This window comes from Mycolicibacter sinensis (genome assembly GCF_001673565.1).
Taxonomy (GTDB): Bacteria; Actinomycetota; Actinomycetes; order Mycobacteriales; family Mycobacteriaceae; genus Mycobacterium; species Mycobacterium sinense_C.
Genome location: NZ_LZMF01000104.1, coordinates 1 through 54,368, shown reverse-complemented (window position 1 = coordinate 54,368; position 54,368 = coordinate 1). Strand labels below are relative to the sequence as shown.

Genomic DNA, 54,368 nt, shown 5'->3' with positions numbered 1-54,368 from the left:
ACTCAAGGCCACCCGGTTCGTCGGACGACTGGATCATGAGGAACTGTTGGCGATGTTGCACCGCGCGGACGCCGCCGTGCTGCCCAGCCACTACGAGCCGTTCGGGCTGGCCGCACTGGAGGCCGCTGCGGCCGGAACCCCGCTGGTCGCATCGAACGTCGGCGGGCTGGGCGAGGCCGTGATCGACGGCGACACCGGTATGTCGTGTCCGCCGCGCGATGTGCCGGCCCTGGCCTCGGCGGCGTCCGCGCGGTGCAACATCGCCAACAGTTCCTCATGATCCAGTCGTCCGACGAACCGGGTGGCCTTGAGTACCCGGTACTTTCGGGCGCATTCGATCAGCCAGTCCTGTTGGGTGCCGTCACCGGCGACGGTGAGCGTCGTTCCCGGGTGTGCTCGCCGGATCCGCGGCAGCGCGGCGATGGCGTCGTGGACGCCCTTCTCGTATTCGAGGCGCCCGACGAACAGCAGCTCCGGCGGTCCGGTGCGGGGCCGGCGGCGGGCGAACGGCCAGCGGGCGGCGTCGATTCCGTTGCGAATCACGGTGGTTTCGGCCAGCCCGGGACCGAACAGGTCGGTGATCTCGTCGCGCATGGAGGCCGAACAGGTGATCAGCGAGTCGGATTCGCGCACGAGCCAGGATTCCACCGCGTGCACCTGACGGCTCAGCGGACCCGACACCCAGCCGGAGTGCCGCCCGGCCTCGGTGGCATGGATCGTCGACACCAACGGCACATCGTAGAATTCGGCCAGGGCGATCGCGGGGTGCGCCACCAGCCAGTCGTGGGCGTGCACCAAATCGGGGCGCCACAAGGTCTGGCCGCCATCGGTTTTCAACGACAGTCCGGCGCGCACCATGGAGTGACCCATTGCCAGGGTCCAGGCCATCATGTCGTCGCCGAAGGAGAACTCGTGCGGGTCCTGGGCCGCGGCGACCACCCGTACGCCCTCGCTGATCTCGTCCGACAGCGGGTGGGTGGTCGGGTCGGTGCCGGAGGGCCGGCGAGCCAACACGACGACGTCGTGGCCCGCGGCGGCCAGCGCGGTGGACAGGTGATGCACGTGCCGGCCCAGGCCGCCGATCACCACCGGTGGGTACTCCCACGACACCATCAGGATCTTCACGCGGCTGGTCCGTTCTGACGAGGTGCCCCCAACGCGCGCACTAGGTAGCGCAATGGGGAGGTCGAGCGGGGGGTCACCGTGGCAGCCTACGGGCATCCAGGGCACCGAACAGGCCGTCGGCCCGATTCCACCCCTCGGCCAGCCGTTCGGCCACGTCGCGATGGCCCGACGCCAGCGCGTCGGCGATCTCCCGGGTGGCGTGGGCGTGCAGCTGCGCCCGGTAGCGGGCGTAGTCGGCGGCGGAGTCCTTGCTCACCATGAACGGCCAGTCGCTGGACACCGTCAGCAGTGCCTCGCGCAGGATCTGGTCGGCGACCCGGTCGCGGGTGCTCGGCCCCGCCGTCTGCGCCAGGGCCTTGTCCACGGCACCCAGCGCGGTGTCGACCACCTCGGTGTTCAGCTGCACCAGGTCGGCCACCTTCTCCCCGGCCCACACCCGCCAGTCCTTACCCGAACCCCACGAACCGGGCGGCAGTTCGACCGCATCGCCGACGAACCCGGCGCCGATCGCATCCGAGAGCGTGCCGACCCGAATCCCGGCCTCGGGCAGCGCCCGCAGCACCCGGGCCAGCCAGGTCGGCCCCTCGTACCACCAGTGGCCGAACAGCTCGGTGTCGAACGCGGCGATCACATGGGCGGGGCGGCCGATCCGCTCTGCCTCGGCCCGCAGCCGGTTGCGAACCACCTCGACGAAATCGGCGACGTGGGTGTCGATCGCGGCGTCGGCGCGCTGGGGGTCATACGGCGCCTTGTGCTCGGGGTCGACGTTGCGGCCGGTCACCCGCGACGGCTTCAACCCGGTGCGGTGGTCGTAGGTGTGGAAGTCCCGGTAGGCGTCGTGGCCCGGGTAGCCCGACTTCGGCGACCACACCCGATAGCTGACCTGCAGGTCGCGGCCGAACGCAATCACGTCGGTCGCACCGACCGGGCGGCCCAGCGCGGTGTCGCCGTGCAGCGACGGGCCGTCGACCATGAAGTGCGAGACCCCCGCGGCGGCGTAGCCCTGCTCCATGCCGGGCGCGTACGCGCACTCCGGCGCCCAGATCCCGGTGGGGGAATGGGCCAGCCGCGCTCGGGCGTCGGCCAGGCCCTCGCGCAACGCGAACTCCCGCAGCCGCGGCGCCAGCAGCGGCTGGAACGGGTGGGCCAGCGGACCGCCGAGCAGTTCGACGGTGCCGGCCTGGGCCAGCTCGCGCAGCAGCGGGCTGGCGCCGTGGCGCCACAGCAGCGCGAAGTCCTCGAGGGCCTGCTCGGCCGCGGCGCACTCGTGCCGGCCGAAGTCGCGCAGATCCGCCAAGGTGGTGGCCTGGGCGGCGCGCAGCTGCCAGTTCGCCAGCCAGTGGTGCATCCCGTCGAGGCAGTAGGGGTCGTCGAGCTGGGCGGCGACCACCGGCGTCACCCCGAGGGTGAGCAGGTTGCGCCGGCCCTCGGCGGCCAGTGTCCGCAGCACCCGCATCAGTGGCAGGTACGCCGCCGACCAGGATTGGTAGAGCCACTCCTCACCGACGGGCCAGCGGCCGTGGTGGGCCAGCCACGGTAGGTGGGTGTGCAGCACCAGGGTGAAAAGACCCGGCACTGAGGGCTTTTCGCTCACGGCCGCACCGCGATCGCAACCAGATCCAAACTGTCATCGATATCCGGGCTGTCGTGCGCCGGGCCGTCCTCGACGATGTCGAAGTCCGCGGTGCGCACCGCCGCGACGTCGCGCGTCAGCTGCTGGGGCCATGGCGCGTCGGCCAGCGCCCGTTCGATCTGGGCGTCGATGATCGAGCCGCCGTGCCGGGCGTCCATCTCGCGCAGGGCCGGCCCATGAAAAACCCCGAGCATCGCCTCCATGACGAAGCCGCCGTCGACCAGCAGCTCGGTCAGCTCGGCGGCGTTGAGCTCGCGGGTGTGGAACGGGTTGATCGGGGTGTCGCGGCCAGGGGAGAAGGTGATCCGGTTGGGCGTGGAGACCATCAGCAGCCCGCCGGGACGCAGCACCCGAGCGCACTCGGCGATGAACTGCGCCTGGTCCCACAGGTGCTCGATGACCTGAAAATTGACCACGACGTCCACCGCGGCGTCGGGCAGCGGCAGCGCGGCGAGATTGCCCTGGATGGCCTCCACCCGTGGATAGCTGGCTCGCACATGCGCCACCGCGGCGTCGTCGTAGTCCAAGCCGATCACCCGGCGGGCCGCGCGCGCGATCAGATCGGCGCCGTAACCCTCCCCGCAGCCGGCCTCCAGTACGTCGAGCCCGGCGCAGCGCGGCGCCAACTGTTCATAGACGACCTCGTGGCGGCGGAACCAGTAGTTCTCGACGTCGAGCCCGGGAATGGTCCGCTCGCCGGTCAGCACCAGGGTGGTGTCGGCGGGGGAGTCGGGACCGTCAGTGGATTTCATTGCATAGGCAGGCTAACGCGAACCCTGCGCTACGCGAACCGGCTACCCCGCAGTCGCCCTATCACGACCCGCTACGCTGTACACGCGAACCGCTCGAAGTTACTCATCAGTAACATGGTCGTGCGGCTGCGTGAATCGTGACCCAGTCCTGTGGCCGGCCGTCGCAGGACCCCTTCGAGGAGGACGAACCACACTCATGACGAACATCGTGGTCCTGATCAAACAGGTCCCAGACACCTGGTCGGAGCGCAAGCTCAGCGACAGTGACTTCACGCTGGACCGTGACGCCGCCGACGCCGTGCTCGACGAGATCAACGAGCGCGCCGTCGAAGAGGCGCTGCTGATCCGTGAGCGGGAAGGCGCCGAGGGCACGGTCACCGTGCTGACCGCCGGCCCCGAGCGGGCCACCGAGGCGATCCGCAAGGCGCTGTCGATGGGGGCCGACAAGGCCGTGCACCTGCTCGACGACGGCATGAAGGGTTCTGACGTGGTGCAGACCGGCTGGGCGCTGGCCCGGGCCCTGGGCGCCATCGAGGGCACCGAGCTGGTCATCGCCGGCAACGAGTCCACCGATGGCGTCGGCGGCGCGGTTCCGGCGATCATCGCCGAGTACCTGGGCCTGCCGCAGCTGACCCACCTGCGCAAACTGGCTGTCGAGGACGGCAAGGTCACCGGCGAGCGGGAGACCGACGACGGCGTGTTCGCCCTGGAGGCCACGCTGCCGGCGGTGGTGAGCGTCAACGAGAAGATCAACGAGCCGCGCTTCCCGTCCTTCAAGGGCATCATGGCCGCCAAGAAGAAGGAAGTCACCGTGCTCACCCTGGCCGAGATCGGGGTCGAGGCCGACGAGGTCGGGGTCGCCAACGCCGGGTCCAAGGTGACCGCTTCCACGCCGAAGCCGCCGAAGACCGCCGGCGAGAAGGTGACCGACGAAGGCGACGGCGGCACCAAGATCGCCGAGTACCTGGTCGGCCAGAAGATCATCTAAGCGCCCAGACTCACAGAGACGGAAGTAAACAAACATGGCTGAAGTACTCGTGCTCGTCGAGCACGCCGAAGGAGCGCTGAAGAAGGTCAGCTCCGAACTGATCACCGCCGCGCGTGCGCTCGGCGAACCGTCCGCGGTCGTCGTCGGCGCCCCCGGCGCCGCCGCCCCGTTGGTCGACGGGCTGAAGGAGGCCGGCGCCGCCAAGATCTACGTCGCCGAGTCCGACGTGGTGGAGGGCTACCTGGTCACCCCGACCGTCGACGTGCTGGCCTCGCTGACCGAATCGGCGACCCCGGCCGCGGTGCTGATCGCTGCCACCGCCGAGGGCAAAGAGGTTGCCGGCCGGCTGGCGGCCCGGATCGGATCCGGTCTGCTGGTCGACGTGGTCGAGGTCAAGGAAGGCGCCAAGGTGGTGCACTCCATCTTCGGTGGCGCCTACACCGTCGAGGCCGAGCCCACCGGTGACACCCCGGTGATCACCGTGCGGGCCGGTGCCGTGGAGCCGGCCCCGAGCGCCGGTGCCGGCGAGCAGGTCACCGTCGAGGTGCCCGCCGCCGCCGAGAACGCCACCAAGATCACCTCGCGTGAGCCTGCGGTGGCCGGTGACCGTCCGGAGCTCACCGAGGCCCCGATCGTGGTGGCCGGCGGTCGTGGCGTCGGCAGCGCGGAGAGCTTCTCGGTGGTCGAGGAGCTGGCCGACTCGCTCGGTGCGGCCGTGGGCGCCTCGCGTGCCGCGGTGGACTCGGGCTACTACCCGGGCCAGTTCCAGATCGGCCAGACCGGCAAGACGGTCTCGCCGCAGCTGTACATCGCGCTGGGGATCTCCGGCGCGATCCAGCACCGGGCCGGCATGCAGACGTCCAAGACCATCGTGGTGGTCAACAAGGACGAGGAAGCGCCGATCTTCGAGATCGCCGACTACGGCATCGTCGGCGACCTGTTCAAGGTCGCCCCGCAGCTGACCGAGGCGGTCAAGACCCGCAAGGGATAGTTTCTTCTGCGTGAGCAGACGCCAAAGCCCCCATTTCGATATCGGAATGGGGGCTTTCGCGTCTGCTCGGCGGGAGCACGGACTCACCGGACGGGATGCCGAATGCGCGCACCTGCAGGACCTTCTCGCCCGAGCCCGTGACGGCCACGGGCAGGCGCTGGTCCTGCGGGGTGAGCCCGGCATCGGCAAAACCGCGCTGCTGGGTTACCTCACCGAGCGCGCGACCGGGTTCCGGGTGATCGGAACGGCCGGGGTGGAGTCCGACATGGAACTGGCCTTCGCCGGCCTGCAGCAGCTGTGCGCCCCGCTGATGGAGTGCGCCGGCGCGCTTCCCGAACCGCAACACGAGGCGCTGCAGATCGCCTTCGGGCTGCGTTCGGGTCCGGCACCGGACCGCTTTCTGGTCGGGCTCGCGGCGCTGGGCCTGCTTGCCGCGGCCGCCGGCGAGCGCCCGGTGCTGTGTCTGGTCGACGATGCCCAGTGGCTGGACCAGGTGACGGCGCAGACGTTGGGGTTCGTGGCGCGCCGCCTGCAGGCCGAACCGGTGGCACTGGTGTTCGGGCTGCGTGAGCGGGTCGACGCGCTGACCGGCCTGCCCCGGCTGGTGTTGCGCGGGCTCGGCGAGGCCGACGCCCGGGAGCTGCTGGAATCGGCGTTGCCCGGGCGCATCGATGCTCAGGTGCGCGACCGGATCGTCGCCGAAACGCACGGTAATCCGCTGGCGCTGCTGGAGCTGCCCCGCGGCCTGTCCGCCGCCGAATTGGCCGGCGGCTACTACCGGCCCGACGTCCAGCCGGTCGCCGGCCAGATCGAACAGCACTTCCTCGAACAGGTCCGGTCGCTGCCCGACGAAACCCAGCGGTTGCTGCTGGTGGCTGCCGCCGAACCGGTGGGTGACGCCGCGTTGTTGCTGCGCGCCGCCGCGGAGCTGGGCCTGTCCGCGGCGGCCCTGACAGCGGCGCAGGAGGCGGGGCTGGTCGATGTGGCGGCGCACGTGCGATTCCGGCATCCGCTGGTGCGCTCCGCGGTCTACCGCGCGGCGACCGGCGAGGATCGCCGAGACGCACACCGTGTGTTGGCCGCGGCAACCGACCCGGCGCACGATCCCGACCGCCGGGCCTGGCATCGCGCGCACGCTGCCGCCGAACCCGACGAAGCCGTCGCCGCGGAGCTGCAACAATCCGCCGGCAGAGCCGCGATCAGGGGCGGAACCGCGGCCGTGGCAGCGTTTTTGGCCCGTGCCACCGAACTGACCCCCGCTGCCTACCGGCGGGGATCGCGTGCACTCGACGCCGCCGAAGCCAAGCGAGCCGCCGCTGAATTCGACGCCGCCGGTGAGCTGCTGGCCACCGCCGAACTGGCGCCGTTGGATGCGCTGCAAAGGGCCCGGCTGGCACGCATGCGCGCGCAACTGGCGTTCACCCGCGGCCGCGGTAGCGGTGATGCACTGGCGCTGGTGGATTCGGTCCACCAATTCTTTCGCGCCGCAAGCACTTTGGAACCGCTGGATGCCGCAATGGCGCAGGAGACCCTGTTGGAAGCGGTCAGCGCCGCGATGTACGCCGGCCGGCAATTCGGCGCCGATGTGCGCCCGCACGTCACCGCCGCGCTGGCCGCCGGCTCGGCTGCGGGCCACCCGAGTCGCCCGGCCGAACTGTTGTTGCGGGCCTTGAACACCCGAATCAGCGCGGGAAGCGTTGCCGGCGTGCCGCTGTTGCGTGCCGCTGTCGCCGCGCTGACCCCGACAAGCTGGTCCTGGCAGGCGTTTCCGGTCGGATACGAAGCGGCCGTGCACGATGCGTGGGACGACGAATCGTGGTACCGGATCGCCACCGACGCGGTACGGGTCGCGACCGACACCGGTGCGCTGGCGATGCTGCCGACGGCGCTGACGACCCGGGCCGGCCTGCACATCCAGTCCGGCGAGTTCGCATCGGCGCAGGCATTACTGGGCGAGGCCGGCGCCCTCTCGGCTGCCGCCGGCCAGGCACCGTTGCGCTATCACGAGCTGGCGTTGGCGGCGTGGGTCGGTGACGAAGCGGAGAGCACCCGACTGCTCGATACCGCCATGCGCGACGGGGTCGCTCGCGGTGAGGGACGGGTGACCGGGCTGGCGGGGTACGCCGGCGCGGTGCTGCACAACGGGCTGGGGCACTATCAGGCGGCGTGTGAGCTGCTGGTCCGGGCCTGTGAATACGAGGACCTGGGGCTATACGGGTGGAACCTGGTGGAATTGGTGGAGGCGGCCGTCCGGAGCGACCGGCCGGATGTGGCCGCCGACGCGCTGGAGCAGCTCGGTGAACGAACCCAGGCCGCCGGAACCGACTGGGCGCACGGGATGCGCGCCCGCTCGGCGGCGCTGCTCAGCGGCGGCGACACCGCGGAGAGCCTCTACCGCGAGGCGATCGAGCGACTGGGTCGCACGCGTATCGCCGTCCAACTCGCGCGCACTCACCTGCTGTACGGCGAATGGCTGCGCCGGGAGAACCGTCGCACCGACGCCCGTGCCCAGCTGCGGACCGCGCACGAGGCGTTCGCCCGGATGGGCGCCCGGGCGTTCGCCGACCGCAGCCGCCGGGAACTGCAGGCCACCGGCCAGAAGGCCGGCAAGCGTCCGGCCGGCGCGGGGGATGCGTTGACCGCCCAGGAGCAGCAGATCGCCGAACTGGCCGGGGCGGGACTGACCAATACCGAAATCGCCGCCCAGTTATTCATCAGCGCGCACACCGTGGAATGGCACCTGCGCAAGGTGTTCGCCAAGCTGGCCATCCGCTCGCGCCGCCAGCTGCGCGACACCCCGTGGCGGTGACGGACAGACTACGGACTTTCCGGGGTACACCCATCGCCTTGCCGGTGCCAGTGTGGACGAGACACAGTCGGCCAACGGAAGGGCGGAACGACATGAAAATCACCGTGATGGGCGCCAGCGGTCAGATCGGCACGAAAGTGGTCTCGCTGTTGGCCGCCGCCGGGCACGAGCCGGTGGCCGCCTCGCGCAACACCGGCGCGGACGTCCTCACCGGCGAGGGCCTGGCCGAGGCACTGTCGGGTGCCGACGTGCTGGTCGACGTGGTGAACTCACCGAACTTCGACGACGACCCGGTGTTGGACTTCTTCACCCGCTCGACGACCAACCAGGTGACCGCGGCCCGCCAGGCCGATGTCAGCCACTACGTGGCGCTGTCGATCGTGGGCTGCGACGCCCTGCCCGACAGCGGCTACATGCGGGCCAAGGTCGCCCAGGAACGGATCATCGCCGAATCCGGGTTGCCGTACACGATCGTGCGCGCCACCCAGTTCCACGAGTTCGCCGACGCGATCACCGCGTCGCTGACCGTCGACGGGGTGGTGCGGGCCCCCGAAGGCCTGATCCAGCCGATCGCCGGCGTGGACGTGGCCGCCGCGGTGGCCCGCGCCGCCCAGGCGGCGCCGGTCGACGGGATCGTCGACGTCGGCGGCCCGGAGAAGATGACCTTCGCCGAGCTGGCCGCGGCGGCGCTGGCGCACCGGGGCGAGTCCCTGCCGATCGTCGTCGACCCGGCGGCCGTCTATTTCGGCACCAAGGTCGGCGACACCGGGTTGGTCACCGGCCCCGACGCGACGCTGGCCCAGACCCGGCTGGCGGACTGGCTGGCGAGCCAGTGAACGACGTCGCGGGCCAGACCGCGCTGGTGACCGGCGGGACCGCGGGCATCGGCCTCGAGTCCGCGCGGCTGCTGGCGCGGCACGGCGCCGCGGTCATCATCACCGGCCGTTCGGCGCAGCGCGGCGCGGCGGCGGTCGCCGAACTCGGTTCCGGTGTGCGGTTCGTGGCCGCCGACCTGTCCGACCTCGAATCGGTGAGAGCCCTTGTCCGGCACTGCGGTGAGGTCGACATCGTGGTCAACAACGCCGCGAGCTTCCCGGGCGCGCTGACCGTCGAACAGGACGTCACGTCCTTCGAGTCGACGTTCGACACCAACGTGCGCGGCGCCTACTTCCTGGTCGCCGCACTGGCGCCGGCAATGATGCGGCGCGGACACGGCAGCATCGTCAACGTCACCAGCATGGTCGCCTTCAAGGGTGTGCCGGGGGCGTCGAGCTACAGCGCGTCCAAAGCCGCGCTGGAATCGCTGACCCGCACCTGGGCCGCCGAATTCGGGCCGCACGGGGTGCGGGTGAACAGCGTCGCGCCCGGCCCCACCGCCACCGAGGGGGTGGTCGCCGAATGGGGCGAGGTCAACGACGAACTGGGCCGGGCGCTTCCGCTCGGCCGCACCGCACACGCGGCCGAGATCGCCGAAGCGGTGCTGTTTCTCGCCTCACCGAGGTCCAGTTTCATCACCGGATCGACCCTGCACGCCGACGGCGGTGGTGCCGCCGCCTGAATTCGTCACCGAGCGTGCACCGACCTGTCATGCGGTGATTGCCTTTACGCCGCATGACTGCGCGACCGTACCGGGTGTGAGCACTGGTTCTGTACTCATCGCCCCCGACCCCACCACCACCGACAACACCCCGCGATACTCGCTGCTGGTATCGACGGATCCTGCGCTGATCGAAGTCGCGCAGCGGCTGCGCTACGAAGTGTTCAGCACCGAGCCGGGGTTCGCGCTGCCGCACAGTGCCGACGGCCGCGACGCCGACCGGTTCGACGACTACTGCGATCACCTGCTGGTGCGCGACGACACCTCCGGCGCGCTGGTCGGCTGCTACCGGATGCTGCCCCCGACCGGTGCCATCGCCGCCGGAGGTCTTTACAGTGCAAGCGAATTCGATGTCAGCTCGCTGGATCCGCTGCGACCGTCGCTGGTCGAGATGGGCCGGGCGGTGGTACGCCCGGGGCACCGCAACGGTGCCGTCGTGCTGTTGATGTGGGCCGGGATCCTGGCCTATTTGGACCGCTACGAGTACGACTACATCACCGGCTGCGTGTCGGTGCCCGTCCGCGGCGAGGGTGCGCCCGGCAGCCAGATCCGCGGCGTCCGTGACTTCGTGCGGCGCCGTCACGCCTCCCCGCACCGAGTGAGGCCGTATCGGCCGGTGGTGCTCGGCGGCAAGAGCCTCGACGAGATCACCCCGCCGGCGCGACCGGTCCTGCCGCCGCTGCTGCGCGGCTATCTGCGGCTGGGGGCGCGGATCTGCGGTGAACCGGCCCACGACCCCGCCTTCGGGGTGGCGGACTTCCCGGCGCTGCTGTGCCGAAGCGAGGCAGACACCCGGTATCTGCGCCGGCTGCGCTCGATGGCTGCGACAGCCGCCGGCACCCCCGAAGCGTGACCCGGGCCGTCGTGCACCCCTGGGCGCCGCGGGGATTCTGCACGCCGGCGTGCGTGCACGGCGCCGCCGAGCGAGTTTCCCCGGCGGTGGTGGCGGCCCGGCTGGCCCTGGTGCTGCTACTGATACCGGTGCTGCCACTGCTGGCCGTGCCGTTACCGGGCCGGGTGCGGTTCCAGCGCGGCTGCTGCCGGCTGGTGCTGCGCTGCTTCGGGGTGCGGGTGACCACGACAGGCGGGCCGGTACGCAACCTGCCCGGCATGCTGGTGGTCAGTGCGCACACCTCCTGGCTGGACGTGTTCGTCGTCGGCGCGGTGTCGCCGGGCACGTTCGTGGCCCGCGCCGACCTGATCAGCTGGCCCGGCATCGGGGCGCTGGCCCGCCTGCTGCGGATCATCCCGATCGACCGGGACAGCCTGCGCGGGCTGCCGGCGGTCGTCGACGCGGTGACGGCCAGGTTGCGGGCGGGCCGCATCGTCGTGGCGTTCCCGGAGGGCACCACCTGGTGCGGGCGCGCCCACGGCAGGTACTACCCGGCGATGTTCCAGGCCGCCGTGGACGCATCGCGGCCGGTGCAGCCGCTGCGGCTCAGCTACCACCACGCCGACGGGTCGCGCTCGACCCTGCCCGCGTTCGTCGGTGACGACACCCTGGTGGCCTCGATGCGGCGCTTGATCACCGCACGGCGCACCGTTGCGCGGGTGCACGTCGCGTCCTTGCAGCTGCCGGGGTCCGATCGGCGTGAGCTGGCCGCCCGCTGTCAGGCCTCAGTAAGTTGTCGGGCGCAGCCAAGGCGCCAGGCCTGCATCTTCTGCTGAAAGCATGGCTGGTCGGGTGCCTCGAAGTGCCCGGTATTCTGGGCGGGTCATGGTCTATCTGGATCACGCCGCCACCACCCCGATGTACCCCGAGGCCATCGAGGCGATGACGGCTGTCATGAGCGGTGTCGGCAACGCCTCGTCGCTGCACGCGGCCGGCCGCGCCGCACGCCGCCGGATGGAGGAGTCCCGAGAGTCCATCGCCGCGCAGCTGGGCGCCCGCCCGTCGGAGGTGGTGTTCACCGCCGGCGGGACCGACGGCGACAACCTGGCGCTCAAGGGCATCTACTGGGCCCGCCGGGATGCCGAGCCGCGCCGGCGCCGGATCATCACCACCGAGATCGAACACCACGCCGTGCTCGACTCGGTCAGCTGGCTCGCCGAGCACGAGGGCGCCGAGATCACCTGGCTGCCCACCGAGGCCGACGGTTCGGTGTCAGCGGCCGCGCTGCGCGCGGAATTGGACGCCGGCCGTGCTGACGATGTCGCGCTGATATCGGTGATGTGGGCCAACAACGAGGTCGGCACGGTGCTGCCGATCACCGAACTGGCCGTAGTCGCAGCGGAATTCGGGGTGCCCATGCACTCCGACGCGGTGCAGGCCGTGGGGCAGCTGCCGGTCGACTTCCAAACCAGCGGGCTGTCGGCGCTGAGCCTGACCGCTCACAAGTTCGGTGGTCCCTGCGGGACCGGCGCGCTGCTGGTGCGCCGCGACGTGACGTGTGTCCCGCTGATGCACGGCGGCGGTCAGGAACGTGACATCCGCTCGGGCACACCCGATGTCGCGGGTGCGGTCGGGATGGCCACCGCGCTGCAGATCGCGGTGGGGTCCTGCGAGGTCACCGCCGACCGGGTGGCGGGCCTGCGCGACCGCCTCATCGACGGGGTGCTCGCGGCGATCGACGACACCTGCGTCAACGGGTCGCGCACCGACCGGCTGCCGGGCAACGCGCACTTCACCTTCGCCGGCTGCGAAGGCGACTCCTTGCTGATGCTGTTGGACGCCAACGGGATCGAATGTTCCACCGGTTCGGCGTGTACATCCGGGGTGGCGCGGCCGTCGCATGTCCTGACCGCGATGGGCGCCGACCCGGTCGCCGCGCGCGGCTCGCTGCGATTGTCGTTGGGGCACACCAGCGTCGAGGCTGACGTGGACGCGGTGCTGGCGGTGCTGCCCGGCGCCGTGGAACGGGCCCGCCAGGCCATGCTGGCTGCCGCGGGGGTGCCGCGATGAAGGTAGCCACATGAAGGTAGTCGCCGCCATGAGCGGCGGGGTGGATTCGTCGGTCGCCGCGGCCCGCATGGTCGACGCCGGCCACGATGTGGTCGGCGTGCACCTGGCGCTGTCGCGCAACCCGGGCACGCTGCGCACCGGCTCGCGGGGTTGCTGCTCGCGGGAGGACTCCGACGACGCCCGCCGGGTCGCCGACGTGCTGGGCATCCCGTTCTACGTGTGGGACTTCTCCGAGCAGTTCCAAGCAGAGGTGATCGACGACTTCGTCGAATCCTATGCCCGCGGCGAGACCCCGAACCCGTGCGTGCGTTGCAACGAGAAGATCAAGTTCTCCGCGGTGGCCGCTCGCGCCGTGGCGCTCGGCTTCGACATGGTGGCCACCGGTCACTACGCCCGACTCGCCGACGGCCGGCTGCGCCGCGCGGTCGACGCCGACAAGGACCAGTCCTATGTGCTGGCGGTGCTGACCGCCGAACAACTGAGCCACGCGGCGTTCCCGATCGGTGACACCCCCAAGCCGGAGATCCGCGCCGAAGCCGCCGAACGCGGCCTGGCGGTGGCCAGCAAACCCGACAGCCACGACATCTGCTTCATCCCGACCGGCGACACCCGCACCTTCCTGGGCAGCCATATCGGGGTGCGGCCCGGCGCCGTCGTCGACGCCGGCGGGACGGTGCTGGCCGAACACGACGGGGTGCACGGCTTCACCATCGGCCAGCGCAAGGGCCTGGGCATCGCCGGGCCCGGACCGGACGGCCGGCCGCGATATGTGACCGGCATCGACGCCGCCACCGCCACCGTCACCGTGGGTGCCGCCGCCGACCTGGACGTGCTGGAGCTGACCGGGCGGACGCCGGTGTTCACCTCGGGGCGCGCGTGGGAGGGCCCCGTCGAGTGCGAGGTGCAGGTGCGCGCCCACGGCGAGACCGTCGGCGCGATCGCCGAACCGGTCGGCCACGAATTGCGGGTGCGGCTGCGGGAGCCGCTGCGCGGTGTGGCCCGCGGCCAGACCCTGGCCTGCTACCGCCCGGACGCGCGCGGCGACGAAGTGATCGCCAGCGCCACCATTGCCGGCACCGGAGACTGAGCCACCGCTCTAACCGGGGACCCCGGCCGCCATGTTCGTCACCACCAGATCGGCGACCGAATCCGAGAAGCCGCAATGGGTGACCTCCAGCAGCGCAACCGATTTGAGCAGATACGAACGGCCGCAGTTGCCGGCACGGGTGTGTAGCGCCTGCTGGTCGGCGGCCCAGTCGCCGACCAGGCCCGGGCCGGCCGAACTGTCGGCGCACTCGGCGACGGTGCCGATGAGGGCGTCGAATGCGTTCCGGGCGGCATCCGGGTCGGGGTAGACGGCGGCGCCCTCGGAGATCAACGCCCCCTTGGGCGGGTACTGGTAGGTGATCTTGCGGAACTGTGCGAACGTTCTGCCGAACACCGTGTTCTCGGCATAGATGTAGCGGCACGGGGGAGGGAGCGTCGCAGCGAGGTCGTCGATGTCGACCGGCGAGGTGGTGTCCATGGACGGGATAATCGTCAATTCCTCACCGGCGCCGGTGATCCCGCGCATCCGGGAGTTGTCGAGCAAGATCTTGCTGATCTCGACCCCGTCGGGTGGCAGGCGGCCTGGAATCTGCGTCGGCGGTAGGAGGCCGGCACCATCCACCATCCGGGTGCACCCCAGCAGCGCCGCGACTGCGCACAACGGCAGCAGCCGCGAGGTCCTCACTCGTCGAAGGTTAGCCCGCCGGTACGGTTCCCGGGTGAGTGTTTTCGCCACCGGCACCGGCATCGGCTCCTGGCCGGGTACCTCCGCGCGCCAGGCCGCCGAGGTGGTGGTGGGGGAGCTGGGCGGCAGCCTGGCCCACCTGGTCGAGCTGCCCGGCCGCGGGGTGGGTGCCGATCTGATCGGCCGGGCCGGCGCACTGCTGGTCGACATCGTCCTCGACACCGCCCCGCGCGGCTACCGGCTGGCCGCGCGGCCCGGCGCGGTGAGCCGGCGCGCGGTCAGCCTGCTCGGCGAGGACACCGATGCCCTCGAAGAAGCCTGGGAGATCGCCGGCCTGCGCGGTAGCGGGCAGCCGGTCAAGCTGCAGGCGCCCGGGCCGCTGACGCTGGCCGCCGAGGTGGAGCTGGCTAACGGGCACCGGGCCATCACCGACCCCGGCGCGGTCCGGGACCTGGCCGCGTCGCTGGGCGAGGGCCTGAAGGTGCATCGGGCCGACTTGTCCCGCCGGCTCGACACCTCGGTGGTCGTGCAGCTCGACGAGCCGTCCCTGGCCGCCGCCGTGACCGGCCGGCTGGCCGGGGTGACCGCCCTGAGCCCGGTGCCCGCCATCGATGAAGCGGTGGCCACGGCGCTGCTCGACGGCTGCGCCGAGACGGTGGGCGGCGAGGTCCTGGTGCACAGCTGCGCGGCGGGGCTGCCGTGGACCGTGTTGCAGCGCAGCAGCATCGCGGCGGTATCGCTGGACGCCACCGCATTGGGGCCGGCCGACTACGACGCGATCGGCGCGTTCGTCGATGCCGGCCGCACCGTGGTGCTGGGATTGCTCCCGGCGGTCGCGCCGGCGCGACGCCCGTCGGTGGAGGAACTTGCCGCCGCGGCGGCCGCGATCACCGACCGGATCGGTTTTGCGCGCTCGGTGCTGGGCGAGCGGGTCGGCGTCAGCCCGGTGTGTGGGATGGCGGGTGCCACCGCGAAGTGGGCGCGTACCGCGATCGGGCTGGTGGGCCGCGCCGGCGCGGCGCTGGCGCAGGATCCGGAGGCGGTGTAGTCACGCAACCGTAGGGTTGCATGTCGAACGAGCATCTGTTCTACTCATATGCAACCAGGAGGTTGCGCATGAGTACGGATCGGATTGAGAAGCAGGTCCTGTTGCGGGCATCGCTGGACCGGGTGTGGCAGGCGATCAGCGACCCCGCGGAATTCGGGCAGTGGTTCGGCGTACGGATCGACGGACCCTTCGTCGCCGGCAGTTCGGTGACGGCGACGATCACCCCGACGACCGTCGACGAGGAGGTCGCCCGACTGCAGGAACCGCACGCGGGCAACCGAACGACATGGCAGATCGTCGCGGTGGAACCGCGGCGACGGTTCGCCTACCGCTGGCATCCATGCGCCGGTGAGGCCGACGCCGAGGACGAACCGACCACCCTGGTGGAGTTCACCCTCGCTGAAACGGCCGACGGGGTGCACCTCACCATCGTCGAGAGCGGCTTCGACGCGCTGCCGGAGGCTCGGCGCTCCGGCGCGTTCGAGGCGAACTCCGGCGGTTGGGCGCACCAGGCGGAGTTGGTGCGCAAGTACCTGGCGCTGGGCCGGCCGGCGTGACGGCCCCGGTCTTCGGCGCGCTCGGAGACCCCAACCGGTTGCTCATCGTCAAGCGGCTGTGCGAGGGCGGTCCCTGCTCGACTTCCCAAGTCGCCCAGGTGGTCCCGGTGACGCGGCAGGCCGCCACGAAACATCTGCAACTGCTGGAGTCGGTGGGCCTGGTCAACAGCGCCCGCCGCGGCCGGGAACGCATCTGGGAGGTGCAGACCCGGCCGCTGGCCGAAGCCGGTGACTACCTCGCCGCGCTGTCGCGGCGCTGGGACGCCACCATCGACCGGTTGCGCGCCCACGTCGAGTCATAGCCCGTCGAGCAGCCGGATCAACCGCGAGGACGCGGTCAGCCGAAACGAGGCGTCGACCAGTTCGCCGACCTCATCCCAATCCACCTGGGTCGCGTCGAAATCCAGTCCCAACCAGCCTGACGGACCCAGATACATCGGATAGAAGAACCGGTTGTCCTGCTCGAGGGCGCGCCGCTCGGATTCCTCGACCTTGACCAGTAACGAGTGGGGGTAGCGCACCATCGTGCCGTCGATCTTGGCGCTGCCGCCGAAGACCGCGAATATCTTCGGCGCGCAGAACACCGGGCGGCCGTGCGAGATCTTCTCGGACGCCTCGGGAAAGCCCAAGGCGATGCGGCGCAGGTCCGCCAGGCCCGGGTCGTCGTCGTGGAACATGATCGGGTGCGGCACCGTCTCAGGCTAAAGCCTCAGCCGGTGGTGATCATCGCCACCGCGGCGGCCGCGAGCACCATGCCGACGACTTGCCAGCGATGTACCCGCTCGCGCAGCACCACGACCGCCAGCACCACTGTTGCTGCCGGATACAGCGAGATGAGCACGCTGCCCAGCGACAGCAGCGAGGTGTGCAACGTCAGCACCATCGTCACGTTGGCCCCGGTATCCAGCACGCCGGCGATCAGCGCCAGCCGCAGCGGGGCTCCCGAGGGTGGCGCCGCGTTGCGGGTGGCCGTAGCCAGCACAACCACCAGCACCGTCGCCGCGGCGCGGGCGAATAGCAGCGGCCAGAGCCGCGACTGGAGCTCGGTGTGGTCGATGCACACGAAGTTGAGTCCGAGCGCGAATCCGGAGGCGATCGTCAGCCAGGCCACCTTGTAGGTGAAGCGGTGCGGTGCGGGTCTCCCGCCGGTGGCCTCCCGGCTGATCAGCAGCACGGCCATCAGTGCCAGTGCGATGCCGGCCGTGGCGACCGGGCTGGGTCGCTCACCGGAGAGGAACCCGAAACCGATCGGGACGGCGGAGTCGACCAGGGCGGCCAGGGGCGACACCACCGATATCGGCCCGGCGGCCAGCGCCGAGAAGAACCACCAGATACCGACCGCCTGGCTGATCCCGCCCAGTGCCCCGTAGATCACCGCGTTGGCGGTCACCGAACCGCCGCACAGCACGGCCAAGCCGCCGATCAGCACCATCGACACCGGCGTGGAGATCAGGATCACTCGCAGCGCGGTGACCTGGCGCGCGGCCACGCCGCCGACGAAGTCGGTGACGCCGAAGCCGGCGGCCGACAGCAACGCCAGCGAGGGGCTTGAAGAGGCCATGCTTGCTCGGTGCTCCTGGTGAGGTCAGTTCCCGCGGTGGTGAGCAAGCTCTCTCACGATGGCTTACGCATGGCGCAGATTAACCACTGGCGGTGTACAGCCCGTGAACGGTTCGGGTCTGTTCGGTTTTCCCGGCGCTGGCCAGCGGGCGGACGGGGCAAGAATCACCCTGCGCCGAAACTCCGGCGGAGGCCGAACCGGATAACCTGCGGGAGTGAGCCCACAAGCGGACAGCGTCACCCCTGAGATTCGGCGGCAGTGGCACGACCTGGCCGAAGAGGTGCGCGAGCACCAGTTCCGCTACTACGTCAAAGACGCGCCGATCATCCCCGACAGTGAGTTCGACGAACTGTTCAACCGGCTGCTCGCGCTCGAGGACGCGCACCCTGAGCTGCGTGCCGCCGATTCGCCCACCCAGCTGGTGGGCGGGGCCGGGTTCACCACCGAGTTCGCGCCCGCCGAACACCTGGAGCGGATGCTGTCGCTGGAGGACGTGTTCTCACCCGATGAGCTGACCGCCTGGGCGGGCCGGGTCGCCGGTGAGATCGGCGGCGACACCAGCTATCTGTGCGAGCTCAAGGTCGACGGGGTGGCGCTCGGGCTGGTGTATCGCGACGGCCGACTGAGCAGCGGGGCCACCCGCGGTGACGGCCGGGTCGGCGAGGACGTGACGCTCAACGCGCGCACCATCGCCGACATCCCCGAGTTCCTCACCGCCGATAGCGAATTCCCGATCCCGGCGGTGCTGGAGGTGCGCGGCGAGGTGTACTTCCGGCTGGAGGACTTCGAAACCCTCAACGCCGGACTGGTCGCCGAGGGCAAGGCGCCGTTCGCCAATCCCCGCAACAGCGCGGCCGGCTCACTGCGGCAGAAGAACCCGGCCATCACCGCCCGGCGCAACCTGCGGATGGTCTGCCACGGCCTGGGCTACGCCGAGGGGTTCAACCCGGCCACCCTGCACGAGGCCTACGCCGCCATGAAGGCCTGGGGCCTGCCGGTCTCGGCCCACACCGCCCGCGTCGAAGGCATGGCCGCGGTGGCCGAACGCATCACCTACTGGGGCGAGCACCGCCACGACGTCGAACACGAAATCGACGGCGTGGTCGTCAAAGTCGACGACCGGGCGCTGCAGCGCCGGCTCGGCGCCACCTCGCGGGTACCGCGCTGGGCGGTGGCCTACAAGTACCCGCCGGAGGAGGCGCAGACCACGCTGGTCGACATCCGGGTCAGCGTCGGGCGCACCGGCCGGGTCACCCCGTTCGCCTACATGACCCCGGTCAAGGTGGCCGGCTCCACGGTGGGGCTGGCCACGCTGCACAACGCCTCGGAGGTCAAACGCAAAGGGGTGCTGATCGGCGACACCGTGATCATCCGCAAGGCCGGCGACGTGATCCCCGAGGTGCTCGGGCCGGTCGTCGACCTGCGCGACGGCACCGAACGCGAATTCGTCATGCCGACTCATTGCCCGGAATGCGGAACCCTGCTGGCGCCGGCCAAAGAGGCCGACGTCGACATCCGCTGCCCCAATGCCCGGTCCTGCCCGGCGCAGCTGCGCGAGCGGGTGTTCCACGTCGCCGGACGCGGCGCCTTCGACATCGAGGCCCTCGGGTACGAGGCGGCGATCGCGCTGCTGAGCGCCGGCGTCATCACCGACGAGGGCGATCTGTTCACCCTCACCGAAGACGACCTGCTGCGCACCGACTTGTTCACCACCAAGGGCGGTGTGCTGTCCAAGAACGGCCGGCAACTGCTGGCCAACCTCGACAAGGCCAAATCCCAACCGCTGTGGCGGGTGCTGGTGGCGTTGTCGATCCGCCACGTCGGTCCGACCGCGGCCCGGGCGCTGGCCACCGAGTTCGGCAGCCTGGAGGCGATCACCGCGGCGTCCACCGAGCAGCTGGCGGCCGTCGAGGGCGTCGGGCCCACCATCGCCACCGCGGTCACCGAATGGTTCGACGTCGACTGGCACCGCGCGATCGTCGACAAGTGGCGGGCGGCCGGGGTGCGGATGGCCGACGAGCGCGACGCGAGCATCGAACGCACGCTGGAGGGCTTGAGCATCGTCGTGACCGGTTCACTGACCGGCTTCTCCCGCGATGAGGCCAAGGAGGCCATCATCGCGCGCGGCGGCCGGGCGGCCGGATCGGTGTCGAAGAAGACCGCCTACCTCGTCGCCGGTGACGCGCCGGGGTCGAAGTACGACAAGGCCGTCGAACTCGGCGTGCCGATCCTCGACGAAGAGGGCTTCGCCAGGTTGCTGGCCGAAGGGCCGGCCGAGACAACGGATTAGCGCAGCAGGGTCGCGACGATCCCGGCCAGATAGCCCAGCCGCGCCACTTCGGCCGGCAGGAACGCCGGACCGCCGGTGCGCCCCAAGACGACAGCGGTGCGCGGGTTGCCCAGCGGGGCGGCCAGCAGCGCCGTGTCCATCTCCCGCCAGACCGTGGGCACCCAGTCGGCGGTGTTGTCCAGTGCGGTGGCGCGCTCGATCGGCAGCCACGGCAGCGCACCGACTTCGGTCTCGGGGGTGCCCGGACTCCCGGCCAGCCGGCGGAACCGCCCGGCGGATCCCTCGCCGCGCACCACCACGCACCAGCTGACCCGCAGCACCCGGGGTGCGTCGTCGACCAGCCTCTGCAGTTTGGCCTGGCGGTCACCGGCGGCCGCGACGCGGTCGATGAGCTCGAGTTCGCGGTGCGCCTCCAGCAGCCCGGTGTGCGGGCGCACACTGTGCACTCGTATCCCGGTGAGCCGTTCGGCGGCGGTGATCAACACGTCGGGCATCGATCCGGGCGGTAGCTCGACCACCAGGTCGTCGATCGCCGAGCCGCTGCCACGCTCGATGACGTCCAGCGACAAGATGTCGGCACCCACCGAGCCCAGGGCGACCGCCAGCGAGCCGAGGCTGCCCGGGCGGTCGTCCAGTTCGACGCGCAGCAGATAGGAAGGCACGGCGAACACTGTTCCACAGCCCGACTAGGCTTGACGGCCGTGTCCCAGATCTCCCGTGACGACGTAGCGCACTTGGCCCGGCTGGCCCGGCTGGCGCTGACTGACGTCGAACTCGACGGCTTCGCCGGCCAACTCGACGCGATCCTGACCCACGTCAGCACGATTCAGGCCGTGGACGTCACCGGCGTGGAGGCGACCGACAATCCGCTCAAGGCCGTCAACGTCACCCGGCCCGACGAGATCGTCGCCGGCCTGACCCAGGACCAAGCGCTGGCCGCCGCGCCGCGCGCCGACGAGAACCGCTTCGCGGTGCCGCAGATCCTGGGGGAGAGCCAGTGAGTGAGCTGATCCGGTCCGACGCGGCCACCCTGGCGGCGCGGATCGCCGCCGGCGAGGTGTCCTCGGTCGAGGTCACCCAAGCTCATCTGGACCAGATCGCGGCCACCGACGACCGCTACGGGGCGTTCCTGCACGTCGGCGCCGATGAGGCGCTGGCCGCCGCGAAGGCGGCCGACAAGGCGATCGCCGCCGGCGAGGCGCCCTCGGCGCTGGCCGGGGTGCCGCTGGCGCTCAAGGACGTGTTCACCACCGTCGATGCGCCCACCACCTGCGGGTCGAAGATCCTGGAAGGCTGGCGGGCGCCCTACGACGCAACGGTCACCGCGCGGCTGCGCGCGGCCGGCATCCCGATCCTGGGCAAGACCAACATGGACGAGTTCGCCATGGGCTCCTCCACGGAGAACTCCGCCTACCAGGTGACCCGCAACCCGTGGGATGTCGAGCGGGTGCCGGGCGGGTCCGGCGGTGGGAGCGCCGCGGCGCTGGCGGCGTTCCAGGCGCCGTTGGCCATCGGCACCGACACCGGCGGCTCCATTCGCCAGCCGGCCGCGCTGACCGCCACCGTCGGCGTCAAACCCACCTACGGCACCGTCAGCCGCTACGGGCTGGTGGCGTGCGCGTCGTCGCTGGACCAGGGTGGCCCGTGCGCGCGCACCGTGGCTGACACCGCGCTGCTGCATCAGGTGATCGCCGGGCACGACCCGCGCGATTCCACTTCGCTGGACGCGCCGGTGCCCGACGTTGTCGCCGCCGCGAAAGCCGGGGCCGGCGGTGACCTCTCGGGTGTGCGGGTCGGGGTGGTGCGCCAGCTGCACAGCGGGGAGGGCTACCAGCCGGGCGTGCTGGCGTCGTTCAACGCCGCCGTCGAACAGTTGACGGCGCTGGGCGCGCAGATCTCCGAGGTGGACTGCCCGCACTTCGACTACTCGCTGTCCGCCTACTACCTGATCCTGCCCTCGGAGGTGTCATCCAACCTGGCCCGGTTCGACGCGATGCGCTTCGGGCTGCGCGTCGGTGACGACGGCACCCACAGCGCCGAGGAGGTGATGGCGCTGACCCGCGCGGCCGGATTCGGTCCGGAGGTCAAGCGCCGCATCATGCTCGGCACCTACGCGCTGTCGGCGGGCTACTACGACGCCTACTACAACCAGGCGCAGAAGGTGCGCACCCTGATCGCCCGCGATCTGGACGAGGCCTATAAGTCCGTCGACGTGCTGATCTCGCCGACCACGCCCAGCACGGCGTTCCGGTTGGGGGAGAAGGTCGACGACCCGCTGGCGATGTACCTGTTCGACCTGTGCACGCTGCCGCTGAACCTGGCCGGGCACTGTGGGATGTCGGTGCCCTCCGGCCTCTCCGGCGACGACGGGATGCCGGTCGGCCTGCAGATCATGGCGCCGGCGTTGGCCGACGACCGGCTCTACCGGGTGGGCGCCGCCTATGAGGCTGCCCGCGGCGAGTTGCCGGCGGCGATCTAGCCGCGAGCAGGCATGAGCGCCCCCTAAAAGGCCGTCTTTTGGGGGCTTTTATGTCTGCTCGCCGCGGGAAACCGAGCCGCCCGGCAAGATGGATCTCATGCGGATCGGAGTCCTCACCGGCGGCGGTGACTGCCCCGGATTGAACGCGGTGATCAGGGCGGTGGTGCGCACCTGCGATTCCCGCTACGGCTCGTCGGTGGTGGGATTCCAGGACGGCTGGCGCGGCCTGCTGGAGAACCGGCGAATCCAGCTGGCCAACGACGACCGCAACGACCGGTTGCTGGCCAAGGGCGGCACCATGCTCGGCACGGCCCGGGTGAACCCCGACAAGTTGCGCGCCGGCCTGGACCAGGTCAAGGCAACCCTCGACGACAACGGCATCGACGTGCTCATCCCCATCGGCGGGGAGGGCACGCTGACCGCGGCACACTGGCTGTCACAGGAGAACGTGCCGGTGGTCGGGGTGCCCAAAACCATCGACAACGACATCGATTGCACTGATCTCACCTTCGGGCACGACACCGCCCTGGAGGTCGCCACCGAGGCCATCGACCGGCTGCATTCGACCGCCGAATCCCATCAGCGGGTGATGCTGGTCGAGGTGATGGGCCGCCACGCCGGCTGGATCGCACTCAATGCCGGCCTGGCCTCCGGTGCGCACATGACGTTGATTCCCGAACAGCCCTTCGATGTCGAAGAAGTGTGCCGGCTGGTCAAGCAGCGTTTCCAGCACGGCTCGTCGCACTTCATCTGCGTCGTCGCCGAAGGGGCCAAACCCGCCGCCGGATCGATGGAGCTACGGGCCGGCGGCATCGACGAGTTCGGCCACGAGCGGTTCACCGGGGTCGCCGCGCAATTGGCCGTCGAGATCGAGCGGCGGGTCAAGAAAGAGGTGCGCACCACGGTGCTGGGGCATGTGCAGCGCGGCGGCACCCCGACCGCCTACGACCGGGTGCTGGCCACCCGGTTCGGTGTGAACGCCGCCGACGCCGCTCACGCCGGTGAGTACGGAATGATGGTGTCGCTGCGCGGCCAGGAGATCGGCAGGGTGGCATTGGCCGACGCGGTGCGCCAGCTCAAGGTCGTACCGCAGAGCCGCTATGACGACGCGGCGGCATTCTTCGGGTAGTTCGCGTTTGTGCATCACCTGTTGGGGAAATAGCCACCGAATGGTCGATGCGTGTTCGGCGGACTACGGTTCGCTTACCGGGTGGACGAATGTCGGGGGGCGCGAATGGGGAAGTTGTCGCGGATGGCCGCGGCGCTGTGCGCCGTGCCGGTAGGGCTGGCCCTGGCCGCCCCGGCGTACGCCAGCGGCGACGCGGTAAGCGGATACGTCGACGAGCACGGTGGCGAGGTCTGTGGGTTCATGAGCGACCAGCCGACGCTGGCGGGCGTCAAACACGCCGTCGACCACATCCTGGCTACCAGCGGTTTGCCCCAGGACCAGACCGGACAGTTGCTGGCCGGATCGGTGACGGCAGACTGCCCCCAATACGGCGAGCTGGTCGAGCAGTTCGTCTGGTACGTCCATCACCGTCAGCAGCAGCAACAGAATGGCGGCATCGGCGCCGTGCTCGGCTCGTAGCGGATCACAGATCGCCCAGGTCGTCGGGCACGTCAACGGCGTAGGCGCGCAGCACATCCAGCGGAACCACGTCGAGGGTGCGTTCATGGGTGGCGGCGAGCACCACCGGAGCTGCACGCCCATCACGGTGCGCCCGAAGCCAATTCACCGCGGTGACACACCAGCGGTCACCGGGGGCCAGGCCCGGAAATCGATAGGCGGGCATCGGCGTGGACAGGTCATTGCCGATCGAGCGCTGGTGCTCGAGGAACTCGGCGGTGACCACCGCGCAAATGGTATGCAGTCCAATGTCTTCCGGACCCGAGGAACAGCAGCCGTCCCGGTAGAAACCGGTGACCGGGTCACTGCCGCACGGTTGTAGCGGATCGCCCAATACGTTGCGCTCGGACATCCGGCCAGTTTAGTGGGCGGGCTACGGTGGGTCATGGCCAATCGCACACGTGACGCACTCTGGGGCCAGGCCGCTGAGATCTATCAGCGAATCTGCGCACACCCGTTCATCACCGGACTCACCGACGGGACCTTGGGCCACGACCGATTCCGCTACTACATCGTCCAGGACGCCCACTACCTGCGGGCCTACGCGCGGGCGCTGGCGGGCTGTGCGGCCAAGGCGCCGCTCGAGGCGGAGTTGACGATGTTCGCCGAGCACGCCGGGGTGGCGATCGGCGCCGAAACCGAACTGCACGCCGGGCTCCTGACCGATCTGGGGCTCGACGCCGGCGCGGCCGCCGCGGTTCCGGTCGGCCCGGCCGCCCAGGCCTACGGCAGCTACCTGCTGGCCGTCACCGCATCCGGTTCCTACGCCGAAGCCGTCGCGGCGGTGCTGCCCTGTTACTGGATCTATGCCAGGGTCGGTGAACACCTGCAGCGCCACGGCTCGCCCGAGCCGCTGTTCCAACGCTGGATCGACACCTACGCCGGCCAGGAGTTCCAGGAGGTGGTCGATGCGGTGCTCGCGGTCACCGATCGGGTCGGCGCGGACGCGTCGCCGGCCGAGCGGGAACTGATGCGCCGGCATTTCCACACCACCGCACGTTATGAGTGGATGTTCTTCGACGCGGCCTATCGGATGGAGGACTGGCCGGTGTGATCGGGTCACCTAGACTTTCGGCCATGACCGCTGCTGTCGCCGAACTGCTCGACTACGACGACGTCGTCGCCCGCTTCGACCCGGTGCTGGGCCTGGAGGTGCACGTCGAGCTGTCCACGGCCACCAAGATGTTCTGCGGGTGCTCGACCGCATTCGGCGCCGAACCCAACACCCAGGTGTGCCCGGTGTGCCTGGGGCTGCCCGGTTCGCTGCCGGTGCTCAACGGCGCCGCGGTCGAATCGGCGATCCGGATCGGGTTGGCGCTGAACTGCGAGATCGCCTCCTGGTGCCGGTTCGCCCGCAAGAACTACTTCTATCCCGACCAGCCGAAGAATTACCAGATCTCTCAGTACGACGAGCCGATCGCGTTCAACGGTCACCTGGACGTGCCGCTGGAGGACGGGTCGGTGTGGCGGGTGGACATCGAACGCGCCCACATGGAGGAGGACACCGGCAAGCTCACTCACGTAGGCAGCGACACCGGCCGCATCGAGGGCGCCAGCGAGTCCCTGGTGGACTACAACCGGGCCGGCGTTCCCCTGATCGAGATCGTCACCAAGCCGATCACCGGAGCCGGTGAGCGTGCCCCGCAGATCGCCCGGGCGTATGTGACCGCGCTGCGGGATCTGCTGCGCTCCCTGGACGTCTCCGATGTGCGCATGGATCAGGGGTCGATGCGCTGTGACGCCAACGTGTCATTGATGCCTACCGGGACAACGGAATTCGGAACCCGTACCGAGACCAAGAACGTCAACTCGCTCAAGAGCGTCGAAGTGGCGGTCAGCTACGAGATGCGTCGCCAGGCCGCGGTGCTGACCGGCGGGGGCACCGTCATCCAGGAGACCCGGCACTTCCACGAGGCGGGTTACACCAGCCCGGGACGGGTCAAGGAGACCGCTGAGGACTACCGCTACTTCCCCGAGCCTGACCTGGAGCCGGTGGCGCCGAGCGCCGAGCTGGTTGAGCAGCTGCGCGGCACCATCGGTGAGCTGCCGTGGCTGGCCCGCAAGAAGATTCAGGACGAGTGGGGCGTCTCCGACGAGGTGATGCGGGACCTGGTCAATGCGGGCGCGGTCGAGTTGGTGGCGGCCACCGTGGCAGCCGGGGCCTCCAGCGAGGCGGCCCGGGCCTGGTGGGGAAACTTCCTGGTGCAGAAGGCCAACGAAGCGGGTGTCGAACTCGATGCCTTGGCGATCACGCCGGCGCAGGTCGCCGAGGTGGTGTCGCTGGTGGAGTCGGGCGAGCTGTCCAACAAGCTGGCCCGCCAGGTGGTCGAAGGAGTGCTCGCCGGGGAGGGGGAGCCGGCCCAGGTGATGACCGACCGCGGCCTGGTCGTGGTGCGCGACGACTCGGTGATCCAGGCGGCGATCGACGAGGCGTTGGCCGCCAATCCCGATGTGGCCGAGAAGATCCGGGGCGGCAAAGTGCAGGCCGCCGGTGCCATCGTGGGCGCGGTGATGAAAGCCACCAAGGGCCAGGCCGACGCCGCCCGAGTGCGGGAACTGGTGCTGGAAGCCTGCGGGTAGACCGGCCGCCTCAGCCGGCGGCGGCGTGGGTCTGCGGTAGGCGACGGACTTGCTGGTTGCCCCAGTGCTCGAAGATGAACTGCAGCCACCGAACGTCGATCAACATCGTGTCGTCATCCTTTTCGCTAGACGGTCTCGGTGTGACCTTGACCCGAGCTCCAAGGTAAAGCCGATATTTAAGGCCGCGGGGGCGCAGTCGGTAAAGCTTCTGTGAGAACCGATCGCACGCTACCGACGACGAAAGTGGCCCCCTCCGCGATCGGAGGGGGCCACTCGTGGGCTGGAGAAAGGGCCTACAGGCCGATCGAACCCATCAGGTCGGCGAGCAGGTCGGTGCCGACCGCGCTGCCACCGGCGGCCACGTCGTCGAGCGGGTTGCTCACGCCGTCCCAGCCGAGAGCGTGGGCGATGATCTCTTCCAGGCTTTGCCACGCGCCCAGCAGCCCGACGCCTTGGCCCTCAACCACCAGCGGGAAGCCCATGAGGCCGGTGGTCAGCCCCAGTCCGTTGATGATCGAGCCGCCGATGCCGGGGGAGCTGCCGTCGGAGATCAGGTTGACGAAGCCCTCGACGTCGGTGCCGGTGAGGCCGGGGGACAGCAGGCCGCCGAAGGTGTAGCTGAGCGCGGTGACGTCCAGGTCTTCGGGCAGCAGGCCGGCCTCGGTCAGGCTGGGCAGCAGCGCGTCCAGGTTGAGGGTGGCCCCGTTGAGGAGCCCGCCGACCATGTTGGCCGGGAGGTTGGCCATGTCCTGCAGCGCCGCCGTCCAATCCGGGTTGTCGCCGGACAACGCGGTGCTGATCTCGGTAACGCCGTTGTAGAGCGCGACCAGCGGGCTGATGCTCGGGGCGAGCGCGCCGATCAGCACCCCGCTGAGCGGTGATGCCAGGAAAGAGAGAACCGGCGTGAGCTCATCGGTGCTGAGGGGGAAGTCGTCGGGCATGTACTGCGGCATCACCAGGGTGATCAGTGCCTGCAGCGCGTCGTTGCTCAACAGCAACGGTGACATCGGCAGGTCGGTCTCCATGCTGGGCTGCACGACGGCGTCGATGACGGCCTGCGGGTCGATCGACACGCCGTTGATCAGGTTGGCGATCAGCTGCTGGCTGGCCACCATCGGAGCCGCCGACATGGCGTCCCACAGCGTGGTGGCGTTGGTCTTGGCGGTGTCGAACACGTCCTGCCAGGCTCCGAACGGATCGAAGTCGGCCGTCAGCGCCACCGCGGATGAGTGCGCGGCAGGCAGGGTCGGCAGCGGCGCGGTGACCGGGATGGCGGCGATGGCGCCGGCGCCGACGAGCGCCGCGCCGGCGACGATCCACGGTGAGCGAACAACGTATTGCATGGGTCTCCTCATTACGGTTTCTGTGACGGGTCGCACAGCTCACGAAAGGTTACTTGAAAGTAGTTTAGGAGACCAATCACCGCCGGGATTGTGTGACGCGGCCGACGGGACGTGGCGGACAGCGGTCTATATTTCCGGAGCCTATCCAAATAATTACCTGGCCAAACAGATTTCTAGTCCATTATTGCGGGCAGTCCGCGGACCGGCGAGGGCCGTGCCGTTCGTGCAATCCGTCCGACGCTGAGGGGTTGTCCCGTCCGATTGCAAAGATTGGCCTGAGTCGACCTATTGCAAGCTCAGGTCAATGCGCGACCAAATCAGTCCTTGTCGTCATTGGCGCGCGGGAAGCCGCCGCCGGACGGGAACAGCGGGAACACGACGTCGTCGAGCTTCTCCGCGTCGCCCGCGGTCTTGTTCACCGTCGCGCCCCAGACATTGCCGTCCGGCGACATCTTGACGGCCCAGACGTGGCCGTGGGAGTCCTGGCGCATGACCTCCGGCTCGCTGGTGACCGAACCGGTACCCGACGCCATGCGCACGGCGACGGTTTGTTTGGTGTTGATCAGGTTGACCAGCACGATGCCGTCCATCGCGGCACACCCGGCGATGCCGGGCTTGTCCGGCCAGGTCCACACCGTCGACACCTGGGAGTCCTTGGTGATGCGCTGTAGGCGGTCGCCGCTCGGGCTGCGGTCGGTGACGTAGAGCGAGCCGTCGACGCGATCGACGCACAGGCCCCCGCCGGCGCCCAGCCCGCTCAGCGCGGTGGTGGGGGCGGCCTGGCCGATTGTCGTGGGTTGCTCGATGCGCAGCACCTTGCCCGCCGTCGACCCCGGGTCGGCCGCCGCGGCCGGATTGCCCGCGTCGCCGGTCAGCACCACCAGGGTGGTGGGGCTGGTGAAGACCAGCGCGCCGGTGTTTCCGGTCGCGCCCTTGGGGATCCCGGTCAGGATGTCCTTGGGCACATCGCCGTCGGCGACCCGGATCACCCGGTTGTCGGTGGGGGTGCTGATGTAGGCGTACATCAAGCGGTCCTGGGCGTACGTCGGCGACAGCACGATGTCCATCAGCCCGCCGTCGCCGGCCGGGTCGACGCCGATAACGGTCTTCACCTTGGGTTCGGCGGTCAGCGAGATCTCCTTGACCGCGCCGGTGGTCCGCTCGGCGACCAGTGCCGATTTGCTGTCGGCGTGCATGATCAGGCCGCTGGTGCTCTCCAGGCACCCCTGCATCACCCCGGGCGCCGGGCACTGCTTGGGGAAGGGGTTGGCCGGCAGGGGTGGCGGCGGCGGGGGCGTCGTGGTGGGTGCCATCCCGCGGCGGGGCACGGTGGTGAAGGGCTGGGACTGCGCGTCGTCGAAGTGCGCGCAACCGGTCAGAACCAGTAGGGCCGCGCCCAACACGACAGGCACCCGGTGAACCGCCCCGCGCATCCGCATGCCCGTCAGGTTACGGACACCGGGCCCGGGTCCGCCACGAAGCCCGCTGTAGCGCGGCGTCGTCGAGCCCGCACCGGGCCGGAATCGATTCGCTAACGAAGCCGTTCAAATCCCCAATCCCGCCGGGGTTGCCCTTACCCTTGCAGGGTGAAGAGTCAAGGTGAGGGCTCACACTGGCGGCGGCCGGGTGGAGCTGCCGACGCAGACAAAGGACGTCCCGAGTCGGCACGTCTGGTAGATCCGGAGGACGACATGCCATCGCCGACTTACACCGGTGATTTCGAGACTGCTGCTATCCCGCCCTATGACCCGACCGGCTCCCGTCCCCTCGGCGGCGACTACAACCCGCTGCCGTACGCCGAACCGCAGGCCGCCGCCGGGCGGGTGCCCGGTCCGATCGGCGCTGACACCGACGATCCATTTCGGGTGGTGGACCGGCGCGGAACCCAGGATCTGGGCCTGCTGATCCTGCGGGTGGGCCTGGGCGTGCTGCTGGTGGCCCACGGTCTGCGCCAGCTGTTCGGCTGGTGGGGCGGCCAAGGCCTGACCGGATTCAAGAGTTCGATCGCCGACGCCGGCTACCAGCACGCCGACATCCTGACCTACGCCGCCGGCGGCGGGCAGATCGCCGCCGGGCTGCTGCTGGTGCTGGGTCTGTTCACCCCGCTGGCGGCGGCCGGCGCACTGGCGTACCTGATCAACGGCGTGCTCGCCGGCGTCTCGTCGCAGAGCCCGGGCCGCTTCGAGTTCTTCCTGCCCGACGGTCACGAATTCCACCTGATGCTGATCGTGGTGGCGGTGGCGATCGTGCTGGTCGGACCGGGCCGGTACGGACTCGACGGCGACCGCGGTTGGGCCCGGCGCCCGTTCATCGGGTCGATCGCGGCGTTGCTGCTCGGGATCGCCGGCGGCGTGGCGATGTGGATCTTCCTCAACGGGGCGAACCCGATCGGCTGAACCCGGCGGTTTAGCGAGGCTCGACGGAGGAGAGCCGAAGCTGGAACCGCTGCAGGACGGTTCAGCGGTATGGGTTGGGCACCCGCCCGCCACTGGCTTCGGTGAGCAGCGGCAGGGTGGCGAAGCTGACCGCCGGCAACCGCAGTTGCTCGCCGTCGTGCAGGTGCGCCCGCGCCCACGACCCCCGGTTGAACCCCAGCCCGGCGATGTCGTCCCAGCCCACCGAGCGGCTGCCGAGCAGGTTCCGCACGGTGACCTGGTGTGCGTCGGCGACGGTCCGCCACCGGGCGATCAGCGCCGAGGCCAGCACCGGCAGCACCAGTACCGGCGCGGTGACCGGCCAGGTCAGGACCGGTATCAGCAGGCCCAGGGCCAGGAAACCGACCGCGAAGTGGGCCATCGGCGAGATGCGGATCACCAACGGTGCGGGATCGGGGGAGTGGGAGGCCACCTTCGCATGATGTCACCGCCGGAACCGGTCGTGCCGCTCGCGGCCGAAAGCCGTCACAAAAAATATTGACTACTTATTTTAAGTAGCGCATCATGGCCCCATGGCGCCGACCAGACCTCGCCGGACCCAGGCGGAGCGGACCGCGGGGACCCGGCACGCGTTGCTGGACGCGACGCTTGACGCGCTGGTCGAGGTCGGCTTCAAGGGCACCACGACCACCGAGGTGGCCCGTCGCGCCGGGGTATCGGTGGGGGCGCTGCAAGGCCATTTCCCGAGCAAGATCGGGCTGTTGACCGCCGCCATCGAGTTCGCGCTGAACCGCCGGATCGAGGAGTTCGAGATCTTGATGGCGGGCCTCGATCCCGCCGCCGACAAGCTCGATGAGGCCTTCGACCTGCTGTGGTCGATGTTCTCCGGCCCCACCTTCACCGCAACGCACGAACTGTGGGTGGCGGCTCGCACCGACCCCGATCTGGCGCCGGCGATCATTGAAACCGACCGGCAGTTCGCGGAAGCCTGCGAACGGGTGTACGCCCAACTGCTGGCCCCCGCCGGCCCGGAAAGTACCGCCACGGCACAGTCGCGCGTCGGCCTGCAGATGGCTTTCGCGCTGATGAACGGCCTGGCGATGTCGCGCTTGATCGACGGCTACGAACCGTTGGCCGCCAACGACATTCTCGACACCTTCAAGACGCTGGCCCGACCGCTGGTGGCCGGCCCGGCAGACCGACAACCACAGGAGGCGCCATGACCGCCGACCAGAACGGCCACCATCCCGCACGGCCGGCGGTGCACCCGCGTCGCATCCGGTTCAACTACCCGGTCGCCTCGCTGGATCGGCACTACGTCGCCGGCGACCTGGTGATGAGCCACGTCATCGCCCACCTGTCGGCGGTGTTTCCGGAGGGCGAGGACTTCTTCGTGCGCTCGGTGCGCCACTTCGCCGACCAGATCACCGATCCGGAGCTCAAGGAAAGAGTCAAAGGGTTTGTCGGCCAAGAGGTTTCGCATGGCCGTGAACATCGCGAGCTCAACGAGCGGCTGGCCCAGATGGGTTACCCCACCGCTCGGGTGGATCGCATGGTCCGCCGCCAGCTGAAGTTCGTCGAGCGGCGGCTGTCCCCGCTGAGCCGTTTGGCCATGACCGCGGCCGACGAGCATTTCACCGCGGTGTTCGCCGAGACCCTGCTCAGCGACGAACGCGCCCAGGCCCTGCTCGGGGAATCCGAGGTGCGGTCCATGCTGCTGTGGCACGCCGTGGAGGAGTCCGAGCACCGGTCGGTGGCCTTCGACGTCTACCGGGCGGTCGGCGGCAGCGAGAAACGGCGCATCCGGGTGATGCGGGTGATCCGGCTCACCTTCCCGCTGAGCGTGGTCATCTACTCGCTCATCTCGCTGTTCTCCGACCGGGCCGCCTACCATCCGGTGCGACTCGTGCGCAGCTTTGCCGCCCTGCGGCATTCGCCGTTCTTGACCCGCACCGTGTTCCGCCGGCTGGGCGACTACAACCGGTACGGCTTTCACCCCGACGACCATGACAACACCGCGCTGCTGGAGCACTGGACGGCGGCGCTGTTCGGTGAACAGGGATCACTCGCCGGCCATTTGCACTGAGCGCACCAAGGGAGTCATTTGACGCCCGGTCGGTGCAGCGACTACCGTCTTCGGCTATGGACAACGGCATGCTCGTAGTAGCCCCCTGCGCGTTGGTTGTTGCCTGAGCTTTCAACCACCAACGCGCAACCCTCGTGCAGCAGCTGAGCTGGCGGGGGTTTTTTGTTGCCACCAGTCCAATTCACCAGAGACAAAGAGGAAACCGTGAGCGCACCCACCACGCGACCGTCGCAGCGGTCGGCCGCAACCGAGGGGCCGCAGCCGGCCAACGGGGGCCCCTCCGCCGAGAAAGCCAAACCCGCGGCCCGGCGCGTCGCACCCGAGCAGCTGACCGGTGCCCAGTCGGTGATCCGGTCGCTGGAGGAACTCGACGTCGACGTCATCTTCGGTATCCCCGGTGGTGCGGTGCTGCCGGTCTATGACCCGCTGTTCGACTCCAAGAAGCTGCGCCACGTGCTGGTCCGTCACGAGCAGGGCGCCGGGCACGCCGCCAGCGGTTACGCGCACGCCACCGGGCGGGTCGGGGTCATGATGGCCACCTCGGGGCCGGGCGCCACCAACCTGGTCACCCCGCTGGCGGACGCGCAGATGGACTCGATCCCGGTGGTCGCCATCACCGGTCAGGTCGGGCGGTCCCTGATCGGCACCGATGCCTTCCAGGAGGCCGACATCTCCGGCATCACCATGCCGATCACCAAGCACAATTTCCTGGTCCGCAACGGCGACGACATCCCCCGGGTGATCGCCGAGGCATTCCATATCGCGGCAAGCGGACGGCCTGGAGCAGTTCTGGTTGATATCCCCAAGGACATCCTGCAGGGCCAATGCACCTTCGCCTGGCCGCCGAAGCTGGACCTGCCCGGCTACAAGCCCACCACCAAACCGCACAACCGGCAGATCCGGGAGGCCGCCAGGCTGATCGCCGCGGCGCGCCGGCCGGTGCTCTACACCGGCGGTGGGGTGATCCGCGGCGACGCCTGCGCGGAGCTGCGTGAGCTGGCCGAGCTGACCAACATCCCGGTGGTCACCACCCTGATGGCGCGCGGCGCCTTCCCGGATAGCCACCGCCAGCACCTGGGCATGCCCGGTATGCACGGCACGGTGTCGGCGGTGGCCGGCCTGCAGCGCTCCGATCTGCTGATCACCCTGGGCGCCCGCTTCGACGACCGGGTCACCGGCCAGCTGGACTCGTTCGCCCCGGACGCCAAGGTGATTCACGCCGACATCGACCCGGCCGAGATCGGCAAGAACCGGCATGCCGACGTGCCGATCGTGGGCGACGTCAAGGCCGTCATCACCGAGCTGATCGCCGCGCTGCGCACCGAGAAGCTGTCGCTGGACCTGGATGAGTGGTGGGCCTACCTCGACGACGTGCGCTCCACCTATCCGCTGAGCTACGGGCCGCAGAGCGACGGCAGCCTCGGTCCGGAGTTCGTGATCGAGAAGTTGGGCCAGATCGCCGGACCGGAGGCGCTGTACGTCGCCGGCGTGGGCCAGCACCAGATGTGGGCGGCGCAGTTCGTCAAATACGAGAAGCCGCGCACCTGGCTGAACTCCGGGGGACTGGGCACCATGGGCTTCGCGATCCCGGCGGCGATGGGGGCCAAGATGGGCCGCCCGGACGCCGAGGTGTGGGCGATCGACGGCGACGGCTGCTTCCAGATGACCAACCAGGAGTTGGCGACCTGTGCGATCGAGGGCATCCCGATCAAGGTCGCGCTGATCAACAACGGCAACCTGGGCATGGTGCGGCAGTGGCAGACCCTGTTCTACGGGGAGCGCTACAGCCAAACCGACCTGGCCACCCACTCGCACCGCATTCCCGACTTCGTGATGCTGGCCGAGGCGTATGGTTGCGTCGGATTGCGTTGCGAGCGTGAAGAAGACGTCGAAGACGTGATCAAGGCGGCCCGGGCGATCACGGACCGCCCGGTGGTGATCGACTTCATCGTGGGCGCCGACGCGCAGGTGTGGCCGATGGTGGCCGCCGGCACCAGCAACGACGAGATCCAGGCCGCCCGCGGTATCCGGCCGCTGTTCGACGACGAGGACAACGAGGGGCACGCCTGATGACAACCGGCTGGAAAACCCACACCCTGTCGGTGCTGGTCGAGGACAAACCCGGCGTGCTGGCCCGGGTGGCGGCGCTGTTCTCCCGGCGCGGCTTCAACATCGAGTCACTGGCCGTCGGCGCCACCGAGACCAAGAACATGTCGCGGATGACGATCGTCGTCTCGGTGGAGGACACCCCGCTGGAGCAGATCACCAAGCAGCTCAACAAACTGATCAACGTCATCAAGATCGTCGAGCAGGAGGACGACAACTCGGTCTCCCGCGAGATCGCGCTGATCAAGGTCCGCGCCGACGCCGGTACTCGTGGCCAGATCGTCGAGGCGGTGAACCTGTTCCGCGCCAGGGTGATCGACGTCTCGCCGGAGTCGCTGATCATCGAAGCCACCGGCACCCCGGCCAAGTTCGAGGCGCTGCTGCGGGTGCTGGAGCCCTATGGCATCCGCGAGATCGTCCAATCGGGTCTCGTATCGTTGTCCCGCGGTCCGCGCGGAATCGGCACGACCAAATAGTCCCCCAGAAGAGATAGAAAGAAGTGACACAAAGTGGCAGTTGAGATGTTCTACGACGACGACGCCGACCTGTCGATCATCCAGGGCCGCAAGGTCGGTGTGATCGGCTACGGCAGCCAGGGCCACGCGCACTCGCTGAGCCTGCGCGACTCCGGCGTGCAGGTGAAGGTGGGCCTCAAGGAGGGCTCCAAGTCGCGGGCCAAGGTCTCCGAGCAGGGCCTGGAGGTCGACACCCCGGCCGAGGTCGCCAAGTGGGCCGACGTGATCATGTTGCTGGCGCCGGACACCGCGCAGGCCGAGATCTTCAGAGGCGACATCGAGCCCAACCTGAAGGCCGGTGACGCACTGTTCTTCGGCCACGGCCTGAACATCCACTTCGGCCTGATCAAGCCGGCCGCCGACATCACCGTCGGGATGGTCGCACCGAAGGGGCCGGGGCACCTGGTGCGCCGCCAGTTCGTCGACGGCAAGGGCGTGCCCTCGCTGATCGCGGTCGCCCAGGACCCGACCGGCGCCGGCGAGGCGCTGGCGCTGTCGTACGCCAAGGGCATCGGCGGCACCCGGGCCGGCGTCATCAAGACCACCTTCAAGGAGGAGACCGAGACCGACCTGTTCGGTGAGCAGGCCGTGCTGTGCGGCGGCACCGAGGAGTTGGTCAAGGCCGGCTTCGAGGTCATGGTCGAGGCCGGCTACGCCCCGGAGATGGCCTACTTCGAGGTGCTGCACGAGCTCAAGCTGATCGTCGACCTGATGTACGAGGGCGGCATCGCCCGGATGAACTACTCGGTTTCCGACACCGCGGAGTACGGCGGCTACCTGTCCGGGCCGCGGGTGATCGACGCCGACACCAAGCAGCGGATGCGCGACATCCTCTCCGACATCCAGGACGGCACCTTCGTCAAGCGCCTGGTGGCCAACGTCGAAGGCGGCAACAAGGAACTCGAGGGGCTGCGCAAGCAGAACGCCGAGCACCCGATCGAGGTCACCGGCAAGAAGCTGCGCGACCTGATGAGTTGGGTGGACCGGCCCATCACCGAGACGGCCTAGTCGCTTCGGCGGTTCCGGCGGGTGCCGGTGCCACCGAAAACGAAAACCCCACCTGACAACTTCGTCGGGTGGGGTTTTCGCGTGGGACGCGGTTTTAGCCGAGATCGCCGAGGTCGAGACCGGCGAGGATGTCGCCCGGGTTGAAGTCCGCGGTGGCGTCAAAGCCGCTGAACATCCAACTCAGATCCATGTTTCCGAACGGGGTCACCAAGACATCGGAGATGCTCGCCGCGCTTCCATCGAGACCGGGGATGGCCTGGTAGATGTTCGTCCAGCCGAACAGTTCGGTCACCGAGTAAATCGTGCCGTCGGCGGGCAGGCCGGCGGTCACGCCATCTTCGAACTCGCCGCCGGTGATGGTGAACTGGGTGGTCTCGATCATGCCGAACAAGTTCGAGACATGCACCGCGGTGCCGACCGAGCCCAGCAGGCTGCCGTCGGCGCCGTAGACGTGGAGGTCCTGGGGAGACAACGCTGTGCCGAACAGCGAGCCGCCGCCGATCGCCAGCAGCGGCGCAACCCCGAACATCGGGTTGATCGCGGTGAAGCCCGCCACCTCAGTGCCGTTGTCAAGGGCGTAGGGGTCGAACGTGAGGCCGTCGAGGGCGAAGGCGTCTTTGCTGAGGTCACCCCCGACGCCGACGCCAAGCGCCGTCAGCGCCGCACCCGGGTCGAGTGGCTGGGTGGCATCGAAGCCGGCGAACAGCGAACTCAGGTCGGTGTTGCCCCATGGCGTCACCAAGGTGTCGGTGATGGTGGCCGACCCGCCGTCGGTGCCGGGCACCGCGGTGTAGATGTTCTGGATGCCGCCACCGAAGTTGACGACGGAGTACACCGTGCCGTCTACCGGCAGCCCGGCGGTGACACCGTCGGCGTAGGTGCTGTCGGTGACGGTGAATTGGGTGGCGTCGATCCCCAACAGGTTCATGGTGTTCAGAGTGGTGTGCGCCGTCCCGAGGTCGGTGCCGTCGGCGCCATATACGTCCAGGTCCTGCTCGTACAGCGGGAGCAGGATGGGGGGGTAGCCAGGGTAGTGCACCACGGCGGTGCCGCCGCCGAGGTTCATCAACGGCGCAACAGCAAAGAGTTCATTGGCCTCGTGGAACCCGTCGGTGCCGGGGTCGAAGGTCACGCCGGCGATGGTGAAGGCGTTATCGCTGAACTCGCCGGTACCGGCGCTAAGGCCGGCCAAGGCGTCGCCGGGGTTGAGACCGTGGGTGGCGTCATAGCCGGCGAAGAGCCAGTCCAGGTTCATGTTGCCCAGCGGTGTCACCAGCACGTCGGTGATGGTGCCGGGGCCGCCGTCGGCGTCGGGGGTGGCAATGTAGATGTTCTGGAAGCCGCCGCCGAGGTCGGTGATGCTGTAAACCGTGCCGACTGCCGGCAGGCCGGCGGCGCCGGCGCCGCCGTCGGCCTCGATGACCCGCAGCTGAACCGACTCGATGCCCAGCAGGTTCTGGACGTTGACATTGGCGCTGACGGTTCCGAGTTCGGAGCCGTCCTTGCCATACACGTCGAGCTCTTGTTGGACCACCCCGGGGGCAGTCAACTCGTCGCGGAGCGACGCGCCGCCGATACCCAACAGCGGAGAAAGCTGAGACAACGGTGCGATCGAGACGTATCCGTCTTCACCCGGATCGAAGGTGAAGTCGCCGATGGAGAAGGCGTTGTCGGTGACGGTGCTGCCCGTGCCGGTGTCCGCGACGGCGAGGGCAGTCGTCAAAAACACGCTGGCCAACAGGCCTCCGCCAGCGGCGCCTGCCGCGTAGAGAATGCGACGTTGCATTCGGAACTCCTCTTTCAGTTCATCCGTCCGGTTAAATACATTTTTGAGACAAACCCAGTGATGAAAGTAACATACCGATTAGTAACTTACAATAGACCTGAGAAAATTACGCCACCGTCGAATCGAACCCGGACAATGACGGGTTGCGCCCGGCTGGGCCAGGCTCGTCGCCGCCCACTACGCTGGCCGGGTGACTCTGCCCGTGGTTTTGATCGCTGACAAACTCGCCCAATCCACCGTGGCCGCCCTGGGTGACCAGGTCGAGGTGCGCTGGGTGGACGGCCCGGACCGGGAGAAGCTGCTGGCGGCCGTCCCCGACGCCGACGCCTTGCTGGTGCGCTCGGCAACCACCGTCGATGCCGAGGTACTCGCCGCCGGCACCAAGCTCAAGATCGTGGCGCGCGCCGGTGTCGGCCTGGACAACGTCGACGTCGACGCCGCCACCGCGCGCGGCGTGCTGGTGGTCAACGCTCCGACCTCGAACATCCACAGCGCCGCCGAGCACGCGATCGCGCTGATGCTGGCCGCCGCGCGACAGATTCCGGCCGCCGACGCCTCCCTGCACGGCCGCGAGTGGAAGCGCTCGTCGTTCTCGGGCACCGAGATCTTCGACCACACCGTCGGCGTGGTCGGGCTGGGCCGGATCGGCCAGCTGGTCGCGGCGCGCCTAGCCGCGTTCGGCGCCCACATCGTCGCTTATGACCCGTACGTGTCGGCCGCGCGGGCCGCCCAGCTGGGCATCGAGCTGCTGTCCCTCGATGAGCTGCTCGCCCGCGCCGACTTCATCTCGGTGCACCTGCCCAAGACCCCCGAGACGGCGGGCCTGATCGGTAAGGAGGCGCTGGCCAAGACCAAGCCGGGGGTGATCATCGTCAACGCCGCCCGCGGCGGGCTGATCGACGAGGCCGCCCTGGCCGAGGCCATCACCAGCGGCCACGTCCGTGGCGCCGGCCTGGACGTGTTCGCCACCGAGCCGTGCACCGACTCGCCGTTGTTCGACCTGCCGCAGGTGGTGGTGACCCCGCACCTGGGCGCCTCCACCTCCCAGGCGCAAGACCGGGCCGGCACCGATGTCGCCAAGAGCGTGAAGCTGGCGCTGGCCGGCGAATTCGTGCCGGACGCGGTCAACGTCGGCGGCGGCGCGGTCAACGAGGAGGTCGCACCCTGGCTGGACCTGGTGCGCAAGCTCGGCCTGTTGGCCGGCGTGCTCTCCGACGGGCTGCCGGTCTCACTGAATGTGCAGGTGCGCGGCGAGCTGGCGTCCGAAGACGTGGGGATCCTGAAGCTTTCGGCACTGCGCGGTCTGTTCTCGGCGGTCATCGAGGACCCGGTGACGTTCGTCAACGCGCCGGCCCTGGCCGCCGACCGCGGGGTGGACGCCGAGATCGGCACCGCCTCCGAGAGCCCCAACCACCGCAGCGTCGTCGAGCTGCGGGCCGTCACCGCCGACGGGTCGGCGGTCATGGTGGCCGGCACGCTGTCCGGTCCGCAGCTGGTGGAGAAGATCGTCACCATCAACGGCCGCAACTTCGACCTGCGGGCGCAGGGCGTCAACCTGATCATCAACTACTCCGATCAGCCCGGCGCGCTGGGCAAGATCGGCACCCTGCTGGGATCAGCGGGTATCAACATCCACGCCGCGCAGCTCTCCGAAGACGCTGAGGGGCCCGCGGCGACGATCCTGCTGCGGGTGGACCGCCCGGTGCCCGCCGAGGTGCAGTCGGCGATCAGCGCGGCCGTCAGCGCCAACGTGATTGAAGAGGTCGACCTGTCATGAGCGTCAAACTCGCGGTCATCCCCGGTGACGGCATCGGCCCGGAGGTCATCGCCGAAGCCGTGAAGGTGCTCGACGCGGTACTGCCCGGCACCGAGAAGACCAGCTACGACCTGGGCGCCAAGCGCTACCACGCCACCGGTGAGGTGCTGCCGGATTCGGTGCTCGACGAACTCCGCGGCCACGACGTGATCCTGCTCGGGGCGATCGGCGACCCGTCGGTGCCCTCAGGGGTGCTCGAGCGCGGCCTGTTGCTGCACGCCCGGTTCGCCCTGGACCATCACGTCAACCTGCGCCCCAGCCGGCTCTACCCGGGGGTGACAAGCCCGCTGGCCGATCCGCCGGCGATCGACTTCGTGGTGGTGCGCGAGGGCACCGAGGGGCCCTACACCGGCAACGGCGGGGCGCTGCGGATCGGAACCGAGCACGAGGTCGCCACCGAGGTCAGCGTCAACACCGCCTACGGCGTGGCTCGGGTGGTGCGCTTCGCGTTCGAGAAGGCGCGCGCCCGGCGCAAGCACCTGACGCTGGTGCACAAGAACAATGTGCTGACCTACGCCGGGTCGCTGTGGACGCGCACGGTGGCCGAGATCGGCAAGGAGTATCCGGACGTCGAGACGGCCTACACCCACGTCGACGCCGCCACCATCTATTTGGTCACCGATCCCGGCCGGTTCGATGTGATCGTCAGCGACAACCTGTTCGGCGACATCATCACCGACCTGGCCGGGGCGGTGTGCGGCGGAATCGGGCTGGCGGCCAGCGGCAACATCGACGCCACCGGAGCCAACCCGTCGATGTTCGAGCCGGTGCACGGCAGCGCCCCCGACATCGCCGGGCAGGGTGTCGCCGACCCGACCGCGGCGGTGACGTCAGTGGCCATGCTGCTCAACCACATCGGTGAGCACGCCGCCGCCGACCGGGTGGACGCGGCCGTCGAGCAGCACCTGGCCACCCGGGGCGGGCAGAAGCTGTCCACCGTCGCCACCGGCGACCGGATCCTGGGTCTGCTCTAGGTATTCCGCGTTCCGTCGGCGGGGCGGTCGGGGTCGGCGGGCACCACCGGCAGCGCGGCCAGCGGGAACAGTGCGCAGACCGCGAACGCCAGGGGATAGCCGGCCACGCCGATCAGGGTGCCGAACAACGGCGGCGCCAACCCGCCCGCGAAGTGTTGGCTGGTGTTCTGGGCGCCCAACGCCCGCCCGCTCCAGAACGGTCCGGCGATCTCGGCGACCGCGGTGAACGCCAATCCGTTGTCCGACACCGTGATCACCGACGCCACCACGATGAGCGCCACACTGATCGGCGAGCCGGCCCAGGCGGTCACCGCCAACGCCAGCATGGTCAGAGCAGCGGCGACGGCGATGGTGCGCACCGGCCGCAGCCGGGACCCGACCCGGTCTGACCAGCGTCCGGCCCCGATCCGGCCTGCCGCTCCCAACAGTTGGCTGACGGTGACCAGGACGCCGGCCGCGCCGGCCGACCAGCCCCGCTCGGACATCAGCCATACCAGCATGAACGTCCACACCATGACCTGCGGCACCACCAGCAGCACCGACATCGCGTGGATCCGCACCAGCAACACCGACCCGCGGTAGGGGTTGGCCAGGTGCTCGGCCGGTGCGTCGGCGCGCGGTGGACGGGGCGGGTCACTGACCCCCACCGCGCAGGCCAGTGCCGCGGCCGCACACACCGCAGCGGGGAACAGCAACGCCACGCCGATGCCGTGGTGTTCGGCCAGGCGCGGAATCACCAAGGCGCCCAGTGCGACTCCCAAGGGCTGTGCGGTCTGTCGGATGCCCATCGCCAGGCCGCGCTGATGCGCGGGAAACCAACCCACCACCAGCCGGCCGCTCGCGGTGTTGCTGCTGGCCGCGGCCATGCCGCCCAGCAGCAGGAAGGCGCCGGTCGCGGTAAGTGAGCCCCCCGAGGAAGCGGCCGCGGCCCCGAATGCCGCCAGCGCGGTCAGCGCCGAGCCCGTTACCAGCACCAGCCGCTCACCCAGCCGGTCCACCAGATAACCCCAGGCGATCAGCGTGGCCACCAGACCGAAGCTCGGCAACGAGGACAGCAGCCCGGCCCGGGCCAGATCCAGGCCGCGGTCGTTGTGCAGGGTCGGGATGAGGAACGCCACACCGTTGATGAACACGTTGGCGCACATGGTGGCCGTCAGCGCCAATCCCAGGATCGACCAGCGGCGCGCGCTACTTATCGCGTCAGCGGTCACCCGGTGATCGTCGCACGCCGTACCAGCAGCCGGCGGACCGCATCATCCATGTGCTCCTCGATCAGCCGGATCGCGACGGCTTCGTTGCCGTCGCCGATCGCCTTGCGCAACACCACATGTTCGGTGACCTGTTCACCCAGATCGGGGTAGGCCTCTTCGAGTTCGCCGAGCAGGATCCGGGTCTCCGACAACAGGGTGCGCATCGCCCGGTGCAACCGTGGGCTGCCCGCGCAATCGACGAGCACCTCGTGGAACTCCTGGTCGGCGTCGGCCGCCGCGGCCTCGTCACCCCGGGTGGCGGCAACGCGCATGGCCTCCACCGGTGCGCGCAGCCGGGCCGCGGCGGCCCCGGGATCGCCGCGCAGCACTTCGGTCACCGCGGCCCGTTCAATGGTCTTGCGTGCCTGGTAGACATCGCGCACGTCGTCGTCGGTGAGCTCGACGACGAAGATGCCCCGATTGCGTTCGCTGCGCAGCAGTCCCTCGGCCACCAGACGCTGCATCGCTTCGCGCAACGGACCGCGGGACACCTCGAACTGCGCGGCCAGGCTCGCCTCGCCGAGCTGCTGACCCGGCGCCAGCCGGCCGCGGATGATCGCCGCACGGAGCCGCTCGGCGATCAGCTCCGGCGTGGAAGGCCTGCTCAACGGCTCGAACCCGGCGTCTCGTGACAGTGTCATGGGCTGTCCTCGAACAATGTGCCGAGTCCCGTTGCCCGCCCGGCTATTCCGGCGATGCGCAGACCCTCCCACACCGTCACCGCGTTGGCGGTCAGCACCGGCTTGCCGAGCAGCCGCTCGAGCTCGTCGACCTGGGCGATGGTGTGCATGGCGGTGTCGGGGATCAACAGCGCATCGGTGCCCGACACATCATTGCCCAGCGCGAGGTCCCGGATCTGCGACGGGGTGAGGCGGCCGACCTCGGCGGCGGTGGGGATACCGGCATCGCCCATTGCCGCGACGGTGACGCCATGGGCGGCAATGAAATTCGCGAACAGTTCGGCGATGTCGCGCGGATAGCTGGCTGCGACCGCAACGCGTCGGCAGCCCAGTGCGGCCAGGGCGTGCACGAAGGCGAACGATGTGCTCGAGGCGGGCACACCGGCTTCGGCGGCCAGCCGGTCGACCTGGTCGGCGGCGCCGTCGGGGCCGAACACGAAGCTGCCCGAGGTGCAGGCCCAGACCACGGCGGCCGGCTGCTGTGCGGCCAGCAGCGCGGCGCCCTGCGCGAGCTTGGCCGGGCTGCCGAGATCCATCAGCTCCGGCACGGCATGCAGGTCGGTGCCGTAGATGTGCACGACGGGCAGGTCCATCCCGAGCAGCCGGGCGGCGTGGCCGTAGTCGGATTCCGCGGCGTGATCGGGGTAGATAAAACCCATGCAGCCGACGCCGCTCATTGCGGGGCTCCGGTGAAGACGTCCCGCAGCCATTTGCCGGGGCCCATCATCGGCAGGTTCATCCGCCCCAGGCACGCCCACATCGTCAGTTGGTTCGCCGTCAGGATCGGTTTGCCGAGCATCTCCTCCAACGGCGCGATGATGTCGTAGGTGCGCAGATTGGTGCAGCTGACGAAGATCGCCTGGGCGTCGGGACGGTCGGCGGCGAGAATCCGTTCGGCCACCGTGCGGTAGTTCACCTTCCAGATGCCGCCGCCCAGGCCCAGGTGATCCGAATGCAGCACCGTCACCCCCAGTTCGGTCAAGAACGCCCGCAGCAGATCGGTGAGTTCGGCGTCGTAGGGGGTCAGCACGCACACCCGGGAGATGTCCAGCGCGATGAGCGCCTCGGCCAGTGCCCCCGAGGTGGTGACCGCGGCCTTGGCGCCCGCCGTTTCGATCGCGGTGACCAGGGTCTTCTCGTAGTCGACGCCGCGGATGAAGCTGCCCGATGCGCACAGGTAGGCGACCACCTCCGGCTCGACGTGCAGAACGTCGCGCGTGGCGGCCTGTAGGTGGTTGGTGTCGGAGACCAGTTCGGCCATCGCCCGGCTCACCGGCACCGGCTCGTAGTGGGTGCGCGCCAGGTGCAGCGCCACCTCGGCGGGGATCCAGCGCCACAGCTCACGCTCGATCGCCAGATCGAAGGGCGCGATGATGCCGACATCGCGCTGATCGACCAGCCCGTCGAAATCCGGTACTCCCGGAAACAGGGACAGATCCATGGGTTTCCCCATACTGACGTTCCACCCCCAGGCCAGCCCTGGATTGTTGACAATCATACGATCTGTTTTTACCGTGTCAATGTGGACACGCGTCCGGTGGTGACTGTCCAGCACGGCGAGTCGATTCCCGCTCGACTCGATTCGATCAGCGCAGACGCCGAGTTGCGGATGGTTCCGTCGGCGCGGCTGGCCGAAGCGATCACCGGCGCCGATGTGCTGTTCCTGTACGACTTCTCCTCGCCCGCGCTGGAATCGGTGTGGCCGGCCGTCGATGCACTGCGCTGGGTTCAGGTTGCCGCCATCGGGGTGGACGCGGTGCTGTTCGACGGCCTGATCGACAGCGACGTCGTGGTCACCAATTCCCGCGGCATCTTCGAAGAGCCCATCGCCGAATACGTGCTGGGACAGATCCTGGCCTTCGCCAAGGACTTCCGGCGGTCCGGGGAGGCTCAGCGCGACCGACGGTGGCAACACTTCGACACCGAGCAGATCGCCGGTGCGTCGGTCACCATCGTCGGCCCCGGGCCGGTCGGCCGGGCCATCGCGCGGTTGCTGCGTGCGGTCGGAATGTCGGTACGCGGCGTCGGCCGTTCAGTGCGTGAGGATCCCGACTTCGGGGCGATTACCACCGATGTGCCGTCCGCGGTCGCCGATGCCGACTATGTGGTGCTGGCCGCGCCATTGACGCCGCAGACCCGCCGCATGGTCGACGCCGGCGTGCTGGCCGCGATGCGCCCGACCGCCCGGCTGATCAACGTCGGTCGCGGTGAGCTGGTCGACACCGAGGCGCTGGTGTCGGCCCTGCACGCCGGCGCCCTTGCCGGCGCGGCGCTCGACGTCGTCGACCCCGAGCCGCTGCCGCCGAACCACCCGCTGTGGACCACCCCGGGCGTGCGCCTGACCCCGCACCACAGTGGCGACATCACGGGTTGGCGAATCGCATTGCAGCAACAGTTCATTGCGAACTTCCGGCGGTACGTGTCCGGTCAGCCGCTGCACAACGTCATCGACAAGCGCCGCGGATACGCGCCGTCGACGACCACGCCGAACGGAACCGGTTGAGGAGGCGTGCACATGACTCATCCCACCGAACTGACCGCGCTGCAACTGGTTGCCGCCTACACCTCTGGTGAGCTCTCGCCGGTTGAGGCAACCGCCGCGGCGATCGCGGCGATCGCCGAGCGCGATGGCGAGGTCAACGCCTTCTGTCTGGTCGATGAGGAGGCCGCACTGTCGGCGGCCCGCAAATCCGAAGCACGCTGGAGCGGCAACTACACCAAGGGCCTGCTCGACGGGGTGCCGGTCGCGGTCAAAGACGTGTTCCGCACCGCCGGTTGGCCCACCCTGCGCGGATCGCTGCTCGCCGACGCGGCCGGGCCGTGGCCCGACGACAGCCCGGCGGTCGGCAAGATGCGTGACGACGGAATGGTGCTGCTGGGCAAGACAACCACCCCGGAGCTGGCGTGGAAGGGCGTCACCGACAGCCCCCGGAGCGGCATCACCCGCAACCCGGTGGACACCGCGTGCACCGCGGGCGGGTCGTCGGGCGGCAGCGCGGCGGCGGTGGCCGCCGGGATGGCGCCGTTGGCGATCGGCACCGACGGCGGGGGCAGCATCCGCATCCCGGCGAGTTTCTGCGGCGTGGTCGGCTTCAAGCCCACCCACGGACGAGTCCCGATGTATCCGATCAGCCCGTTCGGGCCATTGGCCCACGCCGGGCCGCTCACCCGGACCGTTGAGGACGCCGCATTGCTGATGGACATCATCGGGCTACCCGATCATCGGGATCCGACGTCGCTGCCGCCGACGCTGACCACCTACCGTGGCGAAGTCCGGCGCGAGGTGGTCGGCCTGGACGTCGCCTACTCGCCGACGCTGGGCTATGTCGACGTCGACCCGCAGATCGAGGCCGCGGTTGCCGCGGCGGTGCAGGCGCTGGCCGACGCCGGACTCAACGTCCTGGTCGCCGACCCCGGTTTCGCCGATCCGATCGATGCCTTCGAGGTGCTGTGGGCGACCGGGGCGGCGGGCAGCCTGCGTGGTCACGAAAAGGACCGTGGGCTGGTCGATTCCGGCCTGGCCGAGATGTGGGAACGGGGCCTGGCGGTTTCGGCGGTCGACTATCTGGCCGCCCGCCAGGTCTGCGTGGACCTGGGAATGGCCATGGGGCGCTTCCACGAACGCCACAACCTGCTGCTCACGCCCACGGTGCCGATCCCGGCGTTCGCCGCCGGGCACGATGTGCCGATCGATTCCGGCATGCGCTGGTGGGCCCAGTGGACGCCGTTCACCTACCCGTTCAACATGACTCAGCAACCGGCGCTGAGTATCCCGATCGGTAAGACCGCCGAGGGTCTGCCGATCGGCCTGCAGATCGTCGGCCCGCGGCACAGTGACGATCTGGTGCTGGCGGCCGGCCTGTTCGCCGAGCGGGTGCTGGGCTTCTAGACCGCGAGCAGACGCCGAAGCCCCCAAATTCAGGGTGTTTTAGGGGCTTTCGTGTCTGCTCGCCGGAGGAACTAAGAACGGGCAAAGGCCAACTGCTCACCCACGGCACCGGCCATCCACAGGTCGTTGCACGCGGCCGCCATCTCGGCCAAACCCTCTTCGATCGTCGCGAACACATTGCCGGGCACCCAACCGACGTCACCGTTGAGCAGCAGGTTGTTGCGGCCGTAGAAGATAGCCAGGTCGGTCGCGCCCAGCGGTGAGTTCCCTTGGCCGCCTTCGTCATAACCATAGGCGGGGTTACCGATGTCGCCGGCGTCGAAGCCGAAGAAGCAGACGTCGCCGGGGATCGGCGTCACCGTGGTGTTCTCCCGGCCCGGGTTGCCCAGCGGCGGCAACAGTGTGTAGACCTCGTTGCGGGCGTATTTGCCGTGGTAGGCCTGGCCGGCGAGCGGCAACGCCTCCCAGACCAGGGCACAGGTCCGGGGCGCCTCGTCGTCGAGCAGCCGCGCGCGGCACGACACGCCGCGGCCGGTCAGCGTGATCGACACGAAACGCGCCACAGCAGCCCTTAGACCGGGTCGAAGGTTCGGCTGGCGACGAAGGTCGGCCGCGGGGCGGCGGCGCCAAACGGCTCCACCAGAGTGTTCTCCACGCTGTTGTAGACGATGAAGACGTTCGAGCGCGGATACGGGGTGATGTTGCTGCTCGACCCGTGCATGCAGTTGCTGTCGAAGAACACCGCCGACCCGGGCGGGCCGGTGATCTGGCGGATGCCATGCTGCTCGGCCATCCAGGTCAGGCTGTCGTCGTCGGGTGTGCCGATCTCCTGCTGCTTCAGCGACGAGCGGTAGTGATCCGGCGGCGTCTCGTCCGGGCAGGACACGAACCAGCGGTGCGAACCCGGCATGATCATCAGCGAGCCGTTGCTGTCCAGGTTCTCGGTGAGGGCCACCGAGACGCTGATCGCCCGCGGGCTGGGCATGCCGTCCTCGGCGTGCCAGGTCTCAAAGTCGGAGTGCCAGTAGAACTCCCGGCCATTGAAGCCTGGCTTGAAATTAACCCGGCTCTGGTGCACGTAGACCTCCGAGCCCAGCAATTGGCGGACCGGGCCGACCAGACGCGGGTCGGCGACGAGCGCGGCGAACGCCGGGCTGATCCGGTGCACCTCGAAGATCGACCGGATCTGCCCGCTGTCCCGCTCGCAGATGGAGCGCTCGTCGGCCGCCAGCACCGGGTCGGCGCGCAGCCGGTCCAGCTCATTGCGGAGGTCGGCAACCACGTCGGCGTCCACCAGGGCGTCGACGGCCAGGAATCCATTGGCATCGAACGCCTCGACGTTGGCCGTCGGCAGCGGCCCGCTGTTGGCCGCCGTGCCCCAGACCACCGGGTCCTGCCGCGGCTCGATGCCGAGGGTGACGTTGTTGCGGGTGGGGTAGTGGTCGGTGACGGCCGTCGTCACGAAGCGGTCTCCTGGGTTTCCTCGGTGAGCAGGGGGTAGGCGCCGGTCTCGTCGTGCACCTCCTGACCGGTGACCGGCGGGTCGAACACGCACACCATGCGCAGGTCGGTGTGGGCCGAAACACGGTGGTGTTCGTGCCCGTCGAGCAGGTAGAGGGTGCCGTCGCGCAGCGGGTGCACTTCACCGGTCTCCTCGTTGATCAGCTCACCTTCGCCGCCGACGCAGTACACCGCCTCGACGTGGTTGGCGTACCACATCGAGGTCTCGGTACCGGCGTACAGGATGGTCTCGTGCATGGAGAACCGTTGCCCGTCACGGGCCAGCAGCAACCGCTGGCTGTTCCAGGTCTTCGATTGCACGTCGCGGTCGGTGCCCTTGATCTCGGCGAGGGTACGAACGATCATCCTTTGGCTCCTGAGGTAGTGAGTTCTTTGGCGGCTACGGCTTCGATCGCATGGGCCGCGATCGTCAGGCCTTCGGCCAGGTCGTCGTCGTCGATGACCAACGGCGGCATCATCTTCACCACCTCACCCTCCGGTCCGGAGGTCTCCAACAGCAGGCCGCGAGCGAACGCCTCCTTCTGCACCGCGCCGGCCAACTCGGGCCGGTCGAACGCCACCCCGCGGATCAGCCCGCGACCGCGGGTCTCGACCCCGTCGAAGGGCTCGATCACCTCGGTCAGCGCCTGTTCGATCTGCTCGCCCTTGCGGATCACCTGCTTTTCCAGCAGGTTGTCGGTCCAGAAGTTCAGCGCCGCGGTGGCGGTGACGAACGACGGGTTCTGGCCGCGGAAGGTGCCGTTGTGCTCGCCGGGCTCCCACACGTCGAGCTCGGGCTTGAACAGCGTCAGCGCCATCGGCAGGCCGTATCCGCTGATCGACTTGGACATGCAGACGATGTCCGGCTCGATGTCGGCCGCCTCGAAGCTGAAGAACGGCCCGGTGCGCCCGCAGCCCATCTGCACATCGTCGACGATCAGCAGCAGCTCGTGGCGCTTGCAGAGTTCGGCCAGCCCGTGCAGCCATTCCAGCCGGGCGACATTGATTCCGCCCTCACCCTGCACCGTCTCGACGATCACCGCGGCCGGCTCGTTGAGCCCACTGCCGCTGTCCTGCAGCAGTCGCTCGAACCAGATGAAGTCGGGGGTGACGCCGTCGAGGTAGTTGTCGTAGGGCATCGGGGTGGCATGCACCAGCGGGATGCCGGCGCCGCCGCGCTTCATCGAGTTGCCGGTGACGCTCAGCGAACCCAGCGTCATACCGTGGAACGCGTTGGTGAAGCTGATGATGCTTTCCTTGCCGGTGACCTTGCGGGCCAGCTTCAGCGCCGACTCCACCGCGTTGGTTCCGGTGGGGCCGGGGAACTGCACCTTGTAATCCAGCCCGCGCGGCTTGAGGATCACCTCCTCGAACCGCTCCAGGAACTGACCTTTGGCCACCGTGTTCATGTCGAGGCTGTGCACCACCCGGTCCGAACTGAGGTACTCCAGCAACGGCGCCTTCAGGTCCGGGTGGTTATGGCCGTAGTTCAGCGCCCCGGCGCCGGCGAAGAAGTCCACGTATTCGGTGCCGTCGACGTCCCAGATCCGGGAACCTTTGGCCCGGTCGAATGTCACCGGCCAGGACCGGCAATAACTCCGTACTTCGGATTCAAGGGTTTCGAAAATACTCATGGTTTCCTCCGTCCGTCGGTCACATACAACGGAACGGAACGACAGGTCGAGTTAAAACTCGTGCCGCGGGTGATCTCGGCTCGACCTACCACCCCGCTCGGATGCCCCCGGCTAGCTTTGCCGGGGCTCACTTTGCGCGGTCGCGACCTTACCGAGACCAAATTGTTATCTCAACCTTGTCATGCTGTTACCGACGTGGCGTGTCTACCCGCAACGGGCCGATGCGAAACAGCTCCTCGGCCAAGTGGGACTCGGGGAACAAACCCGCCCCGAACAGCTCGGAGCACTCGAGGGCGGCCTCCCAGCGGCGCGCGAAAGCGCCGAAAAGGCGGCGGCTGGCCTCGTTGTCCGGTGTGATTGACGTCTCAAGGTGCGTGCCGCCGTCGGCCACCAGGTCGGCCGCCAGATGATCGAGCATCCGGCCGGCCAGGCCTATGCCGCGGTGCGCGTCGTTCACCGCCACCTGCCAGACCATCAGCGTTGCGGGCTGCTGCGGGCGGCGGTAGCCGGTGACGAAGCCGGCCGGCTCGCCGCCGACCTCGGCGATCACCGAGCTGGAGGCGAAGTCGCGGCACCACAGCAGGTAGGCGTAGGGCGCGTTGACGTCGAGGGTCGCGCTGTCGACGGCCATCTGCCACAGGGCCGGGCCGTCCGCCACAGTCGGTGTCCGAAGATGAATGTCAGCCGGGTCCGTCATCTGATCGACGGTACGGGGGAGGCGATCACGGATTCGCCGACGGGTCAGGCGGCGGGCCGGGCGGCACCCGCAGAGTTCGCAGCGCCTCGAGCACCGAGCGGCCCTCGGGCTCGGCGCGGACCGGCACCAGCCGCCACGCAACCAGCGGGAACAGCCCGCACAGCGCGAAGGCCAAGGGGTAGCCGACGGCGCCGATCAATGCACCGAACACCGGGGGCGCGATTCCGGCGGTGAGGCGCTGGGTGGTGTTCTGCGTGCCCAGTGCGCGTCCGCTCCAGTACGGCCCGGCCATCTCGGCGACCGCCGTCGACGACAGCCCGTTGTCCAGCACGCTGATCACCGCCGCGACGACCATCGCGGCTTCGGCCAGGTGGGAGTGCAGATGATCGGTCACCCCGAGCACCACCATCGCCACCGCACCGGCGACGGCCAGGCTGCGGATCGGTCGCAGCCTCGAGCGCACCCGGTCGGACCATCGGCCGGCCAGCACCCGCCCGGCGGCGCCGAGCAACTGCGACACCGTCACCAGGCTGCCGGCGGCGGCGATCGACCAGTCCGTGTCGACGATCAGCCACACCAGCATGAAGGTGGCCAGCACACACTGCGGAACCATCAGCAGCGCCGAGGACACATGGATGCGCCACAGCACCTTCGAGCCGCGGTAGGGGTTGGACAACTCCGCGCCCGTCGCCGCCGACCGCGATCTACGGGGCGGATCGACCACCCCGATGGCACACGCCACCGCCGCCACCGCGCACAGCGTCGCGGGGAACATCAGCGCCCGCGCCAGACCGTGCTCGGCCAGTTCCGGAATCACCTCGGCTCCCAAGGCGATTCCCAGCGGCTGCGCCGTCTGGCGGATCCCCATCACCAGCCCGCGCTGGTGCGGCGGGAACCAACCGGTCACCAGCCGGCCACTGGCGCTGTTGGCGCTGGCGGCGGCCATGCCGCCCAGAAACAGAAACGCGCCGACCCCGACCAGTGAGTGCATCGACGCGGCCCCGAAGGCGGCCAGCGCGGTGAGCGCGGAGCCGACGGACAACACGATCCGCTCGCCGATGCGGTCCAGCAGGGCGCCCCAGGCGAACAGCGTCAGCACCATGCCGAAGCTGGGCATCGAGGCCAGCAGACCCGCCACCGCCAGATTGGTGTCCCGCTTGGTCTCCAGCATCGGGATGACGAAGGCGATGCCGTTGATGAACACGAACGAGCACAGCGTCGCCACCAACGCCACGATCATCACCGACCAGCGTGCAGCACTGCTGATCGACTCCGTGGACACCTGGTCATGGTTCCACATGCCAGTCGGTGTCTGCTGGCCACGAACACTAGGCTTGCTCGAATGCGCCTAGGCCGAATTGCCAGCCCGGACGGCGTCGCCTTCGTCAGTGTGGAGGGTGACCCGGACCGGCCCGATGACATGACCGCGATGACCGCTCGCGAAATCGCCGAGCACCCGTTCGGCACACCGGAGTTCACCGGCCGGTCCTGGCCGCTGGCCGATGTGCGCCTGCTGGCCCCGATCTTGGCCAGCAAGGTGGTCTGCATCGGCAAGAACTATGCGGCCCACATCGCCGAGATGGGTGGCGCCGCACCGGCCAACCCGACCATGTTCCTCAAGCCCAACACCGCGATCGTCGGGCCGAACGTGCCGATTCAACTGCCCGCCAATGCGTCCCCGGTCCACTACGAGGGCGAGCTGGCCGTGGTGATCTCGCGGCCGTGCAAGGACGTTCCGGCGGCCCGGGCCCGCGACAACATCCTGGGCTACACCATCGGCAATGACGTGTCGGCGCGGGACCAGCAGAAATCCGACGGCCAGTGGACTCGGGCCAAGGGGCACGACACCTTCTGCCCGGTCGGGCCGTGGATCGTCACCGACCTCGACCCGACCGACCTGGCGATCCGCACCGAGGTCAACGGGCAGGTCAAGCAGGACAGCCGGACCTCGCTGATGATGCACGACATCGGCGCCATCGTGGAGTGGATCTCGGCGGTGATGACCCTGCTGCCCGGCGACCTCATCCTCACCGGCACCCCCGACGGCGTCGGCCCCATCGAACACGGCGACACCGTGTCCGTCTCCGTCGAAGGCATCGGAACCCTCACCAATCCGGTTATCCGCAAAGGAAAGTCGTGACCGCACCCGCTGTTCGCGTTCGGTTCTGCCCATCTCCGACCGGCACACCGCACGTCGGCCTGATCCGCACCGCACTGTTCAACTGGGCCTACGCCCGGCACACCGGCGGCACCTTGGTCTTCCGGGTGGAGGACACCGATGCGCAGCGCGACAGCGAGGAAAGTTATTCCGCGTTGCTCGACGCGCTGCGCTGGTTGCAGCTGGACTGGGATGAGGGGCCCGAAGTGGGCGGTCCCTACGGCCCCTACCGGCAGTCGCAACGCGCCGACATCCACCGCGACGTGGTGGCCCAGCTGCTGGCGGCCGGCGAGGCCTACGAGGCCTTCTCGACGCCGGACGAGGTCGAAGCCCGTCACCTGGCCGCCGGCCGCAATCCCAAGCTGGGCTACGACAACTTCGACCGGGACCTCACCGACGAGCAGCGTGCCGGCTACCTGGCCGAGGGCCGCCAGCCCGTCGTGCGGTTGCGGATGCCCGATACCGAGCTGGGCTGGAACGACCTGGTGCGCGGGCCGACGACCTTCCCGGCGGGCACGGTTCCCGATTTCGCGCTGACCCGCGCCAACGGGGATCCGCTGTACACGTTGGTCAACCCGGTCGACGACGCGATGATGAAGATCACCCATGTGCTGCGGGGTGAGGACCTGCTGCCGTCCACGCCCCGGCAGATCGCGCTGTATCAGGCCTTGATGCGCATCGGCGTGGCTGAGCGGATCCCGGAATTCGCGCACCTGCCAACTGTTTTGGGCGAAGGAACCAAAAAACTCTCCAAGCGTGATCCGCAGTCGAATCTGTTCGTGCACCGCGACCGCGGCTTCATTCCCGAAGGGCTGCTGAACTACCTGGCGCTGCTGGGCTGGTCGATCGCCGACGACCGCGACGTGTTCGGTCTCGACGAGATGGTCGCCGCCTTCGATGTGGCCGACGTCAACTCCAACCCGGCCCGGTTTGATCAGAAGAAGGCCGATGCGCTCAATGCCGAGCACATCCGGATGCTGGACGCGGGAGACTTCACCACCCGACTGCGCGCCTACTTCGACACCCACGGTCATGACACCGGGTTGCACGACGCCGCCTTTGCGACGGCAGCGGCGCTGGTGCAGACCCGCATCGTGGTGCTCGGCGACGCCTGGGGACTGCTGAAGTTCTTCAACGACGACGCCTACGCGCTGGACCCGCGCGCGGTTGCCAAGGAGTTGGGGCCTGAGGCCGGCCCCGTCCTGGACGCCGCCATCGCCGCGCTGGAGGGGGTGGGGGACTGGACCACCGAGGCTATCGAGGCTGCGCTGAAGGCCGCGTTGCTGGAGGCTCTGGAGCTCAAACCGCGTAAGGCGTTCGGCCCGGTCCGGGTCGCGGTCACCGGCGGGTTGGTCAGCCCGCCGCTGTTCGAGTCACTGGAGCTGCTGGGCTCAGAGCGCAGCCTGGCGCGGCTGCGGGCGGCCCGTAACGGCGTCGGGTGAGCGCGATGAGTACTTCGCCGTAGAAGTTTGGTAGTCTGCTCGTCGGCCCACAGCGGCTGGCTCGAAGTGCCCGACCGGCACTGTGACCAGCGGTTATGGCGTGGCCAATGTTGGTCCTTGGGGTATGGTGTAATTGGCAACACAGCTGATTCTGGTTCAGCCATTCTAGGTTCGAGTCCTGGTACCCCAGCAAAACCGGTCCGCCGCAAGCGATTAGGCGGGCCGTTGGGGTTGGGCTATGCTGACAACCCGGAAATGTTCTAGCCCCCGTCGTCTAGCGGCCTAGGACGCCGCCCTCTCACGGCGGTAGCGTGGGTTCGAATCCCATCGGGGGTACAAATCAAAGGCCCGCACCTTCCCCAAGGTGCGGGCCTTTGTGGATTTCGGGCGGGCTCAGGTGTTCGTCGGCGCGGTGGAACCGGCCAGCGGCATCGCCGG

At 69.1% G+C, this 54,368-nt stretch carries 52 protein-coding genes, 2 tRNA genes and 2 pseudogenes; 34 read left to right on the top strand and 22 right to left on the bottom strand.

The window, feature by feature from the left end; all coding sequences use genetic code 11:
* Positions 1-241 (top strand): annotated as a pseudogene (locus A5648_RS22860) (glycosyltransferase); the annotation flags it as partial.
* On the opposite strand, the pseudogene A5648_RS15545 reads toward A5648_RS22860, so the two are convergent.
* The 3 genes and pseudogenes from A5648_RS15545 to A5648_RS15535 form a co-directional block, all read right to left on the bottom strand.
* A pseudogene (locus A5648_RS15545) lies at positions 238-1,125 on the bottom strand (glycosyltransferase family 4 protein); the annotation flags it as partial. The pseudogenes A5648_RS22860 and A5648_RS15545 sit on opposite strands and share 4 nt — an antisense overlap.
* Positions 1,126-1,198: 73 nt before the next feature.
* Positions 1,199-2,719: a 1,4-alpha-glucan branching protein domain-containing protein gene (locus tag A5648_RS15540; RefSeq protein WP_065025404.1), complete on the bottom strand. Its 1,521-nt coding sequence runs from the start codon at positions 2,717-2,719 to the stop codon at positions 1,199-1,201.
* Positions 2,716-3,510 carry a class I SAM-dependent methyltransferase gene (locus A5648_RS15535; protein ID WP_065025403.1) on the bottom strand — a complete coding sequence of 265 codons (795 nt, stop codon included), beginning with the start codon at positions 3,508-3,510 and terminating at the stop codon, positions 2,716-2,718. Before A5648_RS15535 ends, A5648_RS15540 begins: the two co-directional genes overlap by 4 nt.
* Before the next feature lie 196 nt (positions 3,511-3,706).
* Here A5648_RS15535 and A5648_RS15530 point away from each other — a divergent pair, with 196 nt between their 5' ends.
* The 9 genes from A5648_RS15530 (at position 3,707) to mnmA (ending at position 13,884) form a co-directional block, all read left to right on the top strand.
* Complete coding sequence (locus A5648_RS15530) at positions 3,707-4,498, top strand: electron transfer flavoprotein subunit beta/FixA family protein (RefSeq protein ID WP_065025402.1); 792 nt, start codon at positions 3,707-3,709, stop codon at positions 4,496-4,498.
* A 34-nt stretch (positions 4,499-4,532) separates the two neighbouring features.
* Complete coding sequence (locus A5648_RS15525; RefSeq protein ID WP_065025401.1) at positions 4,533-5,489, top strand: electron transfer flavoprotein subunit alpha/FixB family protein; 957 nt, start codon at positions 4,533-4,535, stop codon at positions 5,487-5,489.
* Positions 5,490-5,535: 46 nt separating this feature from the next.
* The gene (locus A5648_RS15520; protein WP_082966520.1) at positions 5,536-8,298 is read left to right on the top strand and encodes an ATP-binding protein; all 2,763 of its coding nucleotides are present in this window, start codon (positions 5,536-5,538) and stop codon (positions 8,296-8,298) included.
* 92 nt (positions 8,299-8,390) lie between these two features.
* Entirely contained in the window at positions 8,391-9,134 is a 744-nt protein-coding gene (locus A5648_RS15515; protein ID WP_065025400.1) for an SDR family oxidoreductase, read from the top strand.
* Positions 9,131-9,856, top strand: a complete 726-nt coding sequence (locus A5648_RS15510) for an SDR family NAD(P)-dependent oxidoreductase (RefSeq protein ID WP_065025399.1) — start codon at positions 9,131-9,133, stop codon at positions 9,854-9,856. The genes A5648_RS15515 and A5648_RS15510 overlap by 4 nt, the downstream gene beginning before the upstream one ends.
* A 76-nt stretch (positions 9,857-9,932) precedes the next feature.
* Positions 9,933-10,748 carry a GNAT family N-acetyltransferase gene (locus tag A5648_RS15505; RefSeq protein ID WP_065025411.1) on the top strand — a complete coding sequence of 272 codons (816 nt, stop codon included), beginning with the start codon at positions 9,933-9,935 and terminating at the stop codon, positions 10,746-10,748.
* The gene (locus tag A5648_RS15500) at positions 10,745-11,563 is read left to right on the top strand and encodes a lysophospholipid acyltransferase family protein (RefSeq protein WP_065025398.1); all 819 of its coding nucleotides are present in this window, start codon (positions 10,745-10,747) and stop codon (positions 11,561-11,563) included. Before A5648_RS15505 ends, A5648_RS15500 begins: the two co-directional genes overlap by 4 nt.
* Before the next feature lie 49 nt (positions 11,564-11,612).
* Complete coding sequence (locus A5648_RS15495) at positions 11,613-12,797, top strand: cysteine desulfurase family protein (protein ID WP_065025397.1); 1,185 nt, start codon at positions 11,613-11,615, stop codon at positions 12,795-12,797.
* A gap of 10 nt (positions 12,798-12,807) precedes the next feature.
* Positions 12,808-13,884, top strand: a complete 1,077-nt coding sequence (gene mnmA, locus A5648_RS15490) for a tRNA 2-thiouridine(34) synthase MnmA (protein ID WP_065025396.1) — start codon at positions 12,808-12,810, stop codon at positions 13,882-13,884.
* Positions 13,885-13,893: 9 nt separating this feature from the next.
* Here mnmA and A5648_RS15485 read toward each other — a convergent pair whose 3' ends face one another.
* Positions 13,894-14,469, bottom strand: coding sequence for a sensor domain-containing protein (locus A5648_RS15485; RefSeq protein ID WP_082966521.1), 576 nt, complete (start codon positions 14,467-14,469; stop codon positions 13,894-13,896).
* 94 nt (positions 14,470-14,563) lie between these two features.
* Here A5648_RS15485 and A5648_RS15480 point away from each other — a divergent pair, with 94 nt between their 5' ends.
* The 3 genes from A5648_RS15480 (at position 14,564) to A5648_RS15470 (ending at position 16,436) form a co-directional block, all read left to right on the top strand.
* A complete protein-coding gene (locus tag A5648_RS15480; protein ID WP_065025394.1) occupies positions 14,564-15,577 on the top strand; it encodes a methionine synthase in 1,014 nt (337 codons plus the stop codon).
* Between the two features lie 68 nt (positions 15,578-15,645).
* A complete protein-coding gene (locus tag A5648_RS15475) occupies positions 15,646-16,134 on the top strand; it encodes an SRPBCC family protein (RefSeq protein ID WP_065025393.1) in 489 nt (162 codons plus the stop codon).
* Entirely contained in the window at positions 16,131-16,436 is a 306-nt protein-coding gene (locus A5648_RS15470) for an ArsR/SmtB family transcription factor (protein WP_109470806.1), read from the top strand. Before A5648_RS15475 ends, A5648_RS15470 begins: the two co-directional genes overlap by 4 nt.
* Here the strand turns inward: A5648_RS15470 and A5648_RS15465 are convergent.
* Both A5648_RS15465 and A5648_RS15460 read right to left on the bottom strand, forming a co-directional pair.
* Entirely contained in the window at positions 16,431-16,826 is a 396-nt protein-coding gene (locus A5648_RS15465) for an MmcQ/YjbR family DNA-binding protein (protein ID WP_065025391.1), read from the bottom strand. The genes A5648_RS15470 and A5648_RS15465 overlap by 6 nt on opposite strands.
* 17 nt (positions 16,827-16,843) lie before the next feature.
* The gene (locus tag A5648_RS15460; RefSeq protein ID WP_207511725.1) at positions 16,844-17,695 is read right to left on the bottom strand and encodes an EamA family transporter; all 852 of its coding nucleotides are present in this window, start codon (positions 17,693-17,695) and stop codon (positions 16,844-16,846) included.
* 214 nt (positions 17,696-17,909) lie between these two features.
* On the opposite strand from A5648_RS15460, the gene ligA reads away from it, so the two are divergent.
* Positions 17,910-19,985, top strand: a complete 2,076-nt coding sequence (gene ligA / locus A5648_RS15455) for an NAD-dependent DNA ligase LigA (RefSeq protein WP_065025390.1) — start codon at positions 17,910-17,912, stop codon at positions 19,983-19,985.
* Here the strand turns inward: ligA and A5648_RS15450 are convergent.
* Positions 19,982-20,647, bottom strand: a complete 666-nt coding sequence (locus A5648_RS15450; protein WP_109470808.1) for an amino acid-binding protein — start codon at positions 20,645-20,647, stop codon at positions 19,982-19,984. The genes ligA and A5648_RS15450 overlap by 4 nt on opposite strands.
* A 39-nt stretch (positions 20,648-20,686) precedes the next feature.
* Here A5648_RS15450 and gatC point away from each other — a divergent pair, with 39 nt between their 5' ends.
* From gatC to A5648_RS15430, 4 genes are all read left to right on the top strand, one after another.
* The gene (gene gatC, locus A5648_RS15445; RefSeq protein ID WP_065025388.1) at positions 20,687-20,986 is read left to right on the top strand and encodes an Asp-tRNA(Asn)/Glu-tRNA(Gln) amidotransferase subunit GatC; all 300 of its coding nucleotides are present in this window, start codon (positions 20,687-20,689) and stop codon (positions 20,984-20,986) included.
* The gene (gene gatA, locus A5648_RS15440; RefSeq protein ID WP_065025387.1) at positions 20,983-22,464 is read left to right on the top strand and encodes an Asp-tRNA(Asn)/Glu-tRNA(Gln) amidotransferase subunit GatA; all 1,482 of its coding nucleotides are present in this window, start codon (positions 20,983-20,985) and stop codon (positions 22,462-22,464) included. Before gatC ends, gatA begins: the two co-directional genes overlap by 4 nt.
* A 97-nt stretch (positions 22,465-22,561) precedes the next feature.
* The gene (locus tag A5648_RS15435) at positions 22,562-23,593 is read left to right on the top strand and encodes an ATP-dependent 6-phosphofructokinase (RefSeq protein ID WP_065025409.1); all 1,032 of its coding nucleotides are present in this window, start codon (positions 22,562-22,564) and stop codon (positions 23,591-23,593) included.
* A gap of 105 nt (positions 23,594-23,698) precedes the next feature.
* Positions 23,699-24,052 (top strand): hypothetical protein, encoded by a 354-nt coding sequence (locus A5648_RS15430; protein ID WP_065025386.1) that lies wholly within the window; start codon positions 23,699-23,701, stop codon positions 24,050-24,052.
* A gap of 4 nt (positions 24,053-24,056) precedes the next feature.
* On the opposite strand, the gene A5648_RS15425 is transcribed toward A5648_RS15430, so the two are convergent.
* Positions 24,057-24,443 (bottom strand): DUF2237 family protein, encoded by a 387-nt coding sequence (locus A5648_RS15425; RefSeq protein WP_065025385.1) that lies wholly within the window; start codon positions 24,441-24,443, stop codon positions 24,057-24,059.
* A 33-nt stretch (positions 24,444-24,476) separates the two neighbouring features.
* Here A5648_RS15425 and tenA point away from each other — a divergent pair, with 33 nt between their 5' ends.
* Positions 24,477-25,145: a thiaminase II gene (gene tenA, locus A5648_RS15420; protein ID WP_065025408.1), complete on the top strand. Its 669-nt coding sequence runs from the start codon at positions 24,477-24,479 to the stop codon at positions 25,143-25,145.
* 23 nt (positions 25,146-25,168) lie between these two features.
* Positions 25,169-26,671, top strand: a complete 1,503-nt coding sequence (gene gatB, locus A5648_RS15415; protein WP_065025384.1) for an Asp-tRNA(Asn)/Glu-tRNA(Gln) amidotransferase subunit GatB — start codon at positions 25,169-25,171, stop codon at positions 26,669-26,671.
* 293 nt (positions 26,672-26,964) lie between these two features.
* On the opposite strand, the gene gjpA is transcribed toward gatB, so the two are convergent.
* Positions 26,965-28,014: an outer membrane porin GjpA gene (gene gjpA, locus A5648_RS15410; protein ID WP_065025383.1), complete on the bottom strand. Its 1,050-nt coding sequence runs from the start codon at positions 28,012-28,014 to the stop codon at positions 26,965-26,967.
* Between the two features lie 317 nt (positions 28,015-28,331).
* A complete protein-coding gene (locus tag A5648_RS15405) occupies positions 28,332-29,453 on the bottom strand; it encodes a PQQ-dependent sugar dehydrogenase (RefSeq protein ID WP_065025382.1) in 1,122 nt (373 codons plus the stop codon).
* Between the two features lie 147 nt (positions 29,454-29,600).
* Between A5648_RS15405 and A5648_RS15400 the strand changes: the two genes are divergently transcribed.
* Positions 29,601-30,410 carry a DoxX family membrane protein gene (locus A5648_RS15400; RefSeq protein WP_065025381.1) on the top strand — a complete coding sequence of 270 codons (810 nt, stop codon included), beginning with the start codon at positions 29,601-29,603 and terminating at the stop codon, positions 30,408-30,410.
* A gap of 61 nt (positions 30,411-30,471) precedes the next feature.
* On the opposite strand, the gene A5648_RS15395 is transcribed toward A5648_RS15400, so the two are convergent.
* On the bottom strand, positions 30,472-30,810 hold the full coding sequence (locus A5648_RS15395; protein ID WP_065025407.1) for a PH domain-containing protein: 339 nt from the start codon (positions 30,808-30,810) through the stop codon (positions 30,472-30,474).
* 151 nt (positions 30,811-30,961) lie between these two features.
* On the opposite strand from A5648_RS15395, the gene A5648_RS15390 reads away from it, so the two are divergent.
* The 5 genes from A5648_RS15390 to ilvC all read left to right on the top strand — a co-directional run bounded on the left by A5648_RS15390 (position 30,962) and on the right by ilvC (position 36,104).
* A complete protein-coding gene (locus A5648_RS15390; protein WP_065025380.1) occupies positions 30,962-31,612 on the top strand; it encodes a TetR/AcrR family transcriptional regulator in 651 nt (216 codons plus the stop codon).
* Positions 31,609-32,475, top strand: coding sequence for a metal-dependent hydrolase (locus A5648_RS15385; RefSeq protein ID WP_065025379.1), 867 nt, complete (start codon positions 31,609-31,611; stop codon positions 32,473-32,475). Before A5648_RS15390 ends, A5648_RS15385 begins: the two co-directional genes overlap by 4 nt.
* A gap of 204 nt (positions 32,476-32,679) precedes the next feature.
* Positions 32,680-34,545 (top strand): acetolactate synthase large subunit, encoded by a 1,866-nt coding sequence (locus A5648_RS15380; protein ID WP_065025378.1) that lies wholly within the window; start codon positions 32,680-32,682, stop codon positions 34,543-34,545.
* A complete protein-coding gene (gene ilvN / locus A5648_RS15375) occupies positions 34,545-35,057 on the top strand; it encodes an acetolactate synthase small subunit (protein ID WP_065025377.1) in 513 nt (170 codons plus the stop codon). Before A5648_RS15380 ends, ilvN begins: the two co-directional genes overlap by 1 nt.
* A gap of 45 nt (positions 35,058-35,102) precedes the next feature.
* Positions 35,103-36,104 (top strand): ketol-acid reductoisomerase, encoded by a 1,002-nt coding sequence (ilvC, locus tag A5648_RS15370; protein ID WP_207511727.1) that lies wholly within the window; start codon positions 35,103-35,105, stop codon positions 36,102-36,104.
* 94 nt (positions 36,105-36,198) lie between these two features.
* Here the strand turns inward: ilvC and A5648_RS15365 are convergent, their stop codons facing one another.
* Complete coding sequence (locus A5648_RS15365; protein ID WP_065025375.1) at positions 36,199-37,890, bottom strand: hypothetical protein; 1,692 nt, start codon at positions 37,888-37,890, stop codon at positions 36,199-36,201.
* Between the two features lie 190 nt (positions 37,891-38,080).
* Here A5648_RS15365 and serA point away from each other — a divergent pair, with 190 nt between their 5' ends.
* Positions 38,081-39,667: a phosphoglycerate dehydrogenase gene (gene serA / locus A5648_RS15360; protein ID WP_065025374.1), complete on the top strand. Its 1,587-nt coding sequence runs from the start codon at positions 38,081-38,083 to the stop codon at positions 39,665-39,667.
* Entirely contained in the window at positions 39,664-40,680 is a 1,017-nt protein-coding gene (locus tag A5648_RS15355; protein WP_065025373.1) for a 3-isopropylmalate dehydrogenase, read from the top strand. The genes serA and A5648_RS15355 overlap by 4 nt, the downstream gene beginning before the upstream one ends.
* Here A5648_RS15355 and A5648_RS15350 read toward each other — a convergent pair.
* The 4 genes from A5648_RS15350 to A5648_RS15335 are packed head-to-tail and all read right to left on the bottom strand — an operon-like array spanning position 40,677 to position 44,051.
* Positions 40,677-41,891, bottom strand: coding sequence for an MFS transporter (locus A5648_RS15350; protein WP_065025372.1), 1,215 nt, complete (start codon positions 41,889-41,891; stop codon positions 40,677-40,679). The two genes, A5648_RS15355 and A5648_RS15350, sit on opposite strands and share 4 nt — an antisense overlap.
* A complete protein-coding gene (locus A5648_RS15345) occupies positions 41,888-42,571 on the bottom strand; it encodes a GntR family transcriptional regulator (protein ID WP_065025371.1) in 684 nt (227 codons plus the stop codon). Before A5648_RS15345 ends, A5648_RS15350 begins: the two co-directional genes overlap by 4 nt.
* Entirely contained in the window at positions 42,568-43,269 is a 702-nt protein-coding gene (locus A5648_RS15340; RefSeq protein WP_165607355.1) for a maleate cis-trans isomerase family protein, read from the bottom strand. Before A5648_RS15340 ends, A5648_RS15345 begins: the two co-directional genes overlap by 4 nt.
* A 14-nt stretch (positions 43,270-43,283) precedes the next feature.
* Complete coding sequence (locus A5648_RS15335; RefSeq protein WP_065025369.1) at positions 43,284-44,051, bottom strand: maleate cis-trans isomerase family protein; 768 nt, start codon at positions 44,049-44,051, stop codon at positions 43,284-43,286.
* Positions 44,052-44,132: 81 nt separating this feature from the next.
* Here A5648_RS15335 and A5648_RS15330 point away from each other — a divergent pair, with 81 nt between their 5' ends.
* On the top strand, positions 44,133-45,113 hold the full coding sequence (locus A5648_RS15330; protein ID WP_065025368.1) for a D-2-hydroxyacid dehydrogenase: 981 nt from the start codon (positions 44,133-44,135) through the stop codon (positions 45,111-45,113).
* A gap of 12 nt (positions 45,114-45,125) precedes the next feature.
* Positions 45,126-46,499 carry an amidase gene (locus A5648_RS15325; RefSeq protein WP_065025406.1) on the top strand — a complete coding sequence of 458 codons (1,374 nt, stop codon included), beginning with the start codon at positions 45,126-45,128 and terminating at the stop codon, positions 46,497-46,499.
* 71 nt (positions 46,500-46,570) lie between these two features.
* On the opposite strand, the gene A5648_RS15320 is transcribed toward A5648_RS15325, so the two are convergent.
* The 6 genes from A5648_RS15320 to A5648_RS15295 form a co-directional block, all read right to left on the bottom strand.
* Positions 46,571-47,062, bottom strand: a complete 492-nt coding sequence (locus A5648_RS15320) for a DUF3830 family protein (RefSeq protein WP_065025367.1) — start codon at positions 47,060-47,062, stop codon at positions 46,571-46,573.
* A gap of 8 nt (positions 47,063-47,070) precedes the next feature.
* On the bottom strand, positions 47,071-47,961 hold the full coding sequence (gene thpD / locus A5648_RS15315; RefSeq protein WP_065025366.1) for an ectoine hydroxylase: 891 nt from the start codon (positions 47,959-47,961) through the stop codon (positions 47,071-47,073).
* The gene (locus A5648_RS15310) at positions 47,958-48,365 is read right to left on the bottom strand and encodes an ectoine synthase (protein WP_064854625.1); all 408 of its coding nucleotides are present in this window, start codon (positions 48,363-48,365) and stop codon (positions 47,958-47,960) included. Before A5648_RS15310 ends, thpD begins: the two co-directional genes overlap by 4 nt.
* A complete protein-coding gene (gene ectB, locus A5648_RS15305; RefSeq protein WP_065025365.1) occupies positions 48,362-49,633 on the bottom strand; it encodes a diaminobutyrate--2-oxoglutarate transaminase in 1,272 nt (423 codons plus the stop codon). The genes A5648_RS15310 and ectB overlap by 4 nt, the downstream gene beginning before the upstream one ends.
* Positions 49,634-49,820: 187 nt before the next feature.
* Positions 49,821-50,330 carry a diaminobutyrate acetyltransferase gene (gene ectA / locus A5648_RS15300; RefSeq protein ID WP_065025364.1) on the bottom strand — a complete coding sequence of 170 codons (510 nt, stop codon included), beginning with the start codon at positions 50,328-50,330 and terminating at the stop codon, positions 49,821-49,823.
* A gap of 25 nt (positions 50,331-50,355) precedes the next feature.
* Complete coding sequence (locus A5648_RS15295; RefSeq protein WP_065025405.1) at positions 50,356-51,612, bottom strand: MFS transporter; 1,257 nt, start codon at positions 51,610-51,612, stop codon at positions 50,356-50,358.
* 60 nt (positions 51,613-51,672) lie between these two features.
* Here A5648_RS15295 and A5648_RS15290 point away from each other — a divergent pair, with 60 nt between their 5' ends.
* The 4 genes from A5648_RS15290 to A5648_RS15275 all read left to right on the top strand — a co-directional run bounded on the left by A5648_RS15290 (position 51,673) and on the right by A5648_RS15275 (position 54,266).
* On the top strand, positions 51,673-52,470 hold the full coding sequence (locus tag A5648_RS15290) for a fumarylacetoacetate hydrolase family protein (RefSeq protein WP_065025363.1): 798 nt from the start codon (positions 51,673-51,675) through the stop codon (positions 52,468-52,470).
* Positions 52,467-53,930, top strand: a complete 1,464-nt coding sequence (gltX, locus tag A5648_RS15285) for a glutamate--tRNA ligase (RefSeq protein WP_065025362.1) — start codon at positions 52,467-52,469, stop codon at positions 53,928-53,930. The genes A5648_RS15290 and gltX overlap by 4 nt, the downstream gene beginning before the upstream one ends.
* Positions 53,931-54,048: 118 nt before the next feature.
* A tRNA-Gln gene (locus tag A5648_RS15280) sits at positions 54,049-54,120 on the top strand.
* A 73-nt stretch (positions 54,121-54,193) separates the two neighbouring features.
* Positions 54,194-54,266, top strand: a tRNA-Glu gene (locus A5648_RS15275).
* The last annotated feature ends 102 nt before the right edge of the window (positions 54,267-54,368 follow it).

Bases quoted from the DNA above. Each gene is read 5' to 3' on its own strand.
- A5648_RS15535 (WP_065025403.1), bottom strand. From the start codon at position 3,510: ATGAAATCCACTGACGGTCCCGACTCCCCCGCCGACACCACCCTGGTG.
- A5648_RS15530 (WP_065025402.1), top strand. From the start codon at position 3,707: ATGACGAACATCGTGGTCCTGATCAAACAGGTCCCAGACACCTGGTCG.
- A5648_RS15525 (WP_065025401.1), top strand. From the start codon at position 4,533: ATGGCTGAAGTACTCGTGCTCGTCGAGCACGCCGAAGGAGCGCTGAAG.
- A5648_RS15520 (WP_082966520.1), top strand. From the start codon at position 5,536: ATGGGGGCTTTCGCGTCTGCTCGGCGGGAGCACGGACTCACCGGACGG.
- A5648_RS15515 (WP_065025400.1), top strand. From the start codon at position 8,391: ATGAAAATCACCGTGATGGGCGCCAGCGGTCAGATCGGCACGAAAGTG.
- A5648_RS15495 (WP_065025397.1), top strand. From the start codon at position 11,613: ATGGTCTATCTGGATCACGCCGCCACCACCCCGATGTACCCCGAGGCC.
- mnmA (WP_065025396.1), top strand. From the start codon at position 12,808: ATGAAGGTAGTCGCCGCCATGAGCGGCGGGGTGGATTCGTCGGTCGCC.
- A5648_RS15485 (WP_082966521.1), bottom strand. From the start codon at position 14,469: ATGGTGGATGGTGCCGGCCTCCTACCGCCGACGCAGATTCCAGGCCGC.
- A5648_RS15475 (WP_065025393.1), top strand. From the start codon at position 15,646: ATGAGTACGGATCGGATTGAGAAGCAGGTCCTGTTGCGGGCATCGCTG.
- A5648_RS15460 (WP_207511725.1), bottom strand. From the start codon at position 17,695: ATGGCCTCTTCAAGCCCCTCGCTGGCGTTGCTGTCGGCCGCCGGCTTC.
- A5648_RS15435 (WP_065025409.1), top strand. From the start codon at position 22,562: ATGCGGATCGGAGTCCTCACCGGCGGCGGTGACTGCCCCGGATTGAAC.
- A5648_RS15430 (WP_065025386.1), top strand. From the start codon at position 23,699: ATGGGGAAGTTGTCGCGGATGGCCGCGGCGCTGTGCGCCGTGCCGGTA.
- A5648_RS15425 (WP_065025385.1), bottom strand. From the start codon at position 24,443: ATGTCCGAGCGCAACGTATTGGGCGATCCGCTACAACCGTGCGGCAGT.
- tenA (WP_065025408.1), top strand. From the start codon at position 24,477: ATGGCCAATCGCACACGTGACGCACTCTGGGGCCAGGCCGCTGAGATC.
- gatB (WP_065025384.1), top strand. From the start codon at position 25,169: ATGACCGCTGCTGTCGCCGAACTGCTCGACTACGACGACGTCGTCGCC.
- gjpA (WP_065025383.1), bottom strand. From the start codon at position 28,014: ATGCAATACGTTGTTCGCTCACCGTGGATCGTCGCCGGCGCGGCGCTC.
- A5648_RS15405 (WP_065025382.1), bottom strand. From the start codon at position 29,453: ATGCGGATGCGCGGGGCGGTTCACCGGGTGCCTGTCGTGTTGGGCGCG.
- A5648_RS15395 (WP_065025407.1), bottom strand. From the start codon at position 30,810: ATGGCCCACTTCGCGGTCGGTTTCCTGGCCCTGGGCCTGCTGATACCG.
- A5648_RS15390 (WP_065025380.1), top strand. From the start codon at position 30,962: ATGGCGCCGACCAGACCTCGCCGGACCCAGGCGGAGCGGACCGCGGGG.
- A5648_RS15385 (WP_065025379.1), top strand. From the start codon at position 31,609: ATGACCGCCGACCAGAACGGCCACCATCCCGCACGGCCGGCGGTGCAC.
- ilvN (WP_065025377.1), top strand. From the start codon at position 34,545: ATGACAACCGGCTGGAAAACCCACACCCTGTCGGTGCTGGTCGAGGAC.
- ilvC (WP_207511727.1), top strand. From the start codon at position 35,103: ATGTTCTACGACGACGACGCCGACCTGTCGATCATCCAGGGCCGCAAG.
- A5648_RS15365 (WP_065025375.1), bottom strand. From the start codon at position 37,890: ATGCAACGTCGCATTCTCTACGCGGCAGGCGCCGCTGGCGGAGGCCTG.
- A5648_RS15355 (WP_065025373.1), top strand. From the start codon at position 39,664: ATGAGCGTCAAACTCGCGGTCATCCCCGGTGACGGCATCGGCCCGGAG.
- A5648_RS15345 (WP_065025371.1), bottom strand. From the start codon at position 42,571: ATGACACTGTCACGAGACGCCGGGTTCGAGCCGTTGAGCAGGCCTTCC.
- A5648_RS15340 (WP_165607355.1), bottom strand. From the start codon at position 43,269: ATGGGTTTTATCTACCCCGATCACGCCGCGGAATCCGACTACGGCCAC.
- A5648_RS15335 (WP_065025369.1), bottom strand. From the start codon at position 44,051: ATGGATCTGTCCCTGTTTCCGGGAGTACCGGATTTCGACGGGCTGGTC.
- A5648_RS15325 (WP_065025406.1), top strand. From the start codon at position 45,126: ATGACTCATCCCACCGAACTGACCGCGCTGCAACTGGTTGCCGCCTAC.
- A5648_RS15310 (WP_064854625.1), bottom strand. From the start codon at position 48,365: ATGATCGTTCGTACCCTCGCCGAGATCAAGGGCACCGACCGCGACGTG.
- ectB (WP_065025365.1), bottom strand. From the start codon at position 49,633: ATGAGTATTTTCGAAACCCTTGAATCCGAAGTACGGAGTTATTGCCGG.
- ectA (WP_065025364.1), bottom strand. From the start codon at position 50,330: ATGACGGACCCGGCTGACATTCATCTTCGGACACCGACTGTGGCGGAC.
- A5648_RS15290 (WP_065025363.1), top strand. From the start codon at position 51,673: ATGCGCCTAGGCCGAATTGCCAGCCCGGACGGCGTCGCCTTCGTCAGT.